The organism is Alloalcanivorax gelatiniphagus, from assembly GCF_005938655.1.
GTDB lineage: Bacteria > Pseudomonadota > Gammaproteobacteria > Pseudomonadales > Alcanivoracaceae > Alloalcanivorax > Alloalcanivorax gelatiniphagus.
In genome coordinates this window covers 224792-280068 of the sequence record NZ_VCQT01000044.1, presented here as the reverse complement: position 1 = coordinate 280068, position 55277 = coordinate 224792, and the positions used below count along the sequence as shown (strand labels likewise).

Sequence of the window (55277 nt, the reverse complement as noted above, 5' to 3'; positions counted from 1 at the left end):
CGCGGCCGTATCGAGCAGTTGCTGGAGATGCCCGCCGGCGGTATGTGGGTCGGCACCTTCCACAATATCGCCCATCGGCTGCTGCGTGCACACTGGCCAGAGGCCGGGTTGCCCCAGAATTTCGAAATTATCGACGCCGAGGACCAGCAGCGGCTGGTGCGGCGGGTGATCCGGGAGCTGGGGCTGGATGAGCAGCGCTGGCCGGCCCGGCAGGCCACCTGGTTCATCAACGGCCAGAAGGATGAGGGCCTGCGCGCCGCCCATATGGATATCGGCGAGGGCGATCTGTTCCTGAAGACCATGCAGAAGATCTACCAGACCTATGAGGCCGCCTGCGAGCGCGGCGGGCTGGTGGATTTCAACGAGATGCTGCTGCGGGTTCTCGAGCTTTTCCGCGACAATGACGACCTGCGCGGCCATTATCAGCGACGTTTCCGTCATGTTCTGGTGGATGAGTTCCAGGACACCAACGCCATTCAGTACGCCTGGCTGCGGCTGCTGGCCAGCGACGACAACGCGGTCACCATCGTGGGCGACGACGACCAGTCCATCTATGGCTGGCGCGGCGCCAAGATCGAGAACATTCACAAATTCAGCCGCGACTTCCCGGACACCCGCACCGTGCGTCTGGAGCAGAACTACCGCTCCACCGGCACCATCCTGCGGGCCGCCAACGCGGTGATCGGCAACAACAGCGACCGCCTCGGCAAGGAACTGTGGACCGAAGGCGGCGATGGCGACCCGATCCGGCTGTACGCCGGCTTCAACGAGGTGGACGAAGCGCGCTTTATCGCCGGCAAGGTGGAGAACCTGGTGCAGCAGGGTGGCCTGCGCCGCGAGGTGGCGGTGCTTTACCGTTCCAACGCCCAGTCCCGGGTGCTGGAGGAGGCCTTCCTGCAGGCCGGCATTCCCTACCGGATCTACGGCGGCCAGCGCTTCTTCGAGCGCGCCGAGATCAAGAACGCCCTGTCCTACCTGCGCCTGCTCAGCAACCGGCGGGCGGATTCCGCCTTCGAGCGGGTGGTGAATACCCCCACCCGGGGGATCGGTGCCAAGACCCTGGAAGCCCTGCGCCAGATCGCCCGGGAGCGCGACCTGCCGCTGTGGGACGCGGCGGCGGCGATGATCAACGAGCGCCTGCTGAGCGCCCGCGCCGGTAACGCGCTGCTGGCGTTCCTGCAACTGGTGGACCGGCTGGCGGAGGAAACCGCCGACCTGGATCTGGCGGAAACCACCGAACATGTGATCGCCGCCACCGGCCTGCTGGAGTTCCACGGCCAGGAAAAAGGCGAGAAGGGCCAGCAGCGTCAGGAAAACCTGCGTGAGCTGATCTCCGCCACCCGCCAGTTCGGTGACGAGGACGGCGAGGACGACCCGCTGGCCGCCTTCCTGGACCACGCCGCCCTGGAATCCGGCGAAGGCCAGGCCGACGCCCACGAGGACGCGGTGCAGATGATGACGCTGCACTCCGCCAAGGGCCTGGAGTTCCCGGTGGTGTTCATCACCGGCCTGGAAGAGGGCCTGTTCCCCCATCAGATGTCCTCCGAGGAGCCCGGCCGGCTGGCCGAGGAGCGGCGCCTCTGTTACGTGGGCGTGACCCGGGCCATGCGCGAGCTGTACCTGACCCATGCGGAGAGCCGGCGGCTCTACGGCAACGAGACCTTCAACCCGCCGAGCCGCTTCCTGCGTGAGATCCCCGGCGAGCTGCTGGAGGAAGTGCGGGTGCGCGCCAGCGTCACCCGCCCGGTGGGCGGGCGCTCGACGCTGCGCCAGGAAGACGCCAATGGTATCGTGCTGGGGGCGCGGGTAATGCATCCCAAGTTCGGCGAGGGGACGGTGCTGCATTTCGAGGGCCAGGGGCCCAACGCCCGCCTGCAGATCAACTTCGACGGTGCCGGCACCAAATGGCTGGTGAGTCAGTACGCTCGCCTGGAAGTGATCTGACCAAACACCGCGATAAAACGACCACCAGTCAATCGCACAACAACAATACGATCGGGAGATACCAATGGATCGTCGTAAATTCGTTTCCGCCCTGGGTCTGGGGCTGGGCGCCGCCGCGCTGGCCGGCTGTGGCCAGGATGACAAGAACAGCGCCAAATCCGCCGAGGCCGCCGCTGGCGCCCAGCCGGACAGCGCCGCCAAAAAACCGGCGAAAACCCTGGAATGGAAGCTGGTCACCGCCTGGCCGAAGAACTACCCGGGCCTGGGCACCGGCGCCAACCGCTTCGCCGAGCGGGTCACCGCCATGTCCGGCGGCCGCCTGACCGTGAAGGTCTACGGTGCCGGTGAACTGGTGCCGGCCATGGGCGTGTTCGACGCGGTGCGCGAGGGCAGCGCCGACATGGGCCACTCCGCTTCCTATTACTGGAAGGGCAAGCACCCGGCCACCCCGTTCTTCACCGCGGTGCCGTTCGGCCTCACCGCCCAGGAGATCAACAGCTGGATGAACTTCGGCGGCGGCCAGGAACTGTGGGACGAGCTGTACGGCGGCTTCGGCATCAAACCGCTGCCCTGCGGCAACAGCGGCACCCAGATGGGTGGCTGGTTCCGTAAGGAAATCAACAGCCTGGACGACATCAAGGGCCTCAAGATCCGCGCCCCGGGCCTGGCCGGCGAGATCATGCAGCGGATCGGCGCCACCCCGGTGCAGATGCCCGGCGGCGAGGTGTTCACCTCCATGCAGACCGGCGCCCTGGACGCCGCCGACTGGGTGGGTCCCTACAACGACCTGGCCTTCGGCCTGCACAAGGTGGCTGACTACTATTACTACCCGGGCTGGGCGGAGCCGGGCGCCATGCTTGAGCTGATGATCAACAAGGACAAGTGGGACGCCCTGCCGGACGACCTCCAGGCGATCGTGAAGAGCGCCGCCGAGGCGGAAAACCAGCACATCTATGACGAGTTCACCGCGCGCAACGCGGAAGCCCTCAAGCAACTGGTGGACGAGCACGGTACCAAGCTGCGCCGGTTCCCGGACGAGGTGCTGATCAAGCTGCACGAAACCAGCGAGCTGGTGATTCAGGATTTGGTGTCCGGCAACGACCAGGCCCGGCGGATCTATGAATCCTACCGGGACTTCCGCGATTCCGTGGTGCCCTACGTGGCGGTGGCCGAGCAGTCCGCGCTCAACGTCCGCTCCATGGTGTTGGGCCAGAAAACGTCCTGATGGTCAGGCGCCCTACGGGCGCCTTTTCAGTCCCTCGGCACCGACCGGGTGCGGCCGTTCTGGTCGATGGCCACGAAGGTGAAGTGCCCCTCGGTGACCTTGGCAAGCGCGCCGCTGTCCTCCACGATCCAAACCTCCACCAGAATCTGCATGGAACTGCGGCCGATATCCTGCATGCGGGTGTAGCAGCTGACCACGGCGCCCACCGGCACCGGGCGCAGGAACGCCATGGAATCGATGGCCACGGTGGCCACCCGGCCGTGGGCCCGGGCCCGGGCGGTGACGGCGCCGGCCAGGTCCATCTGCGAAACCAGCCAGCCACCAAAGATGTCGCCGTTCCAGTTGGCGTTTTCCGGCATGGCGATGGTTTGCAGTGCCAGGGTGCCCTGCGGTCGAGGAGTGTCGTCGTTGGTCATGTTATTAGAATCCGAGAATCCTTATCCATTAAGTAGCCCGGGCAACCAGGTGGCCAGGTCGGGAAACAGGGCCAGGATGCCGAGCATGATCAGTTGAATCACGATAAAGGGTATCACGCCTGTGTAGATGTGCGCCGTACGCACTTCCGGGGGTGCGACGCCGCGTAAATAAAACAGCGCGAACCCGAATGGCGGGGTCAGGAACGAGGTTTGCAGGTTGAGGGCGATCATCACCCCCAGCCAGATCGGGTCCACGCCCATGGCCAGCAACACCGGGCCGACGATGGGGACCACCACGAAGGTGATCTCCATGAAATCGAGAATAAAGCCCAGCAGAAACACGATCAGCATCACCGCCAGCATGGCGCCGACCACGCCGCCGGGCAGGGCGTCGAACAGGTGCGCCACGGTCTCGTCGCCGCCATAGGCGCGGAACACCAGCGAGAACAGGCTGGCGCCGATCAGGATCATGAACACCATGGCGGTGACGCGGGTGGTGCTGCGCACCGTTTCCCGCAGGATGTGCCGATCCAGCTGGCGGTTGATGGCGGCCAGCAGCAGCGAGCCGAAGGCGCCCACTCCGGCGGCCTCGGTGGGGGTAGCGAAGCCGGCCAGAATCGAGCCCATCACCGCCGCGATCAGCAGCAGCGGGGCCAGCAGGCCGCGCAGCAGGGAGGTGTCCTCCACGCCGTCGACGCGGGCGTCCTCCTGGCGCATGGCCGGCGCCATCTCCGGGCGCAGCTTGGCCAGCACCAGCACGTAGATCAGGTACATGGCCACCAGCACCAGGCCCGGCACCAGGGCGCCGATAAACAGATCGCCCACCGACACCGTGTCCAGGGACCAGCGCCCCTGGGCCAGCTGGGCCTCCTGATAGGCGGTGGAAAGCACATCGCCGAGCAACACCAGGGCGATGGAGGGCGGGATGATCTGGCCCAGGGTGCCGGTGGCGCAGATCAGGCCGGTGGCCAGCCTCGGGTCATAGCCGTGGCGCAGCATGGTGGGCAGGGACAGCAGCCCCATGGTCACCACGGTGGCGCCGACGATGCCGGTGCTGGCGGCCAGCAGCGCCCCCACCAGCACGATGGCCAGGCCCAGCCCGCCGGGGAACACCGCCAGCAGCCGGCCCATGCTGGCCAGCAGGCGCTCCGCCACCCGCGATTTCTCCAGCATCACCCCCATGAACACGAACATGGGCACCGCCATCAGGCTGGTGTTCTCGATGATGCCGAACAGGCGGCCGGGCAGGAAGGTCAGCTCGGACATCTCCACGGCGCCGGTGAGCAGGCCACCCAGGCCGAACATCAGCGCCACGCCGCCCAGGCAGAAAGCCACCGGGTAGCCGCTCAGCAGCACCGCGCCCACCGCCAGGAACATCAGCAGGGGGATCAGTTCCATGCGTCCCCCTCATCGTGCTGCGCCGGCTCCGGCACCCGGGTGCCGGCCAGGGTCAGGCCGGCCTGGATCAGTTCCGCCACCGCCTGCAGGGTGAGCAGGGCCGGCAGCGCCAGCAGCAGGCTCTTGAGCACGAACACCAGCGGCAGCCCGCCGTTGTCGGAGACTTCCAGGCCGGCCCAGCTGTTCAGCACATAGCGGAAGCAGAGCGTGAAGATGGCGATGCTCAGCGGCAGCAGCAGCAACAGGGTGCCGAGCAGGTTGACCAGCGCCTTCCGGCGGGGGCTGAAATGCTGGTAGAAGACATCCACCCGCACGTGTTCATCCAGGGCCAGGGTGTAGGCGGCGCCCAGCATGAACAGGGCCCCATGCAGATAGGTAATGCTCTCCTGCAGGGCGATATTGCCGATGCCGAAGCCGTAGCGCAGCACCACCACCAGCACCATCAGCAGCACCATGGCGATGGCGAACCAGGCGCAGCAGTGCCCCACTCCGCAGGTAAAAGCGGTGAGCCGCCGCTGCCAGCGCATCAGCGCCTGTTGTTGTCGTGAAATCAAATTTGCCTCGCCGGAACCCGGGTCCGGCGCGAATTATACGGATGATGGGGCTTCAGGTCAGCAAACACGGGGCCTGCGCGGCATTTTTGTATCACTTTCGCCGGCCGCTGGCCGCCGCCGCAGCGGATTTGTCATCTTAGTGTCATTTGACGGTTCCATACTGCTCCGCGACTGGAAAACCGGGCGGCGCCCCAGTGCGAACCGTGTCACAGTTTGGCCGTGTCACATTGTTGCAATGGAGCTTGCCCACAATCGACCTCCCCTGGCCCGGGCATCGTCGGGGGAACCGGATCAGCGAGCCCGGGCAAGGGCGGCATCGAAGGCGATGTCGCTCCATTCGCAGATGCAGACGAGGATTCAACAATGCGTTTCAAGAAAGCTCTTGGTTTGGCCTTCGCCGCCGTTTCCATGACCGCCGCAGCGGCGCCGGCCATGGCCCGCGACACCATTCAGATCGCCGGTTCTTCCACCGTGCTGCCCTACGCCAGCATCGTGGCCGAGCAGTTCGGCAATGCCTTCCCGTTCAATACCCCGGTGGTGGGTTCCGGCGGTTCCAGCGGTGGCCTGCGTCAGTTCTGCCAGGGCGTCGGTGAAAACACCATCGACATCGCCAACGCTTCCCGCCCGATCAAGTCCAGCGAGATCGAGAGCTGCGCCAACGCCGGCGTCAAGCAAATCCTGGAAGTGCGCTTCGGCTACGACGGCATCGTGTTCGCCTCCAACGCCAACAAGGGCAGCTTCAAACTGAAGCCGGAATACGTGTACAAAGCGATCGCCGCCGAAGTACCGAAAGACGGCAAAATGGTGGCCAACCCCTACACCAACTGGTCACAGATCGATAAGTCCCTGCCGAACCAGGAAATCATGCTGGTGATCCCGGCTTCCAACCACGGTACCCGCGAAGTGTTCGAGGAGAAGGTGGTTGAAGAAGGCTGCACCGCCAAGAACGAGGAAGATTGCCTGAAGTTCCGCCAGGACGGCCGCGTGGTCGAAATCTCCGGCGACTACACCGAAACCCTGGCCCGTCTGCAGGCACAGGCCGACGCGGTGGGCGTATTTGGTCTGGGCTTCTACGAGCAGAACCGTGACCGCCTGAAAGTGGCCACCATCAACGGCGTTACCCCGACCCTGGAAACCATCGGTTCCGGTGAGTACCCGGTATCCCGCCCGCTGTTCTTCTACGTGAAAGGCGAGCACATCGGCGCCATCCCGGGCATCGAAGAGTACGTGCAGTACTTCCTGAGCGAAGACGTATCCGGCTTCGGCAGCCAGCTCGAGGAAACCGGTCTGATCCCGCTGAACGACCAGGAGCGTGAGCAGGCCATCGCTGATTTCAAAGACCGCAAGGTCGTCAGCAAGTAAGATAGGCAGCCATGCCAAACGGCCCCCGTCGGTACAGTCTCCGCGGGGGTCGTCGCATTAAAAAGACGGTGGAACCGGGGCAATCACCGGGACAACTACCGGGACAAGGGCAACTGGAGTCACGATGGACAACATGACGCTGATCGTTCTGCTCCTGATCCTGATGGGCGTGGCCTATCAACTGGGTCTGACACGGAGCCGCGCGGTTGCCAGTACCACCTCCGGACGCATGAACTCGCGGCCCGGGTATTACGGCTGGCTGGTGGCGCTGTGGTGTGGTTTGCCGGCGTTGCTGGTGTTCGTGCTGTGGACGCTGCTGGAACCGTCGGTAATCCGCTCGGTGGTGTTCTCGCAACTGCCGCCGGAAATGGCCAATCTGCCGTCCCAACAGGCCGGCAATCTGATGCGGCGTCTCGGCGATATCGCCAGTGGCTACGGTGTGTCCGGTGACCCGGCGCCCTACGAAGTGGCGGCGGCGGAAACCCTGGCCCGGCTGCGCGGCATTGGCGAGCTGGCCAAGATCGCGGTGATGGCGTCCCTGGCGCTGGCCGGGTTGTTCATCGCCCGTGGTCGCATCCGTCCGCAACTGCGGGCGCGCACCCACGTGGAGAAAGTCATCAACGCCGGTCTGCTGCTGTGTTCCGGCGTGGCCATCCTCACCACCGTGGGTATCGTGTTCTCCATGTTCGGCGAGGCGATGCGATTCTTCTCGTTCGTACACCCGCTGGACTTCTTCTTCGGCACCACCTGGAACCCGCGCTTCAGCAGCACCGGGCACGGCAACTATGGCGACTTTGGTCTGCTGCCACTGCTCTGGGGCACGTTGATGATCAGCATCATCGCGCTGCTGGTGGCGGTGCCGGTGGGGTTGATGACCGCCATCTACATGTCGGAGTACGCGCCTTCCTGGCTGCGTTCCTTCGCCAAGCCGGTGATCGAAGTGCTCGCCGGCATCCCCACCATCGTCTACGGCGTGTTCGCGTTGATGGTGGTGGGCCCGTTTTTTTCGAGTCTGGGCGACATGGTCGGTATCCAGATTCGTTCCACCAGCGCCCTCACCGCCGGTTTCGTGATGGGCGTGATGATCATCCCGTTCGTGTCGTCGCTGTCCGATGACATTATTTCCCAGGTGCCGCAGTCCCTGCGCGACGGCTCCCTGGGCATGGGCGCCACCAAGTCGGAGACCATCCGCCAGGTGGTGTTGCCGGCGGCGCTGCCGGGCATCGTCGGTGCCTTCCTGCTGGCCGCCAGCCGCGCCATCGGCGAAACCATGATCGTGGTGCTGGCCGCCGGCAACAGCCCGATCCTGCACGCCAATCCGTTCGAGGCGGTCTCCACGGTGACGGTGACCATCGTTAACCAGCTCACCGGCGACACCGACTTCGCCAGCCCGCAGTCCCTGGTGGCGTTCGCGCTGGGTCTGACCCTGTTCGTGATCACCCTGGGCCTGAACGTGGTGGCCTTGTACATCGTCCGTAAATACCGGGAGCAATACGACTGATGGCCAACAGTACGATGGACTCCACTGTCGACCCGCGTGCCCGCATTCAACGCCAGGTGGAAAACAGCCTGCGCCGCCGCCACGCCCGGGAAAAGCGCTTCCGCCGCTTCGGCCTGACCGCGGTGATGCTGGGGCTGGCGTTCGTGGCGGTGCTGTTCGTGAGCATTTTCTCCCGCGGCCTGCCGGCGTTCTGGCAGTCCACGCTGACCCTGGACGTGCGCTTCGACCCGGCGGTGCTGGACATGGGCCCGCCGCCGCAAGCGCAGCCGGAAGAGTCGCCCAGGGACTTTGAGCAGCGCCTCAATGCCTGGAATTTCAAGCTCACCATGGCCAACTGGAACACCATTCTTGAGGATGCACTGATCTCCGCCAAGCCGGACCTGGAAGAGCACCGCCGGCAGCTGCGCAAGCTGTTCACCAGCGGCGCCAAATACCGGCTGCGGGATATGGTGGCGGAGGACCCGTCCTTGATTGGCCAGACCCGCCGGGTGAAGCTGCTCGCCGACGCCGAGGTGGATGTGTGGGTGCGCGGCAATATTGATCGCAGCCTGCCGGACGCGCGCCTGCAGTTGAGTCCGGAGGTGCGCCGTATCGCCGACCAGCTGCACGACGACGGCATCCTTAATGTCAGCTTCAGCACCACCCTGTTCACCAATTCCGACTCGCGCAGTTCGCCGGCGTCCGCCGGTCTTGCCGGCGCCTTCATGGGCTCACTGTTCATGATGCTGGTGGTGATTCTGCTGGCGGTGCCGGTGGGCGTGGCCAGCGCCGTTTATCTGGAGGAGTTCGCGCCCAAGAATCGGCTGGTGGATTTGATCGAGGTAAACATCAATAACCTGGCGGCGGTGCCGTCCATCGTGTTCGGTTTGCTGGGCGCGTCGATCTTTATCAACTGGTTCCGGCTGCCGCTGTCCGCGCCGCTGGTGGGCGGGCTGGTGCTCAGCCTGATGACCCTGCCCACGGTGATCATCACGACCCGCTCCGCGCTCAAGGCGGTGCCGCCCTCGATCCGTCAGGCGGCGCTGGCGCTGGGTGCCTCGCGGGTGCAGACGGTGTTCCAGCAGGTGCTGCCGCTGGCGATTCCCGGCATTCTCACCGGCGCCATTATCGGCGTCGCCCAGGCACTGGGTGAAACGGCGCCGCTGCTGTTGATCGGCATGAACGCTTTCGTGGCCAACATCCCGAGCACGCCGTTTGAACAATCCACGGCTCTGCCGGTCCAGATCTATCTCTGGCAGGGCAACGAGATGCGCAACTTCTTCGAAGCGCGCACCTCGGCGGCGATCATCGTGCTGCTGTTGATGATGATCAGCCTTAACGCTTTCGCCATTTGGCTGCGCAAGAAATTCGAGAGAAGGTGGTGACAATGAAGATGGTCGATCCGGAAGTGATGGTGCAACGCAAGGACGACCGGCAACAGTCGCCGGCGCCGGAAACGGTCAAGATCAGTGCCAGGGACGTCAAGATTTATTACGGCGAAACCCAGGCGATCAAGGGCATTGATCTGGACATCATGGAGAACGAGGTGATCTCGTTCATCGGGCCGTCCGGGTGTGGCAAGTCCACCTTTCTGCGCGCGCTCAACCGTATGAACGACACCATCGAAGGGTGCCGCCTGGAAGGTAGCGTGACCCTGGACGGCGAGGACATTTACGATCCGTCCCTGGATGTGGTGTTGCTGCGCGCCAAGGTGGGCATGGTGTTCCAGAAACCCAACCCGTTCCCCAAGTCGATCTACGACAACATCGCCTATGGCCCGCGCCTGCACGGTCTGGCGAAGCGCAAATACGATCTCGACGAAGTGGTCGAGACCAGCCTGCGCAAGGCCGGCCTTTGGGACGAGGTGAAGGACCGTCTCGACAAGCCGGGCACCGGTTTGTCCGGTGGCCAGCAACAGCGCCTGTGTATCGCCCGGGCCATTGCCGTGAGCCCGGAGGTGATTCTCATGGATGAGCCCTGCTCGGCGCTGGACCCCATCGCCACCGCCAAGATCGAGGAATTGATCGACGAGCTCACCGAGTCCTATACCATCGTCATCGTCACTCACTCCATGCAGCAGGCGGCGAGGGTGTCCCACCGCACCGCCTATTTCCATCTGGGCGAGCTGATCGAGGTGAACGACACCGAGACCGTTTTCACCAAACCGGAAAACGAACTCACCGAAGCCTACATTACCGGCCGCTTCGGCTAAGGCCAGGGTCCAAGGAGAACACAACATGGATCGCATGCATTTTGGTCAGCACAGCTCCACGCAGTTCAACGAAGCGCTGGAGTCGATTCGCAATCACCTCATGGAAATGGGCGGCCTGGTGGAAAAACAGGTGGTCGATGCCCTGGAGGCCCTGCTGCACGCCGACTCCGGTCTCGCCGAGAAGGTGCTGCAAACCGAGGAGCGCGTCGACAAGCAGGAAATTCAGATCGACGAGGAGTGCGCCCGGGTGCTGGCGCTGCGCCACCCGGCGGCCTCCGACCTGCGCCTGATCATCGCCGTTTCCAAGGCGGTGTCCGACCTGGAACGGATCGGTGACGAGTCCGCCAAGATCGCCGCCATGGCCCTGCAACTGGCCGAGGAAGGGGAGTCGCCGCGGGGCTATGTGGAGGTGCGCCATATCGGCAACCATGTGCGCAATATGCTGCGCGACACCCTGGACGCCTTCGCCCGCTTCGACGCCGACAAGGCGGTGGAAGTGGCCGCCGAGGACACCGAGGTGGACATGGAATACCGCTCCGCCATGCGTGCCCTGGTGACCTTTATGATGGAAGACCCGCGGGCCATTTCCCGGGTGCTCAACATCATCTGGTCCCTGCGCGCCCTGGAGCGCATCGGCGACCACGCCCGCAACATCGGCGAGCAGGTGATCTTCCTGGTCAAGGGCCGGGACGTGCGGCACATCTCCATCGATGAGATGGAGAAAGAGGTGAAGAAACCCTGACCGGCCGCCGCTGCCTGCCATAAAAGATTCATCGGCCCGGCCTTGTGCCGGGTCTCTTTTGATTTAATATATCCGTTAATCCGGATATACGAATATTTCACAGGACACGGGACACCCATGCACGCCATCCACACCGCCCCCGCCCGGCTCACCGCCGCGGAACTCTGCAAATGCCTGGGCGAGGAGCTGCGCCTGAGCCTGCTCTGCCTGATGGCCGTGGACCGGGAGGTGTGTGTCTGTGATCTGGTGGCGGCCCTGGAGGCCCCCCAGTCGACCATCTCCCGGCACCTGGCCCTGCTGCGCCAGTGCGGGCTGGTGGTGGCCCGCCGCCAGGGCACCTGGATGCACTACCGGATCGATGATTCGTTGCCTGAGTGGGCACTCACTATCGTTGAGGAGCTGGTCAGGCAAGGGCGTCAGGACCTGGACCTGAAACCCTTGTCCGGCCGCTGCTGCTGAACCGCCGCGCCCCGCCACGGAGGACACCATCATGAAAACGCCACTGAAACTGCTGTTTCTCTGCACCGCCAATTCCTGCCGCTCGATTCTCGGCGAGGCCCTGGCCAACCACCTGGGCGCGGGCCGGCTGCAGGCCCGCAGCGCCGGCAGCCACCCCTCCGGCCAGGTCAATGCCAACGCGCTGGCGGTGCTGGAACGCCACGGCGTGCCGGTGGGGCAACCCACCTCCAAATCCATGGACGACCTGGAAGACCAAGGGTTCGACGTGGTGATCACGGTGTGCGACGCCGCCGCCGGCGAAGCCTGCCCGGTGTGGCTGTCGGAATCCGCCAAGGTGCACTGGGGCATCCCGGACCCGGCCGCCGCGCGGGGCGATGAGGCGCACATCCAGGCGGTGTTCGAGGACACCTACGCGCGGCTGCGGTCGCGCCTGGAGCAGGTGGTGGCGCTGGATCTGGAATCCCTCAACGCGCTCGGCCTGACCGCGGCGCTGCAGAAGATCCACCGCGACCAGGGCGACCGCTGATGCCATTCTTCGAGCGCTTTCTGAGTGTCTGGGTGGGGCTGGCCATCATTGCCGGCGTTGCCCTGGGCCTGGCCCTGCCGGGGCTGTTCCAGGCGGTGGCCGGCTTCCAGGTGGCGCGGGTGAACCTGGCGGTGGCGGTGTTCATCTGGGTGATGATCTACCCGATGATGATCCAGATCGACTTCGCCGCCATGAAGCGGGTGGGCGACAAGCCCAAGGGCCTGCTGCTGACCCTGGTGGTGAACTGGCTGATCAAGCCGTTCACCATGGCGGCGCTGGGCTGGTTGTTCTTCAAGGTGCTGTTCGCCGGCCTGGTGGACCCGCAAACCGCCGGTGAGTACATCGCCGGCATGATCCTGCTGGGCGTGGCGCCCTGCACCGCCATGGTGTTCGTGTGGAGCCATCTCACCAAGGGCGACGCCAACTACACCCTGGTGCAGGTGTCGGTGAACGACGTGATCATGGTGTTCGCCTTCGCCCCCCTGGCCGCGTTGCTGCTGGGGGTCAGCGACATCACCGTGCCCTGGGACACCCTGGTGCTGTCCACGGTGCTGTACGTGTTGCTGCCGCTGGTGGCCGGGGTGCTCACCCGCCGCTGGCTGAGCGGCCGTGGCGGCGAACCGGCGGTGGACGCTTTCGTGCACAGGCTCAAACCGATAAGCATCCTGGGCCTGCTGGCCACCGTGGTGCTGCTGTTCGGCTTCCAGGCGGAGACCATCCTGGCCAAGCCCCTGGCCATCGTGCTGATCGCCATTCCGCTGCTGATCCAGACCTACGGCATCTTCCTGATCGCCTTCGTCGCCGCCCGCTGGCTGCGCCTGCCCCACAACGTGGCCGGCCCGGCCTGCCTGATCGGCACCTCCAACTTCTTCGAGCTGGCGGTGGCGGTGGCGATCAGCCTGTTCGGCCTGTCTTCCGGCGCGGCTCTGGCCACGGTGGTGGGGGTGTTGGTGGAGGTGCCGGTGATGCTGTCGTTGGTGGCCATCGTCAACCGCACCCGGGACTGGTTCGAACCGTAGGAGCCCCGTAGGAGCGGCTTTAGCCGCGATAATCCCGTCTCGTTACTGCATTATCGCGGCTGAAGCCGCTCCTACAAAAAGGGGGCGGGCTTTCAGGAAAAGGCGTCCAGGACCACCGCCACATTGTCGCTGTCGTCACCGAACCACAGCTGGCCGTCCTGAATCAGGGCGTTGAGCCGCATCTGCCGCTGGGCCAGGGCGGCCAGGGCCCGCTCGGTGTCCTGGGGCACCCGCCATACGGTCAAATTGCTGAAGCGCTGCAGCTTGTCGCCGAGACCGGCCCGCCAGGCTTCCGGTCCCTGGCGCCCATAGCAATACACGGTCACCGAGCGGGCCAGGCCGCAGGCCTTGCGCAGCCGCTTCTCGTCCGGCTGCCCCAGCTCGATCCACTCCTCCACGGTGCCGTCGGGATGATGGCGCCACAGATCCGGCTCGTCGGTGCTGGACAGCCCCCGGGTAAAGGTCAGCGCCTCATCCGCATGGCGGGCGAACGCCATCAGCCGCAGCATCATGCGCGCCTCGGTTTCGGAGGGATGCAACGCCACCGTCAGGTTGTGGGTGGCGTAGTAGTCCCGATCCATGTCCGAGACGGTCAGTTCCGCTTTGTGGATGGTGGCGGTCAGCGCCATAGGGACTCCTTGCGAAGGTTCAGATCAATGCCCACACGCCGAAGGCGATGAACAAGGCGGCGCTGATGCGGTGGGCCCACACCTCGAAACGCTCGCTGGCGAGACGATGGGCCACCCAGATCACCGGCAGGTTGGCGGCGATCATACCCGTGGTGGTGCCCAGAAGCACCGGCCAGAACTCCTGGAAACGCACCGCCAGGGCCACCGTGGCGACCTGGGTCTTGTCGCCGATCTCGGCGATGAAGAACAGCACCAGGCTGGTCAGGAAGGGGCCGAAGCGGTACTTGTCGCCGACCTCTTCGTCCTTGTCCGGAATCAGCATCCACAGGCCCAGGGCGATAAAGCTCAGGCCCAGAATCCAGTGCAGCCAGTTGGCCGGGATGGCGTCGGCCAGCCAGTCCCCGAACCAGACGCTGATGCCATGGTTGACCAGGGTGGCGACGATCACGCCGGCCAGAATCGGCCAGGGCTTGCGATAGCGCATCACCAGGGCCAGGGACAACAACTGGGTCTTATCGCCGATTTCGCCCAGGGCAACCAGCAGGGTGGAAGAGAGAAAAGCGTCCAATGGAGTTCCTTAGGGGGGCGGGATCGACCAATAACCAGAGACATCGCCCGTCGATCCCGCCCCCGCGGAATACGGACAATGCCTCAGGTCTCGTCGATACCGCGGCGCGAAAGGCTTCGCGTGCGGGACACGGCCGCCATGCGCATTGAGGCGCAAATATGTTGACGACCGTCAGGGCGGGGTGGCCCGGCGACTACTCCCCCAAGACGGCGCTAACCTTAGCGGCGGCAGGGTTTTAAATCAAGCATGCCCGGGCTGGGCCCGCGCCGGCGGGATGTGTAGGCTGTGAACATACAACGAAAGGAAGAGACACCGTGCCCGCATCACGCAAAAGCCCACCCCGCCCCTACCACCACGGAGACCTGCGCCCGGCGCTGGTGGAAGAGGGCCTGGCGTTGCTGGCGGAAAAAGGCGGCGATGGCTTCAGCCTGCGCGAGCTGGCGCGCCGGGTGGGCGTCACCGCCAATGCCAGTTACCGGCATTTCGCCAACAAGGAAGCGCTGATGCTGGCCCTGGCCGCGGAGGGCTTTCGGCGCCTGCGTGCCACCCAGGAGGCGGCGGAGGCGGCGGCGGACAGCCCTGGCCGGAAGCTGGTTGCCGGCGGGCTCGGTTATCTGCGTTTCGCCCATGCCAACCCGGCTCTGTTCCGGTTGATGTTCGGCGCCCGGGCCGCCGCCCGGCGCGGCGGTGACAACGATGACCCGGAGCTCGCCGACGCCTCCTTCGCCGCCTTTGAGACCCTGCGGCAGGCGGTGGCCCGGGTGGTCGACGCCGACCAGGCCACGGTGAGCCGGACCGCCCTGCGCGCCTGGGCCATGGTGCACGGTTTCAGCCAGTTGCTGCTGGACGGCCAGCTCGACCATCTTGGCGCCGATCCCTTGGCCGAAGCGGAGGTGGCACTTACCGACGCCATTCGGGCCGCGGGCCCGGTATAATCCCGGCGCGGAGGAACCCCCATGAGCGAAGACCGTTTTCTAGAGATCGAAACCAAACTGGCCTACCAGGAGGACCTGGTGGCCAGCCTCAACCGTATCGTCAGCGATCAGCAGCGCAAGCTGGACGAGCTGGAGACCGCCTGCCGCAAGCTGGTGGACCGGGTGGTGGAGCAGGGCGAGGAGCTGGCCGCCCTGCGCATTCAGGACGCCCCGCCGCCGCACTACTGATCCTGGTGGTGGCACCTTATCGCGGCTGAAGCCGCTCCTACAACGCACTCAACCGTTGGTGAGAGCGGCGGGTTTGACGACCAACCGCGCCGGCGGGAAGTGGCAGGTGAAGGTGCTGCCCTTGCCCAGGGCGCTCTGGATTTCCAGCTTGCCGTCATGGCGCAACATCACGTGCTTGACGATGGCCAGGCCCAGGCCGGTGCCGCCGGTCTGGGTGACGCGGCTGTTGTCCGGGCGATAGAACCGCTCGGTGAGGCGGGGAATATGCTGGGGATCGATGCCGATGCCGTCGTCGGTCACCGACAGATGGCCACCCTTGTCGTCACTCCACCACTCGATATGAATGTGGCCTTCCGCCGGCGTGTACTTCACCGCGTTGGTGATCAGATTGCCGAACGCGCTCTCCAGCTCCGCCGGGTTGGCCAGCAGCCGGGCGTCCTCCGGCACGGTCAGGGTGATCCGGTGGTGTTTCTCCGGCATCAGCGCCAGCGCGCTCTCGCGCATGCGGTGCAACATGCCGTGCACCGCCACCGCCTGGCTGGTGTTGTCCGCCTTGGTGTTCTCCAGCCGTGCCAGCAGCAGCAGGTCGTTGACCAGCGCCTCCATGCGATGGCTTTGCAGGCTCATCTGCTGCAGCGCCCGCCGCAACCGGGTCTGCTCGTCGGGCACCGTGTCCTGCAGGGTTTCCAGATAGCCCTTGAGCACGGTCAGCGGCGTCTTCAGCTCGTGGCTCACGTTGGCCACGAAATCCTTCCGCATTTGCTCCAGATGATGCAGCCGGGTCATGTCCCGGGCCAGGATCAACTGATCGCCCTCACCGAACTCGGTAATCCGAAACTGCAGCACGCGGCTGTCGTTCACCGGCGACGGAATCTCCAGCGGCTCGTTGAAACGCCCCTGGTTCAGATAGTCGGTAAAGCGCGGATGGCGGATAAGGTTGGTGAGCGGCTGGCCCAGGTCCTTGTCCGGACGCAGACCCAGATGCTGCGCGGCGGAGTGATTCCAGTACTCCAGATGACCATGGCGGTCGATCATCACCACCACGTCTTCCAGTGCATTCACCGACTCCTGGGCCCGCTGAATGATGGCCTGAAGATTGTCCTGGGCCCGGCGCTCCTGGCGAAACAAATGCTCCAACCGGGTATAGAACTCGCCCCACAGCCCCACGCTGTCCGGCGGATCGGTGTGCTCCTCGCGCACCAACCAGGCGTACAACGCGAACAACTGCCGCGTGCTCCAGATGATGTACAACGCCAGCACCGCCACCAAAGGCAAAATGCTGTGCCACAGCAGACACAAGGCCAACCCGCCCGCCACCAGAATCAGAATCCGGTTCACTTCCTTGGCCAGACTGGCCTGCATGCCGGAGGGATGCTTCATGGAAAACGTCTCAAAATACTTAACCGCACACTAACCCCAAACCAGCAAGGCGTCATCACGCGAGATGCGAAGCGGGAAGAGCAGGCCCGGTCCCGGACCGTAGCTGGCCAGGGATGGCCAGCTCGAGCCTACAAGGATGTACTCGCGGCGTGTCCGGGACCGGGCCTGCTCTTTCCGCGCCCCCCAATCTGGAATCAGGACGCCTGGCTGGTCTTCACCGAGAACCGATATCCAGTCCCCCGCACCGTCTGAATAAACCCATCGAACCCATGCGGCGCCAACGCCTTGCGCAACCGCCGGATATGCACATCAATGGTGCGATCCTCCACGTACACGTTGGCCCCCCACACCTGATCCAGCAACTGGGTGCGGGAATAGGCCCGCTCCTGGTGGCTCATGAAAAACTCCAGCAGCCGGTACTCGGTGGGCCCCATGTCCACCGGCTCGCCATGGGCGCTGATCCGGTGGCTCACCGGGTCCAGACACAGCCCTTCCACATCGATGGCCTTCTCCGCCGCCACCACCGAGGAACGGCGCAGCACCGCCTTGATCCGTGAAATCAGCTCGCGGGTGGAAAACGGCTTGGTGATGTAATCGTCGGCGCCCACGTCCAGGCCCTGGATCTTGTTGTCTTCCTCGCTCTTGGCGGTGAGCATGATGATCGGCACCTCGGCGGTGGCGTCCTCGCGCTTGAGGCGCCGCGCCAGCTCGATACCGCTCACCGACGGCAGCATCCAGTCCAGCAGTACCAGGTCGGGGCGTTCATCGACGATGCGTTCGTGGGCGCGCTGGGCGTTCTCGGCCTCGAGCACATCGAAATCGGCCAATTCCAGGGCCACTGCCACCATCTCGCGGATGGCCGGTTCATCGTCGACGATCAGAATGCGGTTGCGGGACATAATGTGATTCTCTGGTTTTGCCCGTTGAAGTGCCCCTATTAGATTGCCTTTTTATGACATCATGATGACAAATTTACACCCTGTCAGGTGTTGATCAGGTAATGGAAATAGAGGCCGGCGAACACACAGCCACCGGCCCAGTGGTTGCTGAGAAACGCCTGAAAGCAGGGCCACGGCTGGCGGTAGCGGATGCGCCACTGCTGGTGCAGGAAGCCCGCCGCCATGCCCGCCAGGCCCAGGTACCAGGGCCAGCTCAGCCCCAGCCGCTGGCCCACCAGCCACAGCGCCACCAGGGTCAGCCCCTGCAGCACGCCCACCATCAGCCGGTCCAGGTCGCCGAACAGGATGGCGGTGCTCTTCACGCCGATCTTGAGGTCGTCCTCCCGGTCGCACATGGCGTACTCGGTGTCGTAGCCCACCGTCCACAGCAGGTTGGTGATGAACAGCAACCAGGCGATCTCGGGCACGGCGCCGGTCTCCGCCGCGAACGCCATGGGAATGGCCCAGCTGAAGGCGGCACCGAGAAACATTTGTGGCAGATAGGTGAAGCGCTTGGTGAAGGGGTAGAGCATGGCCAGGCCGAGCCCGCCGAACGACAGCAGCAGGGTAAAGCGATTCAGGAACAGCACCAGCACGAAGGCCAGCAGGCCCAGGCCGCAGAACAGCAGCAGCGCCTGCTTGGCGCTCAGGGCGCCGGTGGCCAGCGGCCGCTCCCGGGTGCGGGATACATGGCCGTCGAAGTCGCGGTCGGCGAAATCGTTGATCACGCAGCCGGCGGCGCGCATCACATAGACGCCGAGCACGAAAATCACGATGTGCTTGAGGCTGGGGGTGCCGTCCCCGGCGATCCACAGGGCCCACAGGGTGGGCCACATCAGCAGCATGCTGCCGATCGGGCGGTCCAGCCGCATCAGCTGCACCCACGGCCACAGCGAGGGCCAGCGGTGCTCCACGAAGGCGAGCATAGGTCAGTCCCTTATCAGTTCCCACAGCGCGGGCAGGAAATGCTCGGCCACCAGCAGCGGCCGGCCGCGCTTCACGAACCGGGATTGTCGCCCCCAGCAGGGCCCCTGGCCAGAGGGGCTGAGCCCGAAGCGCACCCACACCTGTTCGCGGCGCGCCAGCGGCCGGCGGTACAGCCCGCTGCCCAGTGAGCGGCTGCCCATATGGCCGAGGCTGCGGTTGCCGTTGGCCAGGGTGGCCAGCGGCAGCACGCTGCGGGCTTCCACCACCGGCTGGTCCCGGACATACAGGGTGACTTCCCGGATCAGTGCGTGGCGACGGCCGATGCGGCCCAGCTGGGCCTGTTCGTCCAGGGTCGGGCGCTCGAAGGCGCGCAGGCCCGGCTCCACTCGGAACCGGCCGTGGCGGCGCAGCCGCGCGGTCAGGGAGCCGGGATCGGCCAGCCAATCGCGGATCAGAGGGGGCAGAACAAGGCGTTCCTGGGCGCGCCAGCGGGTATCGGCGCGCAGGGCGGTATCGGGCATGGTGTTCGCTCAATCGCGGCGGGCGCGGGGACTATGGCCCAGGATGACCGTTCGATCAAGGGTCGGCACGAACCGTGCTTACCCCGGAAGGCCGGCGCGGCATGGCCGCCCGGCAAAGTTGCCATTATCCACTGTCATTGATTTTTACGGCGGCCGTGGCTACGTTAGCGGGCCCCTGGAACGGCCCCCAACGGCGGGCCCGGCTTCCGACGAAACGAGGTTTAAGCATGAAAAAATGGGAATGCGTGGTTTGCGGCTTCATCTACGATGAAGAAGAAGGCCTGCCCGAGGAAGGCATCGAGCCCGGTACCAAATGGGAAGACGTCCCGGAAGACTGGGTATGCCCGGACTGCGGCGTGGGCAAGGAAGACTTCGAGATGATCGAGATCTGAACCGCCCGCGACCCGTTCCGCCGCGTTCGCCATTCACCGCAACCCAGGACCCGCCATGAACCCCATCGTCGTTATCGGATCCGGCCTGGCCGGTTTCAACACGGTCAAGGAATTCCGCAAGCTGGATAAGGAGACGCCGGTGGTGGTGCTCACCGCCGACGACGGGCGCAATTACTCCAAGCCCATGCTCTCCACCGGCTTCACCAAGGAAAAAAGCGCCGACGACCTGGCCATGGCCAGCCCGGAGCAGGTGGCCGAGCAGTTCAACGTCACCGTGCGCACCGGCGTCCATGTGGCTGGCATCGACACCGACCGGCGGCGCGTGCTGCTGCCGGACGATCACCTGGACTACAGCGCCCTGGTGCTGGCCCTGGGCGCCGACACCTGGACCCCGCCCCTGGACGGCGACGCCGTGGGTGAAGTGTTCTCGGTCAACGACCTGATGGACTACGGCCGTTTCCGCCAGGCCCTGGAGGGCAACAAGAGCGTCACCATTCTTGGTGGCGGCCTGATCGGCTGTGAGTTCGCCAACGACCTGTCCAACGGCGGCTTCCAGGTGAGCCTGGTGGAACCGCTGGGCCGCTGCCTGCCCATGCTGCTGCCCGAGGCGGCCTCCGCCGCCGTGGGCCGGGGCCTGGAAAGCCTGGGCGTGACGTTCCACTTCGGCCCCCTGGCCAAGGCCGTGCACCACAACCGGAACGGCCAGGGCCTGGTCACCGAGCTGTCCGACGGCACCCATCTGGAGTCCGACGTGGTGCTGTCCGCCATCGGCCTGCGCCCGCGTATCGACCTGGCCAAGGACGCCGGGCTGCGCACCAACCGGGGCATCCTCACCGACCGTACCCTGCGCACCAGTGCCCCGGACGTATACGCCCTGGGCGATTGCGCCGAGGTGGAAGGCCATGTGCTGCCCTATGTGCTGCCGTTGATGGCCGGTGCCCGGGCGCTGGCCAAGACCCTGGCCGGGGAAGCCACCCCGGTGAGCTACGGCGTCATGCCGGTGACCATCAAGACCCCGGCCTGCCCGGTGGTGGTGTGCCCGCCGCCGGAAGAACTGGAAGGCGAATGGGACGTCCAGGCCGACGGCAACGACGTGCAGGCCCTGTTCCGTGATCAAGAAGGCGCCCTGCGCGGCTACGCCCTCACCGGTGAAGCGGTTAAGGAAAAGCTCAAACTCAACAAGGAACTGCCCGCGCTGATGCCTTGATGGCGGCCGGTTGGGAGACCCGATGAAATTCCGTTTGATCCTGCTGGTACTGGGCTGGCGGCTGGCCTGGCTGGCGCGCCGCCACCCGGGCTTTCGCCAACAGCTTGAGCACCGGGACGTGGTGATGCAGTGGCGCACCTTCGACGGTCGCGCGGCGCGCTGGTATCACTTCCGGCCCGGGCACGTGAACAGCAAACACGGCCTGCACCCGAACCCGTCGGTGACCCTTAACTTCAAGGACGCGGACTACGCGTTCCGCACCCTCAAGGCCTCCGGCAAGAACCAGATGGCGTTCATGGAAGGCATGCAGGCCGGCCATATCAAGGTGGAAGGTGACCCGGGCCATTTGATGTGGTTCATGACGCTGATGAAATTCATCGCCGGCAAGGCCTGAAACGTCGGTCTGTTGATCCGTGCCGGTTGCGTCGCCGGCCGGGCCGGTTAGGATGGGGCTGAATTATTCCCTCGCCAACCGAAAGGATGCCCCATGACCGTGCCACGCCGCACCGTTTCGATGCTTTTTCCCCTGTTGATGGTCCTGGCTCTGGCCGGCTGCGCCACGCCCAGCGAAGTGGTATCCGGCTGGAACGCGCCGAGCGCCGAGCGGCCGCGCTTCCAGAACCTGTTCGTGATCGCCCTGATCAATGACGAAGAAGACCGGGTGGCGGTGGAGGATGCTCTGGGCAAGGCCCTGGAAGGCCGCGTCGGCCAGGTCCATCTGGCCCACCGGGAACTGGCCGCCGCCGCCAATGGCGACGACCTGCGCCAACGGGTGGAAAAGGCGGTGGACCGCACCGGCGCGGACGGCGTGCTGGTGGTGTCCTTCCTGAAAGCCGAGGTCCGCGCCGACTACGTGCCGCCGCGCCTGCAAGGCTTCGGCCCGTCCCTGGGCGCCGACTACGACACCGTTTACTCCCCCGGCTATTACCAGGAAAGCCTGGACTACTACATGCAAAGCACGCTCTACCAGGTGGGCCGGGACAGCCCGGTATGGCAGGCCCAATCCCGGGTCATCAACCCCACCAGCCTGGACAGCGGCGTGCGCGGCTTCGCCGGCGACCTGGCCAAACGTCTGCAGGAAGACGGCGCCTTGCGCCGCTAACCCTGACCCCATCGCGGCTGAAGCCGCTCCTACCGCCCCCGTAGGAGCGGCTTCAGCCGCGATCATTCCGCTTGCCCACGAGCCCCCGCCAACAGCGCTCTAGCAGTTAAGCCCGGCCCGGTTCCAGGCCCAGGTGTTCAACGAAAGGCTTGAAGTCCTTGTCGGCAAACAACAAGGGGATTGAGCGTTCGATGCAGAAGGTGGCGATGATGACGTCGGCGGTCTTGCGGATGGTAATGCCCTTCTTGCGCAAGTAGCGAAAGTTCTCCGCACTCTTGATCGCCATGTTCTGGCCGAGAAGATCGAAAACGGTAAGGCTGGCCATCAATCCCTTGGCGGTTTGGTAATCCTCGTCGCTACGGAAACCCTGTAGAACCTCCGTGAGAATCAGGTCGCCGATGGCTACCGGCTGCACGCCGAGGGTGCGGTCCAATGTCGCCGCCTCGGGGGTATCAGTGCCGTTAAAGAAGTCGATCCAAACACTGGAGTCGACCAGAATCACGAGGCGCCCCGCATCTCATCAAGATCGCCGGACCATTCCAGTTGCCCCCGGAAGCGCCGAATCTCCGCTTGTTGATGCAGTTGAACCAGTGTCCGCAGTGCCAGCTCCACGGTATCCTTCTTGGTCTGAAGGCCGCTCGCCTTGAGAGCATCAGCCATCAACTGGTCATCGATATCGATGTTGGTACGCATAATGAGGCCCGCCATGTGTATAAATATTGATTCTATACACACGAAAACGGCGGATTCAATATCTGGTCGGTTTTCCGCAAAGGCCCCGGGGATCGCCACGGGCGGGCCGGTCTCCGCGTGTCAGCGGCGAACCCGCCGCCAGACCAGCGCCATCAGCACCCCGCGGCTGGCCATCCACACGTTCATGGCCAGCCACAGGCCGTGGTTGTCCCAGCCCCGGGTCAGCCACCACACCGGGAAGAACAGCACCGTGGCCAGGATCATGGTGTTGCGCATCTGCGGCGCCAGGGTGGCGCCCACGAACACGCCGTCCAGCCAGAAGCCGGCGCTGGCGGTGAGCGGCAGCAACAGCATCCAGGGCAAGTAGTGGATGGCGGTGTCACGCACCGCCGGCAGGTCGGTGAGCAGGCGGATCAGCGGCGCGCCGCCCAGGGCGAAGCCGGCCAGCGCCAGCAGCGCCACCACCAGGGTCCAGCGGCCGGTGGCGCGCACCGCCGCGTCCAGGGCGCGGCGGTCGTGGCGGCCGGTGGCGTCACCCACCAGCGCCTCGGCGGCGTTGGCGAAGCCGTCCAGGGTATTGCTGAGCAGCAACAGGAAGGTGATCAGCACCGCGTTGGCGGCCAGCACCGTGTCGCCCAGCCGGGCGCCCTGGGCGGTGAAGAAGAAAAACACGCTGAGCAGGGCCAGGCTGCGCAGAAAGATGTCCCGGTTCACCGCCAGCAGCCGCAGCATCGGCGCCAGCTGGCGCAGGGCGCCCGCCGGCAGGGCCCGCCAGGCATCGCCGAAAATCTCCCGGCGCAGCCAGAACAGGCCGCCGGCCAGCCCCAGGTACTCGGCCAGGGCGCTGGCGGTGGCCACGCCGCGCACGTCGAAATGCCACACCTGCACCAGCAGAAAATCCAGCAGCGCGTTGCTGGTGTGCATCAGCACCGTCATCTTCAGCGGCACGCTGGTGCGGTGCAGACCGATGGCGAAGCCGATCAGCGCGAAATTGCCCAGCGCCGCCGGCGCCCCCAGCACCCGAATGGCGATGTAGTCCCGGGCCAGATCCTGGACCTCCGCGCTGCCGCCCAGCAGCCATAGCCCGGCCTCACGCAGCGCCGGCTGCAGCAGAATCAACAGCCCGCCCAGCACCGTGGAGAGCAGCAGCGCCCGCAGCACCACCACCAGGGTGGCGTCGCCGGCCCCCCGTGCCTGGGCGGTGAACCCGGTGGTGCCCATGCGCAGGAAGTTGAACGAGAAATACAGGAACATGAAGAAGTTGGCGCCCAGCGCCACCGCCGCCAGATAGACCGGCGAATCCAGGTGCCCGACCACGGCGGTGTCCACCAGCCCCAGCAACGGCGCGGTGATATTGGACAGCAGCAGCGGCCAGGCCAGGGCCCAGATGCGGCGGTTCAGGGCTTGTTTTTCCGGGCTCTTATTCATAGGGCTCGAAAATGGTATCGACAAGTCAAAATAACCTGTCGATGTTGTTCGGTTTTGTCGGCATGAGCTAGGACGTGGGCCGGCGCAACAGGGTCAGCCCGAACAGCACGGCGGCGGCCACCACGATGGAGGGGCCCACCGGCGTGTTGCCGTACCAGCTCAGCGCCAGCCCCAGGGTCACCGACACCAGGCCGATCAGGCTGGCGAACAGGGCCATCTGCTCCGGGGTGTGCGCCAGCCGGCGGGCGCCGGCGGCGGGCATCACCAGCAGCGAGGTGATCAGCAGCACCCCCACGGTGCGGATGGCGCCGGTAATCAGCAACGCCAGCAGCAGCATCAGCAGCAGGCGGGTGCGGGTCACCGCCACCCCTTCCACCCGGGCCAGGTCCTCGTTGACGGTGATGCTCAGCAGCGGCCGCCACTGCCAGATCAGCAACACCAGAATCAGCGTGGCGCCGGTCCACAGGGCCAGCACGTCGGACCAGCCCACTGCCAACAGGTCACCGAACAGATAGGCGAACAGATCCACCTGCACGCTGTCCTGCAGGCTCAGGGCGATCACGCCCAGGGCCAGGGTGATATGGGCGACGATGCCCAGCAGGGTGTCGTCGGCGATCTGCCGCTGCCGTTGCAGGCCCACCAGCACCACCGCCACGGTCAGGCAGGCGGCGATCACCGCCAGGTACAGATTGACCTGCAGGGCCAGCGCCAGGGCGGCGCCGAGCAGGGCGCTGTTGGCCATGGTGTCGCCAAAAAACGCCATCCGCCGCCACACCACGAAGGCGCCCATGGGGCCGGCCACCACCGCCACCGCCAGGCCGGCCAGCAACGCCGGCGCGAGCAACTCAATCATGGTGGTGACCTCCAGGCTGTGCCGCGCCATGGTCGTGGCCTTCGTGCACATCGCCGCTGATGTCATGGTCGTGATCGTGCTGGTGGGTGTACAGCGCCAGATTGGCCATGCCGTGGGTGCCGAACAGGCGCTGATAGGCCGGGTCCCGGCTGACCGCTTCCGGGGTGCCGGAGCAGCACACATGATGGTGCAGGCACACCACCTCGTCGGTGCGCGCCATCACCAGATGCAGGTCGTGGGAGATCAGCAGGATGCCGCAGCCGGTTTCGTCGCGGACCTGGCCGAGCAGGCCGTACAGGGCGTCCTGGCCGGCCACGTCCACGCCCTGGGCCGGCTCGTCCAGCACCAGCAGATCCGGCTGACGCAGCAAAGCCCGGGCCAGCAACACCCGCTGCATTTCGCCGCCGGACAGCTGGCGCACCGCGCGCCGGCGCAGATGGGCCACGCCGGTGCGTTGCAGGGCATCCCGGCGGGCGCCGGTGCGCCCCGGCGCCGCCAGCCACAGAAACCGGTCCACGGTCAGCGGCAGGCTGCCGTCCACGCGCAGATGCTGGGGCATATAGCCCAGGGTCAGGCCCGGGCGGCGCACCACCCGGCCCCGGTCCGGCCGGGTCAGCCCCAGCACCAGCCTGGCCAGGGTGCTTTTGCCGGCGCCGTTGGGGCCGATCAGAGTGGTGATGCGGCCCGGCGCCAGGGTCAGCGACACATCTTCCAGGACCGCCTGGCCGCCCAGGGTGAGGGCGGCATGGTCCACCGTCACCAACGCTTCAGTCATAGCAGCAGAAATCCGGTTCGTAGCAAAAGCGTAATGATATACTATATCGTTCGCCCGGTGCCCGGGGTAACACCGTCACGGGCGCCATTTTTTTGCCCGACGATTTACTGTGGAGCCCCCATGCGTCCGATCCTGTTTGCCCTGTTGCTGGTGTCCAGCGTGCTGTTGTCCTCCCCGGCCACCGCCCGGGTGGTGGTGGCCAGCGTGGAGCCGGTGGCCATGGCATTGCGCGCCCTCTACGGCGACCGCGCCGAGGTGGTCACCCTGCTGGCGCCCAACCAAAGCCCCCACAACCCCATGCTGTCGCCGCGCCAGATGCTGACTCTGCGCCAGGCGGACCTGGTGGTATGGCTGGGCGCGGAAGCGGAGCCGGCGGTGGCGGACCTGATGGCGCGCCGCGACGGGCCCTCGGTGGCGATGCTGTCGTTGCCCGACGTGACCCGCCGGCAAGGCGGCCACCACCATGATCATGACCACGACCAGGGTGCCCATGATCATGACGGTCACAGCCATGACGGTAACAACCACGACGGTCACGACCACACCGGCGCCCTGGACCCCCACCTGTGGCTGGACCCGGACAATATCGCCACCCTGGCCCGGGGCCTGGCCGAGCGCGATGGCGCCGGGCTGCCCGCCGGTCAGCCGGCGGATTTTCTCGCGGCACTGGAAGAGGCCCGGGAAGCCGCCCGCCAGCGGCTGGCGCCGGTGGCCGGGCGGGCCTGGATCAGCTACCACAACCCCTGGGCTTATTTTCAGCACCCCATGGGGCTGAGCGAGCCGGTGACGGTCAGTGCCCAGCTCGGCGCCGGCCCCGGCAGCCGCCGCTTCGTGGCGCTGGCCGGGCAGATCCGCGACCGGCAGGTAGGCTGCGCGATCCTGGAGCCGGAGGCGCAGCGGCCCATGATCAAGCGGCTGTGCCCGGACTGCCGCATGGTGGCGCTGGACCCGCTGGGCCGTGACCACCCGGACCTGGATTACCCGGCCTGGCTGGACCAGGTGGTGGCCGCCGGCTTCGAGCGCTGCCTGGGCCGCTGATTGGCCGTGGGTCCCGCATTATTGTCCCCGGGTCCCATTGAGACATGGGCCGAAACCGTTATCCTGAGTCGTTTATCGGGTTGAGGTGCATTCATGGGGCAGCGTCAGGGAGAGACCCAGCGACTCGCCATCACCTGTTGGGACTATGCCTGGCCGCTGGGCCGGGACTACGGCACCGTGCCCGGTGCCGTGGAGGCCCGCTTGGACGAGGCGGTGGCGCGGGGCTTCAATGCCGTGCGGCTGGACCCCTATCCGCATCTGGTGGCCACCCCGGCCAACAGCGTGCACCTGGACCGTTGTGAAATTCTCACCGAGCCGGACCCGCGCCGGGGCCTGCCCGGCGGCGCCCACACGGTGCCGATCCGCAAGGCCCTGCGCCGTGTGCTGGACGCCGCCGCCGAGCGCGACCTGGCGCTCTGGTTCTCCGGCTTCTTCGTTCCCGACAGCCGCGCCCGCCGCTCCTTTGTGCGCCGCCCCGGCGATTTCGTCGATGTGTGGGCGGAAACCCTGGACCTGGTGGACCGCTGGGGCCACCTGGACCGGGTGGTGGCGGTGGATTTCTGCCACCATTTCCCGTTTCCTCCCTGGAGCCACGGCGCCCTCAGACGGGTGTTCGGCCAGGCGCCCCACCGGCCGCTGCCGGACCGCTGGCGCCCGGAGCAGGAGGCGGAGGTGGAGCGCTACCTGCTGGAGGTGCCGCGCGCGCTGCGCGCCCATTTCCCCAATCTGCGGGTGGGGCTGAGCGCCGCCGCCGGCCACAGTGAATACCTGCGTCAGCTGGACACCAGTGAACTGGATTTTCTGGATTTCGGGTTGTGGCTGGACGATGACCCGCGCTTTCGCCTGGCCACCGGCGCCGACCTGCCGGTGCCCGGCCTGCTGGGGCGGCGTCTGGGGCCGCTGCGCGGTGCTCTGATGAGCGCCACCGGCGAGCACTGGCGTGGCCGTGTGTACGACCTGCTCAACCGCCGGCTGGCGTTTGCCCGCATACGCCGGTTGCAGCCGGTGCTCGGCGAAGGCTGGCTGCTTCCCGCCGCATCGCCGGAGCAGTGGCCGGCGGCCTGGGCCCGCTTCAGCGAAGCCCTGGTGGCCCGGGCGGTGGCCGATGGGGTCCAGGCACTGACCCCCACCAGCCTGGCCACGCCCAACCATCCCTGGCTATGGGACGAAAGCGACTGGCTCGCCCATCTCAACCATCTGATTCTCACCGGCCCGGGGCGCTAGCCGCTCACAGCTCATAGCGTTGGCTGAGCGCCTCGAAGCGATAACCGAAGATGCGCGAATACTCCGCCGGGTCCTTGCTGCCCTGGCCCTCGGCGTCGCCGGACACCGGCCCGACCAGCCGGGACAACCAGAAGCGCAGGGCCGCCACCACCAGGGCCAGCTCCAGCACCCCCGCCTCATAGACCCCGCCGGCGTCCCGGTAGCCGGCCAGCAACGCTGCCTCCCGGCGCGGCACCGGCCGGCCCTCGGCGGACACCGCCCAATCATTGAGCGCCACCGCCAGATCGTACTCCGGGCGCTCCAGGCAGGCGTTGTAGAAGTCCAGCACCCCGGTGAGCCGGCCGCTATCGTTGAACAGCACATTGTCGCGGAACAGGTCGCCATGGATCACCGCGTCCCCCGGCGGCACCTTGCGCCAGTAGCGCAGCAGGCGCCGGGCATGGTGCCGGTCGTCGTCGCCGAGCCGGCACAGATGCTCGGCGAAGTCCGCCAGCCGTGCCCGCTCGTTCGGCAGAGCCCGGGCCGAATCCGCCGGTTGCCGGTGCAGGGCGGCCAGCATGGCGCCCACCTGGCGGCAATGTTCCGCCTCCGGACGAAAGCAATGCCGGCCGGACAGCCACGGCACCAGCACCGCCGGCTTGCCGGCCACCTGGCGCATGCAATGGCCGGCGCGGTCGGTGAGCGGCGCCGGCACCGGCAGGCCGCCCCGCGCCAGGGTGGTCAGCAAGGTCAGATAGGGGGAAAGGGTGGCTTCGGAAAAACGCTCGAACACCGTCAGTACCACCGGACGCGGGGCACCGCCCTGGTCCCGGGCACTGATCAGCCAGGTGCTGTTTTCGATGCCGTGCGGGGCCGCTTTCGAGGCTTCCAGGCGCAGATCGTACTCGGCCAGCAGTGAGCTAAGCTCATCGTCGTCGAGACGGGTATAAACGGACATGCATCCACCTTGAGTGGAAAAACGGCCGGGGATGACCGGGCTTGAAACTTCCGGCGATGGTATAACCCCTGAGATTCGCTGAACAGGCCGTTTCACGAGGAATCCCATGTCTCTGCAAGAAAACATCGAACGCACCTCGGCGCGCGCCCTGATGGCGCTGCCCGCCGGCCTGGCCGGACGTCTGGCCGGTCTGCTGGAAAAGGTGGACCGCTCCACCCTGGACCCCCGACTGCGGTTACTGCTGGCCCTGGGTGATGGCCGCAAGGGTTTTCACCAGCTGCCGCTGCCCCAGGGCCGCGCCCTCTACGGCCAGATGATCCGCATGCTCGACGTGGCCGAGGAAGCCGTTTCCGAAGTGCGCGATATCCGTGTGCCGGTGGACGGCGGCGATATCCTGGTGCGGCTGTACCGGCCCGGCAAACGGGTCGGCCCGGCGCCGGCGGATGGCGCGCCGGCGATCCTGTTCGCCCATGGCGGCGGCTTCACCATCGGCAGTGCCGGCGAATACGACCGCCTGTGCCGCCATATCGCCAACCAGACCGGCGCCGTGGTGCTCAACGTGGACTACCGGCTGGCGCCGGAGCACCCCGCGCCCACCGCCGCCGATGATGTGGTGGCCGCCTGGCGCTGGCTCACCGAGCAGGCCGGCGACCTGGGCATCGACCGGGAGCGGCTGGCGGTGATGGGCGACAGTGCCGGCGGCAACCTGAGCCTGGTGACCGCCCAGCAAGCCCTGCTGCAAGGCCTGCCGGCGCCGAAACTGGTGGTGGCGGTGTATCCGAAAACCGACGGCGCCAACGAAATGCCCTCCGCCACCGCCCTCGGCGGCGGCCAGGGCGGCCTCGACCGGGATATGATCGACTGGTTCCATAATCACTACGTCCAGGACGAAAGCCTGGTGGCGGACTTCCGCGTCTCACCGCTGCGCAACCCGGACCTCACCGGCCACCCGGAAACCCTGCTGATCACCGCCACCGACCCGCTCCGCGACGAGGGCCTGGCCTACGGCGAACGACTGCGCGAAGCGGGCGTACCGGTGGTCAACCTGGACTACTCGAAGCTGGTGCACGGTTTCATCACCATGGGCGGCGCGCTCCCCACCGCCCGCCGGGCGGTGGACGAAATCCTCGCCCACGCCCGCGAGAGGCTTTAGCAGCTTCAAGCTGCAAGCTACAAGCCGCCACAAGCGGCGGCACGACCGGGGCGCTGGAGGGCGTGTCTTGTGGCTTGTAGCTTGTGGCTTGAAGCTGGCCGCTCGGTTCGCCCCCCTGACCCCGCCCCCTCCTGGCGCTACACTATGCCCTCCCGCACACGCTCCGACCAAGGACCCTCATGGCCGACCGCAAACCGATCATTCTCGTCGACGGTTCCTCCTATCTGTACCGCGCCTTCCACGCCCTGCCGCCGCTGACCACCTCCGATGGCCGGCCCACCGGCGCGGTGCGTGGCGTGGCGGCCATGCTGCGCAAACTGATCAAGGACTACGACCCGGACTACATGGCGGTGGTGTTCGACGCCAAGGGCAAGACCTTCCGGGATGAGCTGTTCGAGCAGTACAAGGCCAACCGGCCGCCCATGCCCGACGACCTGCGCGCCCAGGTGCAGCCCCTGCACGACCTGATCCGCGCCATGGGCCTGCCGCTGATCATCGAGGAAGGCGTGGAAGCGGACGACGTGATCGGCACCTTCGCCCGCCAGTTCAGCGCCGAACAGAAAGCGGTGCTGATCTCCACCGGCGACAAGGACATGGCCCAGCTGGTCAACCCGCACGTCACCCTGATCAACACCATGAACGATGCCCTCTATGACATCGAGGGCGTGAAGAAGAAGTTCGGCGTCGGCCCGGAGCTGATCATCGACTTCCTGGCCCTGATGGGCGACAAGGTGGACAACATTCCCGGCGTGCCCGGCGTCGGCGAAAAGACCGCCCTGGCCCTGCTCACCGGTCTGGGCTCGCTGCGCAACATCTACGACAACCTGGATAAGGTGGCGGAGCTGGAGTTCCGTGGCGCCAAGACCATGGGCAAGAAACTGGAAGAGCACCGGGACCAGGCGTTTCTTTCCTATGAGCTGGCTACCATCAAACTGGACTGCGAACTCCACGAAGGGCTGGACGAACTCAAGCTGCGCCCACCGGAGGTGGACGCGCTGGCCGGCTATTACCGGGACCTGGAATTCAAAGGCTGGCTGGCGGAACTGCTGGACGGCCAGGACCCGGCCGCCGACGGCGCCGACGTCCCGGGCCAGGAACCGGCGATCAGCCGGGACGGCTACGAAACCGTGATCGATGAAGCGCAACTGGACGCCTGGGTGAAAAAACTGGGCGCCGTGGAACTGTTCGCCTTCGACACCGAAACCACCAGCCTCAACTACATGGACGCCGCCCTGGTGGGGGTCAGCATGGCCACCGCCGCCGGCGAGGCCGCCTACATTCCCTTCGGCCACGACTACGCCGGCGCCCCGGACCAGCTGCCCGAGGCCCTGGTGCTGGAAAAACTCAAACCGCTGCTGGAAGACGAGGCGGTGAAAAAGGTGGGCCAGAACCTGAAGTACGACATGAGCGTGCTGGCCAACGCCGGCATCACCCTGCGCGGCGTGCGGTTCGACACCATGCTGGAATCCTATGTGCTGGATTCCGTGGCCACCCGCCACGACATGGACTCCCTGGCGCTCAAGTATCTTGGCCACAAGACCGTCAGCTTCGAGGAGATCGCTGGCAAAGGCGCCAAGCAGCTCACCTTTAACCAGGTGGGCCTGGAGGAGGCCGCTGAATACGCCGCCGAGGACGCCGACATCACCCTGCGACTGCACCAGACCCTGTGGCCGCAACTGGAAAGCATCGCCGGCCTGAAAAGCGTGTTCGATGACATCGAACTGCCGCTGCTGCCGGTGCTCAGCCGCATCGAGCGCAACGGCACCTACGTGGACGCGGATATGCTGCGCAAGCAAAGCCAGTTTCTCGCCAAACGGATGATGGAGCTGCAGCAGCAGGCATACGATATCGCCGGCCAGGAATTCAATCTGGGGTCGCCCAAGCAGCTGGGCGAAATCCTCTACGAAAAGCTGGAAATTCCGGTGATCAAGAAAACCCCCAAGGGGGCTCCGTCCACCGCCGAAGGGGTGCTCCAGGAACTGGCCCTGGACGGCCACGCCCTGCCGGAAGTGATCATGCAGTACCGGGGTGTCTCCAAACTCAAGAACACCTACACCGACAAACTGCCGGAACTGATCAACCGCCGCACCGGCCGCGTGCACACCTCCTACCACCAGGCGGTCACCGCCACCGGCCGGCTGTCCTCCAGTGATCCGAACCTGCAGAACATTCCGGTGCGCAGCGAAGAAGGCCGCAAGATCCGGCTCGCCTTCTCGGCGCCCCCGCCGGCGCAAGGCAATGAGCCGCGCAAGATCGTGGCCTTCGACTACTCGCAGATCGAACTGCGCATCATGGCGCACCTCTCCGGTGACGACGGCCTGCTGCACGCCTTCGCCAACAACCTGGACATTCACCGCGCCACCGCCGCGGAAGTCTGGGACAAACAGCTGGACCAGGTCTCCGACAACGAACGCCGCAACGCCAAGGCCATCAACTTCGGCCTGATCTACGGCATGAGCGCCTTCGGCCTGGCCCGCCAGCTCGGCATCCCCCGTGGCGAAGCCCAGGAATACATCGACCGCTACTTCGACCGCTACCCCGGCGTGAAACGCTACATGGACGGCACCCGCGCCGACGCCGCCGAAAAAGGCTACGTGGAAACCCTGTTCGGCCGCCGCCTCTACCTGCCGGAAATCAAAAGCAGCAACGGCCAACGCCGCCAGGCCGCCGAACGCACCGCCATCAATGCGCCCATGCAGGGCACCGCCGCCGACATCATCAAGAAAGCCATGGTCAAGGTTGACGGCTGGCTCACCGACAGTGACTTCGACGCCCTGATGATCATGCAGGTCCACGACGAACTGGTGTTCGAAGTGGCCGAAAGCCAGGTGGATGCCCTGGTCAAGGAAGTGAAACGACACATGGAAGCCGCCGCCGAACTCAAGGTACCGCTGACCGTGGATGTGGGCGTTGGCGATAACTGGGAAGAGGCGCACTGATCCGACCATTAACAACAACAAGAGGCTGTTGCCATGGTGAAGAAAACCGGCGCCCCCGCGCCCACCCCCAGAGCGCTGAACCTGCTCTGGTTCGTGACCCTGTCCGCGCCCATGTTTATCGGCGTGGCCCTGTGGCTGGCGGTGCGGTTCGGAGCCTTCCAGCCCGTCGCCGAACTGCTGCCCCAGCAAACCCTCTGGCAGCTGTCGCTGGGCGCCATGGCCCTGACCCTTTTGGTGGCCCGCCCGCTGCGCAACCTGATCATGAAACCGGAGGCGGTGGCCCGCCGCTCGCTGGCCGGTCGCGTGGCGCCGGAGGGCCCGGCGGCCCTGGCCGCGGTCAAAACCCAGACCACCATGTTCGCCTTTCTGGGGATGCTGGACGCGGTGGCGTTCATTATCGTGGCGCTCAGTTTTATGCACGCCGACGCCGCCCTCGGCCTGATCAACGGCGTCTACACCCTGACCCTGGCGGTGGTGGCCAAGCCGGATTTCCCCCTTTTATTGAAAGAGACCGAGCAGATTCTGCGGCGCGGCCAGTGAGCCCGGGAGGCAAACATGGAAAAGCAATTCTGGCGGGAAAGATGGCAAAACCGGGAACTGGGCTGGCACCTGCCGTTCGTTAACCCGGTGCTGAAACGTAACCTGCCGGGCCTCAATCCGGCCGCCGGCGCCCGGGTGTTCGTGCCGCTGTGCGGCAAGACCCTGGACATCCGCTGGCTGCTGGAACAGGGCTTCACGGTGGTGGGCGCGGAACTGAGCGAACGGGCGGTGCGGGAGCTGTTCGAGGAACTCGGGTTTGAGCCCGTGGTAACTTCCTGGGATGGCGGCCATTGCTGGCACCATGGCGACCTGACCGTGTTCCAGGGCGACCTCTTCGCGCTCACCGCCGCCGAGCCCGGCCCGGTGGACCTGGTCTACGACCGCGCCGCCCTGGTGGCCCTGCCGGAGCCGCTGCGCGCCCGCTACGCCCCCCATCTGGCGACCCTGACCGGCAACGCCCCGCAGCTGCTGATCAGCTTCGAATACGACCCGGCGGAAATGGACGGCCCGCCGTTCCCGGTCCAGCCCGACGAAATCCACCGACTGTACGGCGACCGCTACACCCTGGAAGAACTGTCCCGCCAGGAAGTGATCGACAGCCAGGACCGCTTCAAGGAAGCCGGCGTCACCTCTTTCGTGCAGGTGGCCTGGAGGCTGAATCCGCTAAAGTAAAGCAACTGTCCGAACTGGTAAAAGTGGTAGCGGAACACTTCGAGGAGATCGAGAGGGCTTGGAATGAGCACTTCAGCCAGCGCTAAGGTAGTGACCTTCGACAACGAGACCATGTGGGTGGAGCTGACTGACGGTCGCGCTCTCGGGGTCCCGTTGGCCTGGTTCCCAAGATTGCTGCATGCCACGCCGGAACAGCGGGCGGGCTGCCGGATCAGCTATACCGGCCAGGGGCTCCATTGGGAGGAACTGGACGAGGATATTTCCGTCGCTGGCCTATTGGCGGGGCGCGGCGATGTCACCGAGCCCCACCACGACGTGGCTTGACGCTCCCACACTGAGACCCTCTTTTACGTCCTTCACCTTGTGATCCGGCCCGGGCATGCCACCCTTTTCCCATGCAGTGGACGCCGGCCCCGGGCCGGCGGTAACCGACCAGGAGAAGGAGAATCCCATGCTCAATGTCAGCAGTGAGACCGTGTGCCGGCTGGTGGAGCTGGCCCAGGCGTTCCAGTCCCAGGAAGCCATCATCCTGCCGGACGACGGCAGCAACCCCATCGATCAGCCCGGCGACGCGCCGGCGCCGGCCAGCGGCGGCGGTGAGCCATCCCAGGCGGAGTTCCGCACCATCATCGCCGACCTGGAGCCGGACCAGCAGACCGAGGTGGTGGCGCTGATGTGGCTGGGGCGCGGCGATTTCCAGGAGGACGATTGGGAGGGCGCGCTGCGGCTGGCCCGGGACGAGTGGACCCCGGAGACCGCGGATTACCTGCTGGGCCACCCGCTGCTGGCGGAATATCTGGTGGAGGGGCTGGCGGCCTTCGGGTTGGGCTGCGACCTCTGATGCGGGGGGCGGGCCGGCGCTATTGAACGGCTCCCGACACGTCTTGTTAATGAACGGTGTTTAGCAGACGGCGGTTTCTGCTGTATCTATTGAACGGCGTTTAAGGGACGTTCAAATAAGAGACAGGAGAACCGCATGGCTTTGTTGAATCCATTGAGCCGCTGGCTGGCCGGGGCATTGATGCTGATGCTGGCCGCCACCGGTGCCCGGGCGGCCGGGCTGATGACCCCCAGCGACGGCGATACGCCGCCGCTTTCCCTGCGCGAGCAGCACGTCACCGTGGACGTGGAGGACGGCTACACCGTCACCGAGGTGGAGCAGGTGTTCCACAACCCCCACGACCGGGATCTGGAGGCCCACTACCGCTTCCCGGTGCCGGAGAAGGGCACGGTGGCGGAGTTCACCGTGTGGATCGACGGCAAGCCGGTGGTGGGCGAGGTGCTGAAGAAAGAGAAAGCCCGTCAGGTCTACGAGCAGGAAAAAGCGGCCGGCCGGGAGGCCGGGCTCACTGAGAAGGACGGCTACAAGGCCTTCGACGTGCTGGTCAGCCCGGTGCGGGCCGGCCAGGACACCCGGGTGCGACTGGTGTACATGCAGCCGGTGGACGAGGACACCGGCGTCGGCCGCTACCTGTACCCGCTGGAGGAGGGCGGGGTGGACCAGCGCCAGCTGGACTTCTGGACCGCCAACGAACGGGTGGAGGAGCATTTCACCTTTACCCTGAACCTGCGCACCGGCTACCCGGTGGCGGCGGTGCGGGTACCGGACCAGCCCGGCGCCGCCATTACCCAGCAGGGGCCGCGCCAGTGGCGGGTGACCCTGGACAACCGGGCCGCCGCGTCGCGGGCCGGCGAGCCGGCTGGCGAGCCGGAGGCGGAGGCGGAAACCACCCCCTCCGATGACCAGCCGGCGTTCCGCCTGGACCGGGACCTGGTGGTCTACTGGCGCTACCAGCCGGACCTGCCCGGCAGCGTGGACCTGGTGGCCTACAAGGCGCCGGGCAGCGACCGGGGGACCTTTATGATGAGCCTGACCCCCGGGGACGACCTGCCGCCGGTCACCGGCGGCCGCGACTGGGTGTTCGTGCTGGATGTGTCCGGCTCCATGGCCGGCAAGCTGGCCACCCTGGCCGACGGCGTCGGCAAGGCGCTGGGCCGGCTGCAACCGGAGGACCGCTTCCGCATCGTGCTGTTCAACGACCGCACCCGGGAACTGACCCCCGGCTTCGTGGCGGTGACGCCGGAGGCGGTGAGCGATTACGTGAACAAGGTGGCCACGCTGCAATCCGGCGGTGGCACCAACCTCTACGACGGCATGAAAGCCGGCCTGAAATCCCTGGACGCGGACCGGCCCACCGGCATCGCCCTGGTCACCGACGGGGTGGCCAATGTGGGCGTCACCGAGCAGAAGCGTTTTCTGGAGTTGCTGGACCGTTACGACGTGCGGCTGTTCACCTTCATCATGGGCAACAGCGCCAACCGGCCGCTGCTCACCGCCCTCACCGACGCCAGTAATGGCTTTGCCCTGAGCGTCTCCAACAGCGACGACATCGTTGGCCGGCTGATGCAGGCCACCGGCAAGCTTACCCACCGGGCCATGAACGACGTGACCCTGGACATCGAGGGCGTGAAAACCGCCGACCTGACCCCCGAGCGGATCGGCTCCATCTATCGGGGCGGACGCATCGTGGTGCTCGGCCATTACTGGGGCGACGGCCCGGCGCAAGTGACCCTGAGCGCCAAGGTCGGCGGCGAGACCCGCCGCTACCAAACCCGCTTCCCGTTCCCCGCCGAGGGCGGCGCCAACCCGGAACTGGAACGGCTGTGGGCCTACGCCACCATCCAGGACCTGCAACGCCGGCGTGACAACTTCGGCGCCGACGCGGACCTGGAAGATGCCATCACCGACCTGGCCCTGGAATACGGCCTGGTCACCGACTACACCTCCATGGTGGTGCTGCGCGACGAGATGTTCGAGAAATACGGTATCGAGCGCCGCAACGCGGACCGCCGCGACCTGGAAAAACTGGCCAAGGCCCAGCGGCAGGCGCAGGCACCGGCCGCCAACCGGGCCGACCATGGCCAGCCCATGTTCCAGCAACCGCGCCCGTCCATGGGCGGTGGCGGCAGCGGCGGTGCCGCCGGCCCCTGGTCCTTGCTGCCGTTCCTGGTCATGGGCGTGGCCGGCCTGCTGCGCCGCCGGCGCTAGGCCAGCCGGTCCAGAAAATTACCGATCGGGAAAAGTTTTGCCTGCGGGACATGCAATCAGCGAAATATTCCCGATCGGTATGATTTTTACCAGGGCAGTACCGAGCCATCGGAGTGCCAGAAGGTACCGGTGTTGTCCAGGTTCAGCTCGTCCATGCGCTGCACCAGGCGGTGGGCGGCCTGCTCGGCGGTGATGTCGCCGTTGTTGCCGGTCATATCGGTCTTCACGAAGCCCGGGTGCAGGATCGCCACCGGGATGCCCCGGTCCTTCAGGTCCACGGCCAGGGACTTGCCGGCGGCGTTCAGGCCGGCCTTGCTGACCCGGTAGCCGTAGCGGCCGCCGGAATCGTTATCCTCCACGGACCCCATGCGCGAGGTCATCAGGCCCACCCGGCTGCCCTCGCGCATATTGTCGAGCAGCGCGTGGGTGACACGCAGCGGGCCCAGGGTGTTCACCTCGAACTGCTGGCGCATGGTGTCGAAGTTCATCTCCTCCAGGGTCTCGTTCTCCATCATGCCGGCGTTGTTGTAGAGCACGTCCACCTGCGTGTCGCCCAGCTCTTCCTTGAGCGCCGCCACGTCCTCCGCTTTGCTCACGTCATAGCCTTCCAGTACGCGGATGCCGAGATCGTGCAGGTCTTCCTTGCCTTTCTTTTCCGCCGGGCTGCGGCACACCGCGATGACGTGGTTGCCCCGCGCCTTCCACAGGCGCGCCATGTCGTAGCCGATGCCCCGGTTGGCGCCGGTGATGACGATGGTCTGACTCATGGCACTGTCTCCTTTGCCGTTGCAATGAATGCGTGGGCAACAGCCTGGGGTCCGGAGGTCGCCGGTTCAAACCGCGGAGGGCAAAGGCAACACTCTTTTACGTTGCCCACGGTGGGCGGCTTGTTGTCGTATTGGTCGAAAAGATAATTTTATTCATAGCGTAAATTTGCATTATTGCGTGCGTGAAAAACCACTTTCCAGGGTCTTTATTCGATAGTTCTAAAGTTGCTCAACGTGAATGTCGATACGTTGAGAAATGCCGCGTATCGATATGGAAAAGACCTTGATGCAAACGGAAAAATCCAAACTCAGCCGCTGGAATCTGAACACCAAGACCATGACTCTGGTGCTGGTTCCCATGCTCTTGGTCACGCTCATCCTGGTGGGGATGGAGACCTATCAGAGCATTGAGGCCAGCCAGCAAAACCTGGCGCACCAGAAAGAAGAACTGCTGAAAAGCCGGGAACAAGCGGTGAAGGACGTGGTGCTGGCGGCCAAGACCGCCATCGCCCCCATTTATGACCAGGCGGGCCCCGACGACGCGGACGCCAAGGCCCGTGCGGCTGAGATGCTGCGGTCGATTCGTTTTGACGGCAATAACTACCTCTTCGTCTTTGATTACGAGGGCACCGGCGTTGTGCACATCAACCCCGATCTCGAAGGCAAGAACATGATCGACACGCAGGGCCCCGACGGTGATTACTTCATTCGTGGGCTGATCGAGAAAGCCAAGGCCGGCGGCGGTTTCTATCAGTACGTCTGGCCGCACCCGGGAACACAAAAAGACGAAGCCAAGTATTCCTATTCGGTAGGGCTGGATAAATGGGGCTGGATGCTGGGCGCCGGCGTCTTTGCGGTGGATGTTGATGAAGACATGGCCGAGGTTCGGGCGGCGGCCAACGACAATCTGCGAAGCTCAATCATCAGCTCGTTGCTCACGGCGTTGACGCTGTTTATCGCCGTCGCGCTGTTGGCGGGCTATCTGGTCAAGCGCACCGTGCAACCGATTCGCCTGGCCGCCCGGACCATGGAGAGCATCGCCAGCGGTAAGGGTGATCTGACGCAGCGCATCGACGTCTCCACCCACGACGAGGTTGGCCAGTTGGCCAGGGGCTTCAACCTCTTTGCGTCGCGGATGCAGGACACCCTTCGTGAGGTGCGCGCGAGTACCCGCCATGTGCGTGAAGCCGCGACGCAAATGGCGCAGGGCAGCGAGGAACTGGCCTCGCGCACCGAGCAGGCGTCCGCCAACCTGCAGCAGACTTCCGCTTCCATGGAGGAGATCACCTCCACCGTGGATCACAGCGCCCAGTCGGCTCAACAGGCTAATCAGCTGGTGCTGGGCACCGGTGAAGTGGCACGCCGTGGCGAGTCGGCCATGCAGGATGTGGAGCGAACCATGGCGGATATCCACGATTCCTCCAGCAAGGTCAGTGACATCATCAGCATGATCGACTCGATCGCCTTTCAGACCAATATTCTGGCACTGAACGCCTCGGTGGAGGCCGCCCGTGCCGGTGAGCACGGCAGTGGCTTCGCGGTGGTGGCGCAAGAAGTGCGCACCCTGGCGCAGCGCTCAAGCACCGCCTCCAAGGAGATTCGTGCCCTGATCGATGCCTCGGCCGCCCATACCGAATCGGGGGCCAAGCTGGTGCGTGATGCGGGGGCCACCATGCAGGAGATCGCCGAGAGCGTGGCCAAGGTGACCGATGTGATCGGTGAAATTTCCGCCGGCGCCAAGGAACAGAGCACCGGTATCGGCCAGGTTAATACGGCGGTGGCGGAAATGGACGCCATGACCCAGCAGAATGCGGCCATGGTCCACCAGTCGAGCGTTACCGCCAGCCGGATGCGCGATCAGGCGGATCAACTGCAGCAAATGCTTGATGCCTTCGTGTTGGGGGACGATGACGCGGCACCTGTCCAGGACGCCGGGCCAAAGGTGCTTTCTCCGCCGCCGGCCAAGGCCGCGTCCGCACCTGCACCGGCACCCGCAAAGGCCCAAAGGGAGGCCGATAACGAGGACGAGTGGGAAACGTTCTGATCGCAGGCGCTCCTTCGGTTCCCGGCAACACTCTTTTACGTTACCCCCGGCGCCGATGCGCCGGTCCGGGCTCGGCGCGGCACGGCCGGGTCTGTTACATTCGTGGTCCTTTCCGCAATTCACAGGACACGACCATGACCATTGCCGTAGGCGACAAACTCCCCGACGTGACCATCAAGACCAACGGCGCCAAAGGCCCCGAGGACCTGTCCACCGGCGACTTCTTCAAGGGCCGCAAGGTGGTGTTGTTCGCGGTGCCGGGCGCCTTCACTCCCGGTTGCTCCAATACCCACATGCCGGGCTTCGTGGTGAACGCGGACGAGATTCTTGAGAAAGTCGACGCCATTGGCTGCATGGCGGTGAACGACGCCTTCGTGATGGGCGCCTGGCAGGACAACCAGAACGCCGAGAAGATCACCATGCTGGCCGACGGCAACGCCCAGTTCACCAAGGCGCTGGGGCTGGAACTGGACGCCAGTGGTGCCGGCCTGGGCATCCGCAGCAAGCGCTTCGCGCTGATCGCCAATGACGGCGTGGTGGAGTACCTGGGCGTGGACGCCAAGGGTGTGGAGGAAAGCAGCGCCGAGACCGTGCTCAAGCAGCTCTGACCCGGTTCTCCCCCGTGCCAGGCACGGGAAAGTGAGGGGCGTGCCGGTGCCAATCGGCGCGCCCCTTTTCGTTTGGGGCGTTGTCTTTTTGCGACAGACGGGCGGCAAGGCGCCTCGATCCGCGCATAGCACGCTTTTGGTTATAAATAACAAGATATCCAGCACATTCCGCTATTTTGGCCCGTCCGGAACGTAAAACATTACCAAGACGTTACATGCCGCACACATTTTGAAGCGCCCGGGTTGCGTTTGAGTGGCGCCGTAACAGCTCTTAAAGCAAGGCCGACATTTTTTCATTGCCACCCTTTGTACATTCCAATTGTGCACTGTCGCCCTTCTAGTCCGGTTGTAGGGGGGAGGGGACAGCGACTGATACGGATAAAACTCAAGGAGGGTGGATCATGTTCCGGTCCCTGGCGAAAACACTGGTTTTGATGATGATGTTGGCGGCTCTGGCCGCCTGTGGTGGCGGCGGCGGCAGCAGCGGCGGCGGCTCAACGGGTAATGGCGGCGCGGAAACGCCCAACAACCCCGATAATCCGGATAACCCGGGTGATCCCGGCGACCCGGGCGATCCTGGTGATCCGGGCAACCCCGGCGACCCGGACGATCCGGACCAACCGGGCAACCCCGGTGACGATATGGACGACGAGGAGCGCGCAGCCACCGTCGGTCTGATCGACTCCAGCAACCATTTCACCGCTTCCGTTTGCCCCAGCACGGTGCTGAACGTGCCGCTGGGCCAGGCCATCGACGTGGTGACCTGTGAAAACGAAGCGCTCACCGATATCTCCCTGGGCAACGACAACCTGCTCGGCCTGGTGTGCGCCGACACGGTGGCCGGCACCGACACCGCCCTGGTGGAAAGCCTGTCCGACGTGGAATTCCTGCCCAACTGCGTGATGGAAAGCACCGTTTACCTGCGCGACACCATCACCGGCCTGCTGGACGGTACCAGCCCGGTGACCCAGGCGCTGTGCCCGGACGCGGACAACCCGGTGCTGTGCGTGGTGGACGTGCTGGAAACCACCCCGGAGACCCTGCAGAGCGTGTTCACCGTGCTCGGCTGCGAGGACGCCCTGAACCCGCAAACCTGCCTCACCGGAGTGGCCAACAACCTGGCCAGCGGCGAGCTGCTGATCAGCACCGCCAACACCCTGACCACCGCGGTGTGCCCGCTGGCCAGCAATGCCGGCGAGTTTGATCCCCAGGCCTGTATCACCCAGGTGCTGCAGGGCGTGGGCTCGGTGCTCAACCTGAGCGGCCTGCCCGGCGTGGACCAGATCTGCGGCGCCACCGCCGATCCGCTGACCTGTCTGCTGGAATCCGGCGAACTGCTGGCCCCGGTGACCGATGCTCTGGGCGAGGTGCCGGTGGCCGGCGAACTGGTGAACAGCCTGCTGGGCGCCATCGATAGCGATCCGGGCAACCTGGACCTGCTGGAAACCCTGCCGCAACTGCTGGCCGGCATCCCGGTAGTGGGTGACCTGATCGGCGAAGCCCTGGAAAACGGCGGCGGTGAAGACGCCAACCCGCTATTCGCGCTGCTGGAACAACTGCAAGGCCTGCCGGAGATGGTGGCGGAAGTGCCGGTGCTGGGCGACCTGCTCAACGGCCTGGCCGGTGGCGATGCCGGTGGCCTGCCCCTGGACAGCCTGGACCTGGAAGCCCTGTCCCAGGCACTGACCAGCGGCGATCTGTCACAACTGAGCGAGCCGGTGCAGGAAGTGCTGGACCAGGTGCCGGTACTGGGCCCGCTGGTCGGCCAGCTGCTCGGCGCGGTGAACTGCGAATCCGGTGACCCGCTGCAATGCCTGACCTCCGCCAGCGACCAGCTTGGCCAGTTCCCCGAACTGCTGGGCGAAGTACCGGTACTCGGCGACCTGCTCAACCCGCTGCTCGGCACCCTGATGGGCGCGGTCGATGGCGGCGGTGAAGGCGGCGACCCGCTGGCCAACCTGACCGGCGCGCTGGACCAACTGCCGGTGGCCGGTGAGCTGCTCAACGAAGTGCTGGGCACCCTGCTGGGCGGCGAAGGCGGTGTCGACCCGAGCAACCCGGGCGACCTGCTCAACCCGGCCCTGGGCCTGCTCGAAGAAGTGCCGGTGCTGGGCGACCTGACCAACGAACTGCTCGGCGGCCTGCTCAGCGGCGGCCCCCTGGACGGCGAAGCCGGCCTGGAAAACCTGCTGGGCGGTCTGCTCGATCAGGACTTCGCGCTGATTCCGGCGGTGGGCGCTCTGCTGGAGCAGATTCCCGCCCTGGGTGAGCCGCTGGTGATGGTGCTGGACACCGTGGCCGGCGACGAGGGCCTGCTGGAAACCGTTCTTGCCCCGATCTCCGATGTGCTGGAAGGCATTCCCGGCCTGGGCGACCTGCTCGGTGGCCTGCTCGACGGGCTGTTCGGCTGGGGCTGAATTCTCCCTCTCTCTCCGTAAGTGCCTATGCCCCGGCTTCGCCGGGGCTTTTTTTGTCCCGCCAGTTCACCGTAGGAGCGGCTTCAGCCGCGATGCGGATGGCACGCCACCACGGATCGCGGCTGAAGCCGCTCCTACATTGCTTTCCAGCCTTCGCGGCGCCTAATCAACAAAAAAAGTCACCCGGGTCTGGACAGCCCGCCGCCGGCGGGTATGTTTATGCTTTTTTCACGCCTGAATGGAGCGCGTATCGATGGATCAATACACCGGGCAGCTGCAAGCCTTCCTGAATGAGAACCTGGTGCCCTACGTCTGGAACATCCTGGCGGCCCTGCTGGTCTTCCTGATCGGCCTGTGGATCGTGGGCCGCCTCAGCAACTGGATACAGACGCTCCTCGGGCGGCGCCTGGACAGCACCGTGGCCCGTTTTCTCGGCCGCCTGGTGCATGTGGTGCTGTTCCTGTTCGTGGTGATCGCGGCCCTGGACCGGCTGGGGGTGCAGACCACCTCCCTGGTGGCCATCGTCGGCGCCGCCGGCCTGGCGGTGGGCCTGGCCCTGAAGGATTCCCTGAGCAACTTCGCTTCCGGCGTCATGTTGATTCTGTTCCGACTGTTCCGGGAAGGGCACTACGTGGAAGTGGCCGGCACCGCCGGCACGGTCAGCGAGATCCGCATCTTCGCCACCGTGCTGACCACCGCCGACAACAAGGTGATCACGGTGCCCAACGGCAAGATCATGGCCGGCAACATCGTCAACTATTCCGAGAAGCCCACCCGGCGCCTGGACCTGGTGTTCGGCGTGGCCTATGACGCGGACCTGAGCCAGGTGAAGCGGATTCTGGAAGAGGTGGTGGCCGCCGAGGAGCGCTGCCTGCCGGAGCCGGCCCCCACCATCGCGGTCAGCGAACTGGCGGACAGCTCGGTCAACCTGGTGTGCCGGCCGTGGGTGAAAACCGCCGACTACTGGGCGGTGAAATGGGCGCTGACCGAGCGCGTCAAAGGGCGCTTCGACGAGGCCGGCATTGCCATTCCGTTCCCGCAAATGGACGTGCACCTGGAGCAGCCGGAACCGGCCGCCGAGGCCCAGCGGGTCTGAGCCCCCGGGCTCAGTGCAGCTGGTCCGGCTCGCGGGTGAAGCGGTGTGGTGGCAGCACCACCCGCCGCACCCGCTCCCCCAGCACTTCCGTTTCGCCCTTATAGCGCTCGCCACCGGTGACCGTGAACTCAAACTCGTAAAGCCGCCACAGGCGCAGGCGGCCGTGTTCATCGCGGCGCGGCCGCAACCGCTTGAGGCCCACGGTCTGGTCGAGCAACAACACCTGCTCCTGTTCGCAATGCCGGCGGGTGGCGCGCAGCGCCGTCTCGCGGATGCGCTGGGCGCGCCAGAACAGCGCCGCCATGATCACCAGGGCGGCCAGCAGCAAAATGTCGGTAAGGGCGAGGTTCACGGGCGTCGTCGCTGTCTGCAATTCCAGTCATGGTAAGCGGCGGCGGCCGGGCTGGCCATGGTCGCCGAGCCGGTGGCGCGGGCCATCCCACCGTTCATTAATTCTTGTAAAGTTCGATTGGCGGCCTCTATCCGTGGTCGCCATGCCCTGCGACTGTATCCCAAAGCGTGACGGCAATTGAAGCGGCCTGGAATTCCCGGGGCCGCTGCTCGCCGTTTTTTGGTGCCGCGCCGCCGGATGGTTCATGCGGGTGCGCGGACAGCAGGAGGGAGAACCCGTAATGAGTGACAATCGCAAGCCAACCACCACCGACGCCGGTATCCCGGTCGCCAGCGATGAACATTCCCTGTCCGTGGGGCCGGATGGTCCGATCGTACTGCACGATCACTACCTCATGGAACAAATGGCCGCCTTCAACCGGGAGATGATTCCCGACCGCCAGCCCCACGCCAAGGGCGGCGGCGCCTTCGGCCACTTCCAGGTGACCCGGGACATGAGCCGCTACACCAAGGCGGATTTCCTGCAACCGGGCAAGAAAACCGACGTGCTGATCCGCTTCTCCACGGTGGCCGGTGAAGCCGGCAGCCCGGATACCTGGCGCGATCCGCGCGGTTTCGCGGTGAAGTTCTACACCGAGCAGGGCAACTTCGACATGGTCGGCAATAACACGCCGGTGTTTTTCGTGCGCGACCCGATGAAGTTCCAGCACTTTATTCATTCCCAGAAACGCCGCGCCGACAACGGCCTGCGCGACAACGACATGCAATGGGATTTCTGGACCAACGCGCCGGAATCCGCCCACCAGGTCACCTGGCTGATGGGCGACCGGGGCGTGCCCGCCACCTGGCGTCACATGAACGGCTACTCCAGCCATACCTACATGTGGGTGAACGCCGACGGCGAGCGGTTCTGGGTGAAGTACCACTTCAAGACCGACCAGGGCATCAAGTGCATGACCCAGCAGCAGGCGGACGAAATGGCCGGCAGCGACGCCGACTACCACCGCCGCGACCTGTTCCAGTCGATCAAGCGGGGCGACCACCCGAGCTGGACCCTGCATGTGCAGATCATGCCGTTCGAGGATGCGAAAACCTACCGCATCAACCCGTTCGACCTGACCAAGGTATGGCCCCACGACGACTACCCGTTGCACGAGGTGGGCAAGCTGACCCTGGACCGCAACCCCAGCGACTTCCACAGCGAAATCGAGCAGGCCGCCTTCGAGCCCAACAACTTCGTGCCCGGCACCGGCCTTTCCCCGGACAAGATGCTGCTGGCGCGGGCCATCTCCTACGCCGACGCCCACCGCGCCCGGCTGGGCGTGAACTATCGCCAGATTCCGGTCAACGAACCGAAATGCCCGGTGCACAGTTACAGCAAGGGCGGCGCCATGCGCATGCGTAACGCCAGCGACCCGGTCTATGCCCTGAACTCCAAGGGCGGCCCGGCGGCGGACCCGGAACGTTATCCGGAACAGGCGGTATGGGCGGCGGACGGCGAGTTCGTGCGCGCCGCCTACACGCTGCGCCCGGACGACGGCGACTTCAACCAGGCCAACGACTTGGTGAACAAGGTGATGGATGACGCCGCCCGGGACCGGCTGGTGAACAATGTGGCCGGCCATGTGCTGGACGGCGTGGAAGAGCCGGTGCTGTCCCGGGTGTTTGAATACTGGCGCAACGTGGACGAAACCATCGGCAAGCGCATCGAGGAAAAGGTACGCGCCGAGAAGAAATAGCCCTTCGCCGCCTGCCCGGTAGGAGCGGTTTCAACCGCGATCGCGGCTAAAGCCGCTCCTACGGGGAGTGGGCAGGCTCAGGTTCGCAACCGGTAGCCGGTTTTAAAGATCCAGGTAATCAGCCCCACGCACAACAGCATGAACAGCAGCGTCATGCCCAGGCTCACGGCCAGATGCACGTCGGCCACGCCATAGAAACTCCAGCGAAAACCACTGACCAGATACACCACCGGATTGAACAGCGTCACCGTCTGCCAGAGTGGTGGCAGCATGTTCACCGAGTAGAAGGTGCCGCCCAGAAAGGTCAGCGGCGTGACGATCATCATGGGAATGATCTGCAGCTTCTCAAAGCCGTCCGCCCACACCCCGATAATGAAACCGAACAGGCTGAAGGTCACCGCCGTGAGCATCAGAAAGCCGACCATGGCGAACGGATGGGCAATACTGAAATCCACGAACAGCCGCGACGTGGCCAGAATCAGCAAGCCCAGAATGATCGACTTGCTGGCCGCCGCGCCCACATAGCCGAGCACGATTTCCAACGGTGAGATTGGCGCCGACAGCACCTCATAGATGGTGCCGGTGAACTTGGGCATGTAGATGCCGAAGGACGCGTTGGAAATACTCTCGTTGAGCAGCATCAGCATGATCAGACCGGGAATGATAAAGGCGCCATAGCTGATGCCGTCGATCTCCACCATCCGCGAACCGATCGCCGAGCCGAACACCACGAAATACAACGAGGTGGAAATCACCGGTGAGGCGATGCTTTGCAGCAGGGTGCGCCAGGTGCGCGCCATCTCGAACAGGTAGATTGCCTTTACGCCATGCAGGTTCATCACTGGTCTCCCGTGCCACGGTGGTGGACCAGGTCCACGAAGATATCCTCCAGCGAACTTTCGCGGGTGCGCAGATCGCGGAACTCGATGCCCTGTTCGCCGAGCCGGCGCAGCAGCCCGGCGATGTCGCCCTGGTCGTGGCGGGCGTCGAAGCTGTACACCAGTTCGTAACCGTCCGCTTCCACGGCCAGGTTCAGATCCGCCAACGCCGCCGGGACCGTTTCCAGGGGCGCGGCCAATTGCAGGCGCAGTTCCTTGCGGCCCAGCTTTTCCATCAGGGTGCGGGTGTGCTCCACCACGATGATCTGGCCACCGCTGATCACGCCCACCCGGTCGGCCATTTCCTCCGCCTCCTCGATATAGTGGGTGGTGAGAATAATGGTCACGCCCCGCTCGCGCAGGCCGCGTACCAGATTCCACATATCCCGGCGCAGCTCCACGTCCACACCGGCGGTGGGCTCGTCGAGAAACAGAATGTCCGGTTCATGGGCCAGCGCCTTGGCGATCATCACCCGCCGTTTCATGCCGCCGGACAGCGCCATGATCTTGTCCTTGCGCTTATCCCACAGCGACAGATCGCGCAGCACTTTTTCCACATAGGCCGGATTGGCGGGCTTGCCGAACAGGCCCCGGCTGAAGCTCACCGTGGCCCACACCGTCTCGAAGGCATCGGTGGACAGCTCCTGGGGCACCAGCCCGATGCGGCCCCGGGCCGCCCGGTAGTCCCGGCGGATGTCATGGCCATCCACGGTCACGGTGCCCGACCCCGGGTTGACGATGCCGCAGACAATACTGATCAAGGTGGTCTTACCCGCGCCGTTGGGGCCCAACAACGCGAATATTTCGCCCTTGCGGATGTGCAGGTTCACATCGCGCAGGGCGGTGAACCCGGACTCGTAGGTCTTGCTGAGCCCGTCGATGGCGATGATGTCGGACACGTACGCTCCTCGCGGCTGAACGGATGAAAACGCCATTCTACGTCTTGTGGCGTGACGAAAGGGAAGGCAGCATAAAAGCTTAACCAATATTGAGGTCAACAATGACGAAAAACACCCGGCAAGGCGGAGTCACCGGCCAGGCTCCCATGGACCCGCCGGCCATCGATATGGGCAAGGCCCTGACCGTGGGCGAGGTGGCCAAACGCAGCGGCGTGGCGGTGTCCGCGCTGCACTTTTATGAGCGCAAGGGCCTGATCGAAAGCCACCGCAGCGCCGGCAACCAGCGCCGCTACCACCGCGACGTGCTGCGCCGGGTGGCGGTGATCAAGGTGGCGCAACGGATCGGTATTCCGCTGGCGGAGGTGGCCGGTGCCCTGGCCGCGCTGCCGCCCGGACGCAGTCCCACGGCCCGGGACTGGTCGCGCCTGTCGGCGCGCTGGCGTCAGGATCTGGACGAGCGTATCGAGCATCTCACCCAGCTGCGCGACCAGCTCGACGATTGCATTGGCTGCGGCTGCCTGTCGCTCACCGCCTGCCGCCTGCGCAATCCGGGGGACACCCTGGCCGAGACCGGCGCCGGCGCCCGCCGCTGGGAAAGCAGCGGCGATGAATAAGGGTAAATTCCGGTAAAGCGGGGACGGCGTGGCGGCGCTTTGGCGGTACAGTAATAACCCTGCAAACGCCAAGGAGATGGAGACCATGAATCTGTTCGAAGCGCTGCGCGCCGATCACGACACCCAGCGAACGCTGCTGGATCTGCTGGTCAAAACCCACGGTGATAGCGAAGGCCGCGAGGAACTGTTCGAGAAGGTGAAGAAGGAACTCTCCGCCCATGCCGCCGCCGAGGAGCGGGCCCTGTACGTGCCGATGATGGAGCAGGACCTGACCCAGGAAAAAGCCCGCCACAGCGTGGCCGAACACCACGAGATCGATGAGCTGGTGGAAGAATTGGAGAACACCGACTTCAGTTCACCGGGCTGGGTGGCCACCGCCAAAAAACTCCAGCATCTGGTCACCCACCACCTGGACGAAGAGGAACAGGAAGTGTTCCAGCTGGCCGGCCGCGCCCTGGATGAGCAAGCCAAAACCCGTCTGGCCGGCACCTACCGGGAGGAAATGGCCGCCGCCAAATAGGCCCGCCGCGTCCGCCCGCGCAGGCCGGGCGGCATGAGCGGCGCCGCCGGCCGGTTTGCGTTAAGGTCATTCGAGTAAGGGACAGCGAGGAGACGCGCTACCGTGAGTATTCTGCAACTGCCCCACGCACCGCCGACGGCGGTGCTGATCGACTGGCACGCCACCCTGGTGGACACCCACGACGCCATGTACCACGCCGTGGACGATGTGCTGCCGCGTCTGGAGGAATTGGGTCTGTGGGACCGGCTGCTGGAGCCCCAGGAGTCCAAGACCATCGAGGACGCCAAGCTGGTGAAATACGTCCGCGAGCATCACAAGCTGCACCCGAAGATCACCGCCCAGCGCAAGATTTCACGGACCGACATCTTCGAGGTGCTGTTCGGCGCCGACGGCGACGCCAAACGGCGTATCCATGAGGCCTTCGATGCCTGCTACAAAAACTACGTGGACGACGTGCACCCGCTGGAGCCGGATATCCGCCCGCAGCTGGAACGGCTGCGGGCCGCCGGGGTGCCGGTGGGGGTGATCTCCAACCGCAAGCGGGATTTCTTTGAACACGAGCTGCGCATCGTGGACGGCAACGGTTGGGAGGACCTGTTCGATGTGACCGTGTGCGGGGACGACGTGGAGAACCGCAAGCCGGCGCCGGACATGCTGCTCAAGGCCCTGGACCAGCTCGGCCTGACGCCCGGCGAGCATTGCTGGTATGCCGGCGACAGCACCACCGATGTGATCGCCGCCAAGGACGCCGGCGTCACCGCCATTTTCTACAACGGCGCCCATTGGTCGCAAAGCTGGCTGGACAAAATCTTCCCCGGCACCGTCACCCACCCGCACCGGCCTGACGCGGTGGTGGACAGCATCGGCGGGCTCACCCGTCTGGCCCGGCGGATGCTGGCCAACGGCAAACGGGTGGAACGGGCGCGGGCCTGAGCGCGCGCCGCCGGGCCTTCGGCCCGGGGCGGGGCTCAGGACAGAACCTGGCCGCCGTCCACCACCAGGGTCTGGCCGGTGATCCAGCTGGCCAGATCGGAGGCCAGGAACAGGGCCACGTTGGCCACCTCCTCCGGGGTACCAAGGCGCCCGAACGGAATGCCGCCGCGTATCCGTTGATAGAGATCCGGATTGTGCTGGCGGGCCTGGTCCCAGACGCCGCCGGGGAACTCGATGGAGCCCGGCGCCAGGCCGTTGACGCGTACCCCGTGGGGCGCCATGGCCACCGCCAAGCTGCCGGTGTAGTGCGCCACCGCCGCCTTGATGGCGGCGTAGGGGGCGGTGCGGGTGGACGCGTGCAGGGCGGCGATGGAGGCGATATTGATGACGGTGGCCCCCGGGCTTTGTTTCAGGTGGGGCAGGCACAGATGGGCGGCGCGCACGGTGCCCATCAGGTCCACCTCCACGCTGCGCATCCAGCCGTCCTCGTTGTCGTCGCGGCCGAACGCGGAGGCGCAATTGACAAGCACGTCCAGGCCCCCCAGTTCGGCCAGGGCGGTTTCCAGATAGCCTTCCAGGGACGCCTTGTCGCCGATATCGCAGGGCGCGGTGTGCAGGGCCAGGCCGTCGCCGGCGGCGTCCTCGCGCAGGGTCTCCAGGGCGGCCTCGCCCCGGGCGCACACCGACACGCGGGCGCCGGCCCGGGCGAAGCCCAGAGCGATGGCGCGGCCGATGCCCTTGCTACCGCCGGCCACGATCACCCGCCGGCCATTGAAGTCGAATTGCATGGTCTCTCTCCCGTAAAACGAAAGCCCAACTGTACGCCCAACCGGGCCCCCGGGCAGCCGCAATTGGCCCGCTCTGAATTTGGCACCATGGTACATTCAGGTGCTGATACTTCCGCGAAACGGCGGCCACATAACAACAAGCGGCCACAACAAGCGGCCAACAACAGGAGGGCCACCATGGGCACCCCGATGAGCGATCCGCGCCAACGCCTGCACGCCTTTACCGACGACGCCCTGGGCGATCACGATGCCACCGGGCTGGCCTCGCTGATCAAGCAGGGCGCGGTCAGCGCCGTTGAAGTGACCGAAGCCGCCATCGAGCGCATCGGCCGGGTGGACCCGCAACTGCACGCGGTGGCCCTGGAGACCTTCGAGCGCGGCCGTGGCGAGGCGGCCCGTTGCGGCGGCGGCGCCTTTGCCGGCGTGCCCACCCTGATCAAGGACAACATCGACGTGGCCGGCCTGGCCACCGGCCACGGCTCGGCGGCGGTGCACACCCGGCCGGCGGACAAGGACAGCGATTTCACCCGCCAGTTTCTTGCCCAGGGTTTCGTTCTGCTGGGCAAGAGCCGGCTGCCGGACTTCGGTTTCAGCGCCAGCACCGAGTTCATGGACCAGCCGGCCACCCGCAATCCCTGGCACACCGGCTATTCCTCTGGCGCCTCTTCCGGCGGCGCCGGCGCCCTGGTGGCCGCTGGTGCTCTGCCCATCGCCCACGGCAATGACGGCGGCGGTTCGATCCGCATTCCCGCCGCCTGCTGCGGCCTGGTGGGGCTCAAACCCACCCGGGGCCGGCTGGTGAAGTCGGAGGCCTCCCAGTCCCTGCCGGTGGATCTGATCAGCGAAGGGGTGCTGACCCGCAGCGTCCGCGACACCGCCGCTTTCTTCGCCGCCGCCGAGCGCTATTACCGCAACCCCAAACTGCCGGCCATCGGCGAGGTCACCGGCCCGGGCCGGCGCCGGCTGAAGGTGGGGCTGGTGCTGGATTCCATTACCGGCAGCGCCACCGACGCGGACACCCGCGCGGCGGTGGAGGACAGCGCCCGGCTGCTGGCGGACCTGGGACACCATGTGGAAGAAGCACCGATCCCGCTGAAGCCCTCGTTCATCGACGACTTCGTCACCTACTACGGGATGATGGCGTTCATGGTCAGCCGTTTCGGCGCGCGGCTGTTCGGCGCCGGGTTCCAGGCCGACCGGCTGGACGATCTGACCCTGGGCCTGGCGGCCTACTATCGCCGCCGGCTGTGGAAGACGCCGGCGGTGCTCTACCGCCTGCGCCGCACCTGGCAGGAGTACGCGGACAGCTTCCGCCACTATGACGTGGTGCTGTCGCCGGTGCTGGCCCGTACCGTGCCGGAGCTGGGTTACCTGAGCCCGACCCTGCCGTTCGAGACGCTGATCGACCGGCTGATCAAATACGCCAGCTTCACGCCGGCCAACAACGCTTCCGGCAGCCCGGCGATTTCGTTGCCGCTGGGTGCCAGCGCCGAGGGGCTGCCCATCGGCGTGCAGCTGGCGGCGGTGCAGGGCGGCGAGCGTACCCTGCTGGAACTGGCCTATGAACTGGAGGCCGCCCGTCCCTGGCGGCGCATTCAGGACGCCTGATCAGCTTTCTTCCTTGCGCTTGAACTGCGCCAGGATGCTGGAAAAGTCCTTATTGCCGTAACCCTGGTTGGCGTGGCTGGCATAGAGGCTGCGCGCCAGGGCCCCCATGGGCGTGGCGGAGCGCGAGGCCAGCGCCGCTTCCAGGGCCAGGCCCAGGTCCTTGTTCATCAGATTGACGCCGAAGCCGCCGTCGTAATTGTTGGACGCCGGCACGTTGGGCATCACGCCGGGCCAGGGGTTGTAGACCTCCAGGGACCAGTTGCCGCCGGAACTGACGCGCATGATCTCCGACAGCACCCTGGGGTCCAGGCCGTGGTCGGCACCCATCTGCAGCGCTTCGGCGGTGCCGATCATGTGCACGGCGAGCAGCATGTTGTTGCAGATTTTCGCCACCTGTCCGGCCCCCGGCGGGCCGGCGCGGAACACGTTCTTGCCCATCACGTCGAGAATCGGCCGGGCCCGTTCCACCGCCGCTTCGCTGCCGCCGCAGATAAAGGTCAGGGTGCCGGCGCGGGCGCCGCCCACGCCGCCGGACACCGGCGCGTCGATCATCTGCCGCCCGGACGCCTCGGCGGCTTCCGCCACCCGCCGGCTGGTGGCCGCGTCGATGGTGGAGCAGTCAATGATCAGCGCGTCCGCGCCGATCGCCGGCAGGATGCCGTCGTCGCCCAGGTACAGGCCGGTGACCGCCGCCGCCGAGGGCAGCATGCTGATCACCACCTCGGCGCCATCCAGGGCGTCCGCCGGGGTGTCGGTGGTGTGCACGCCACTTTCCTCGGCGGCCACCAGCAGGGCGGGCACCAGATCGAAGGCGGTCACGTCGTGGCCGGCGGCGGCCAGGTTGGCGGCCATCGGGCCGCCCATGTTGCCCACGCCGAAGAAACCGATTTTCATGATGATCTCCTTATTGTTCTCGGGCCGCAGGAGCGGCTTCAGCCGCGATCCGGCGTTTATAAAAACGACAAATCCTTGAGCACCCGGCGGGCGATGATTACCCGCATGATTTCGTTGGTGCCTTCCAGAATCTGATGCACCCGGCTGTCGCGCACATAGCGCTCCAGCGGGTACTCCTTGATGTAGCCGTAGCCGCCATGCAGCTGCAGCGCCTGGTTGCAGACGTCAAAACACAAATCCGTGGCCAGCCGTTTGGCCATGGCGCAGTAGGTGCTTTTGTCCGCGTCGCCCTGGTCCAGCTTCCAGGCCGCCAGCCGCACCAGCTGTTGCGCCGCCACCAGGTGGGTGGCCATGTCCGCCAGGCTGAACTGGGTGTTCTGGAACTCGGCGATGGCTTGCCCGAACTGCTTGCGCTCGCCCACGTAGCTCTGCGCCTGGGTGAGGGCGGCGGTGGCGGCGCCCAGGGAGCAGCTGGCGATATTGATGCGGCCGCCGTCCAGGCCGGCCATGGCGATACGAAAGCCCTGGCCCTCGTCACCGATGCGCTGGTCCGCCGGCACCCGCACGTTCTCCAGGGTGATGGCCCGGGTGGGCTGGCTCTTCCAGCCCATCTTTTCTTCGTTGCGGCCATAGCTGACGCCGGCCGCGTCCGCCGGAATGGCGAAGCAGGAAATGCCACCGGCGCCGGGCCCGCCGGTGCGCGCCATCAGCACCAGCACGTCGGTGTCACCGGCGCCGGAGATAAACACCTTGGCGCCGTTGATCACATAGTCATCGCCGTCGCGCTTCGCGGTGGTGCTCAGCGAGGCGGCGTCGGAGCCGGCGTTGGGCTCGGTGAGGCAGTAGGAGGCCAGCGCCTCGCCGCTGATCAGCGGTGCCGCCCAGCGCGCCCGCACCGCCTCACCGCCGAAGTGGGTCAGCATCCAGGTGGCCATGTTGTGGATGGTGATAAAGGCGGTGGTGGAGGTGCAGCCGGCGGCCAGCTGCTCGAACACCAGCGCCGCGTCCAGCCGGCTCAGCCCCAGGCCGCCGTGTTCCTCGTCGCAGTACAGCGCGCAGAAACCCAGCTCGCCGGCGCGGCGGATGGTGTCCTTGGGAAACACGCTGCCCGCGTCCCACTCGGCGGCGAACGGCGCCAGCTCCTTGTCGGCGAACTGGCGTGCCGTGTCCCGGAACGCCAGTTGTTCTTCGTTGAGGGCGAAATCCACGTTTGATCCTCGCGGTTCGCGGCTGAAGCCGCTCCCACCGATACCTGTAGGAGCGGCTTCAGCCGCGATCATCATTTCAGGTTAATGGTCATGTTCGGCCCGCCATGGGTGGCGTCCGGAATATCGTCGTCGAACCAGCGGCTGGTGACCGTCTTGGTCTCGGTGTAGAAGCGCACCGCCTGCTTGCCGTAGGCGTGCTGGTCACCGTAGAAGGAACCCTTCCAGCCGGTAAAGCTGAAGAACGGTAGCGGCACCGGAATCGGCACGTTGATGCCCACCTGGCCCACTTCGATCTCATGGCGGAACTTGCGCGCCGCCGCGCCGTTGGCGGTGAAGATCGAGGTGCCGTTGCCATAGGGGCTGTTGTTGACCAGCTCGATGGCTTCGTCGAGGGTGTCCACGCACATGCAGCACAGCACCGGCCCGAAGATTTCCTCCCGATACAGCG

57 protein-coding genes (2 of these 57 running past the window's edge) are annotated in these 55277 nt (G+C 65.7%); 34 read left to right on the top strand and 23 right to left on the bottom strand.

Features of this window, described 5'->3' with window-relative positions; all coding sequences use genetic code 11:
• Both uvrD and FGS76_RS15510 read left to right on the top strand, forming a co-directional pair.
• Positions 1 to 1944: the 3' portion of a DNA helicase II gene (gene uvrD, locus FGS76_RS15515; protein WP_138773541.1), read on the top strand. Its footprint begins 213 nt before the window's first position; the window shows 1944 of its 2157 coding nt (coding positions 214-2157); its start codon lies beyond the left edge, outside the window; its stop codon occupies positions 1942 to 1944.
• A 64-nt stretch (positions 1945 to 2008) separates the two neighbouring features.
• Positions 2009 to 3169: a TRAP transporter substrate-binding protein gene (locus FGS76_RS15510; protein WP_138773540.1), complete on the top strand. Its 1161-nt coding sequence runs from the start codon at positions 2009 to 2011 to the stop codon at positions 3167 to 3169.
• A gap of 26 nt (positions 3170 to 3195) precedes the next feature.
• Here the strand turns inward: FGS76_RS15510 and FGS76_RS15505 are convergent, their stop codons facing one another.
• From FGS76_RS15505 to FGS76_RS15495, 3 genes are read right to left on the bottom strand one after another with little or no spacing between them, the layout of a single operon-like run.
• Positions 3196 to 3585, bottom strand: a complete 390-nt coding sequence (locus tag FGS76_RS15505; protein ID WP_138773539.1) for an acyl-CoA thioesterase — start codon at positions 3583 to 3585, stop codon at positions 3196 to 3198.
• A gap of 21 nt (positions 3586 to 3606) precedes the next feature.
• Positions 3607 to 4983 (bottom strand): TRAP transporter large permease, encoded by a 1377-nt coding sequence (locus FGS76_RS15500; RefSeq protein ID WP_138773538.1) that lies wholly within the window; start codon positions 4981 to 4983, stop codon positions 3607 to 3609.
• Positions 4974 to 5537: a TRAP transporter small permease subunit gene (locus tag FGS76_RS15495; RefSeq protein WP_240692564.1), complete on the bottom strand. Its 564-nt coding sequence runs from the start codon at positions 5535 to 5537 to the stop codon at positions 4974 to 4976. The genes FGS76_RS15500 and FGS76_RS15495 overlap by 10 nt, the downstream gene beginning before the upstream one ends.
• 363 nt (positions 5538 to 5900) lie before the next feature.
• Here FGS76_RS15495 and FGS76_RS15490 point away from each other — a divergent pair, with 363 nt between their 5' ends.
• From FGS76_RS15490 to arsB, 8 genes are all read left to right on the top strand, one after another.
• Positions 5901 to 6899, top strand: coding sequence for a substrate-binding domain-containing protein (locus FGS76_RS15490; RefSeq protein WP_138773537.1), 999 nt, complete (start codon positions 5901 to 5903; stop codon positions 6897 to 6899).
• Positions 6900 to 7023: 124 nt separating this feature from the next.
• Positions 7024 to 8400: a phosphate ABC transporter permease subunit PstC gene (pstC, locus tag FGS76_RS15485; RefSeq protein WP_138773536.1), complete on the top strand. Its 1377-nt coding sequence runs from the start codon at positions 7024 to 7026 to the stop codon at positions 8398 to 8400.
• Positions 8400 to 9764, top strand: coding sequence for a phosphate ABC transporter permease PstA (gene pstA / locus FGS76_RS15480; RefSeq protein WP_138773535.1), 1365 nt, complete (start codon positions 8400 to 8402; stop codon positions 9762 to 9764). Before pstC ends, pstA begins: the two co-directional genes overlap by 1 nt.
• 26 nt (positions 9765 to 9790) lie before the next feature.
• Positions 9791 to 10591, top strand: coding sequence for a phosphate ABC transporter ATP-binding protein PstB (pstB, locus tag FGS76_RS15475; RefSeq protein ID WP_377899602.1), 801 nt, complete (start codon positions 9791 to 9793; stop codon positions 10589 to 10591).
• A 25-nt stretch (positions 10592 to 10616) separates the two neighbouring features.
• A complete protein-coding gene (gene phoU / locus FGS76_RS15470; RefSeq protein ID WP_138773533.1) occupies positions 10617 to 11333 on the top strand; it encodes a phosphate signaling complex protein PhoU in 717 nt (238 codons plus the stop codon).
• A 117-nt stretch (positions 11334 to 11450) separates the two neighbouring features.
• Entirely contained in the window at positions 11451 to 11792 is a 342-nt protein-coding gene (locus FGS76_RS15465) for an ArsR/SmtB family transcription factor (protein WP_138773532.1), read from the top strand.
• A gap of 31 nt (positions 11793 to 11823) precedes the next feature.
• Positions 11824 to 12318 carry an arsenate reductase ArsC gene (locus FGS76_RS15460; RefSeq protein WP_138773531.1) on the top strand — a complete coding sequence of 165 codons (495 nt, stop codon included), beginning with the start codon at positions 11824 to 11826 and terminating at the stop codon, positions 12316 to 12318.
• Positions 12318 to 13337 (top strand): ACR3 family arsenite efflux transporter, encoded by a 1020-nt coding sequence (gene arsB, locus FGS76_RS15455; RefSeq protein WP_138773530.1) that lies wholly within the window; start codon positions 12318 to 12320, stop codon positions 13335 to 13337. The genes FGS76_RS15460 and arsB overlap by 1 nt, the downstream gene beginning before the upstream one ends.
• Before the next feature lie 92 nt (positions 13338 to 13429).
• Here the strand turns inward: arsB and FGS76_RS15450 are convergent, their stop codons facing one another.
• Together FGS76_RS15450 and FGS76_RS15445 are read right to left on the bottom strand one after the other, a co-directional pair.
• A complete protein-coding gene (locus FGS76_RS15450; RefSeq protein ID WP_138773529.1) occupies positions 13430 to 13966 on the bottom strand; it encodes a YaeQ family protein in 537 nt (178 codons plus the stop codon).
• A gap of 19 nt (positions 13967 to 13985) precedes the next feature.
• Positions 13986 to 14534 (bottom strand): TMEM165/GDT1 family protein, encoded by a 549-nt coding sequence (locus tag FGS76_RS15445; protein WP_138773528.1) that lies wholly within the window; start codon positions 14532 to 14534, stop codon positions 13986 to 13988.
• Positions 14535 to 14848: 314 nt separating this feature from the next.
• Here FGS76_RS15445 and FGS76_RS15440 point away from each other — a divergent pair, with 314 nt between their 5' ends.
• Complete coding sequence (locus FGS76_RS15440) at positions 14849 to 15469, top strand: TetR/AcrR family transcriptional regulator (protein WP_240692563.1); 621 nt, start codon at positions 14849 to 14851, stop codon at positions 15467 to 15469.
• A 21-nt stretch (positions 15470 to 15490) separates the two neighbouring features.
• Positions 15491 to 15697, top strand: a complete 207-nt coding sequence (locus FGS76_RS15435) for a SlyX family protein (protein WP_138773527.1) — start codon at positions 15491 to 15493, stop codon at positions 15695 to 15697.
• A 48-nt stretch (positions 15698 to 15745) separates the two neighbouring features.
• Here the strand turns inward: FGS76_RS15435 and phoR are convergent, their stop codons facing one another.
• From phoR to FGS76_RS15415, 4 genes are all read right to left on the bottom strand, one after another.
• Entirely contained in the window at positions 15746 to 17077 is a 1332-nt protein-coding gene (gene phoR, locus FGS76_RS15430; RefSeq protein WP_240692562.1) for a phosphate regulon sensor histidine kinase PhoR, read from the bottom strand.
• Positions 17078 to 17271: 194 nt separating this feature from the next.
• Positions 17272 to 17976, bottom strand: a complete 705-nt coding sequence (gene phoB, locus FGS76_RS15425) for a phosphate regulon transcriptional regulator PhoB (protein ID WP_138773526.1) — start codon at positions 17974 to 17976, stop codon at positions 17272 to 17274.
• Positions 17977 to 18059: 83 nt separating this feature from the next.
• Positions 18060 to 18941, bottom strand: a complete 882-nt coding sequence (gene ubiA / locus FGS76_RS15420) for a 4-hydroxybenzoate octaprenyltransferase (protein ID WP_138773525.1) — start codon at positions 18939 to 18941, stop codon at positions 18060 to 18062.
• Positions 18942 to 18944: 3 nt separating this feature from the next.
• A complete protein-coding gene (locus FGS76_RS15415; protein ID WP_138773524.1) occupies positions 18945 to 19463 on the bottom strand; it encodes a chorismate--pyruvate lyase family protein in 519 nt (172 codons plus the stop codon).
• Positions 19464 to 19690: 227 nt separating this feature from the next.
• Between FGS76_RS15415 and rd the strand changes: the two genes are divergently transcribed.
• The 4 genes from rd (at position 19691) to FGS76_RS15395 (ending at position 22164) form a co-directional block, all read left to right on the top strand.
• Complete coding sequence (gene rd / locus FGS76_RS15410; RefSeq protein WP_138773523.1) at positions 19691 to 19855, top strand: rubredoxin; 165 nt, start codon at positions 19691 to 19693, stop codon at positions 19853 to 19855.
• Between the two features lie 55 nt (positions 19856 to 19910).
• Positions 19911 to 21062, top strand: a complete 1152-nt coding sequence (locus FGS76_RS15405; RefSeq protein WP_138773522.1) for an FAD-dependent oxidoreductase — start codon at positions 19911 to 19913, stop codon at positions 21060 to 21062.
• A gap of 22 nt (positions 21063 to 21084) precedes the next feature.
• Positions 21085 to 21456, top strand: a complete 372-nt coding sequence (locus FGS76_RS15400; RefSeq protein ID WP_138773521.1) for a hypothetical protein — start codon at positions 21085 to 21087, stop codon at positions 21454 to 21456.
• A 93-nt stretch (positions 21457 to 21549) separates the two neighbouring features.
• Positions 21550 to 22164, top strand: a complete 615-nt coding sequence (locus FGS76_RS15395) for a hypothetical protein (RefSeq protein ID WP_138773520.1) — start codon at positions 21550 to 21552, stop codon at positions 22162 to 22164.
• Positions 22165 to 22270: 106 nt separating this feature from the next.
• Here FGS76_RS15395 and vapC read toward each other — a convergent pair whose 3' ends face one another.
• From vapC to znuC, 5 genes are all read right to left on the bottom strand, one after another.
• Positions 22271 to 22666, bottom strand: coding sequence for a type II toxin-antitoxin system VapC family toxin (gene vapC / locus FGS76_RS15390; RefSeq protein ID WP_138773519.1), 396 nt, complete (start codon positions 22664 to 22666; stop codon positions 22271 to 22273).
• Positions 22663 to 22857, bottom strand: coding sequence for a type II toxin-antitoxin system VapB family antitoxin (locus FGS76_RS15385; protein WP_138773518.1), 195 nt, complete (start codon positions 22855 to 22857; stop codon positions 22663 to 22665). The genes vapC and FGS76_RS15385 overlap by 4 nt, the downstream gene beginning before the upstream one ends.
• Positions 22858 to 22977: 120 nt before the next feature.
• Positions 22978 to 24285, bottom strand: coding sequence for an MATE family efflux transporter (locus FGS76_RS15380; protein ID WP_138773517.1), 1308 nt, complete (start codon positions 24283 to 24285; stop codon positions 22978 to 22980).
• Positions 24286 to 24352: 67 nt separating this feature from the next.
• Entirely contained in the window at positions 24353 to 25138 is a 786-nt protein-coding gene (gene znuB / locus FGS76_RS15375; protein WP_138773516.1) for a zinc ABC transporter permease subunit ZnuB, read from the bottom strand.
• Positions 25131 to 25913, bottom strand: a complete 783-nt coding sequence (gene znuC / locus FGS76_RS15370) for a zinc ABC transporter ATP-binding protein ZnuC (RefSeq protein WP_138773515.1) — start codon at positions 25911 to 25913, stop codon at positions 25131 to 25133. Before znuC ends, znuB begins: the two co-directional genes overlap by 8 nt.
• A 120-nt stretch (positions 25914 to 26033) precedes the next feature.
• Here znuC and FGS76_RS15365 point away from each other — a divergent pair, with 120 nt between their 5' ends.
• The gene (locus FGS76_RS15365; RefSeq protein WP_138773514.1) at positions 26034 to 26951 is read left to right on the top strand and encodes a metal ABC transporter solute-binding protein, Zn/Mn family; all 918 of its coding nucleotides are present in this window, start codon (positions 26034 to 26036) and stop codon (positions 26949 to 26951) included.
• Positions 26952 to 27044: 93 nt separating this feature from the next.
• Positions 27045 to 28175, top strand: a complete 1131-nt coding sequence (locus tag FGS76_RS15360; protein ID WP_138773513.1) for a cellulase-like family protein — start codon at positions 27045 to 27047, stop codon at positions 28173 to 28175.
• A 4-nt stretch (positions 28176 to 28179) separates the two neighbouring features.
• Here the strand turns inward: FGS76_RS15360 and FGS76_RS15355 are convergent, their stop codons facing one another.
• The gene (locus FGS76_RS15355; protein WP_138773512.1) at positions 28180 to 29112 is read right to left on the bottom strand and encodes a homoserine kinase; all 933 of its coding nucleotides are present in this window, start codon (positions 29110 to 29112) and stop codon (positions 28180 to 28182) included.
• 106 nt (positions 29113 to 29218) lie between these two features.
• Between FGS76_RS15355 and FGS76_RS15350 the strand changes: the two genes are divergently transcribed.
• From FGS76_RS15350 to FGS76_RS15320, 7 genes are all read left to right on the top strand, one after another.
• Positions 29219 to 30265 carry an alpha/beta hydrolase gene (locus FGS76_RS15350; RefSeq protein ID WP_138773511.1) on the top strand — a complete coding sequence of 349 codons (1047 nt, stop codon included), beginning with the start codon at positions 29219 to 29221 and terminating at the stop codon, positions 30263 to 30265.
• 179 nt (positions 30266 to 30444) lie between these two features.
• A complete protein-coding gene (polA, locus tag FGS76_RS15345) occupies positions 30445 to 33204 on the top strand; it encodes a DNA polymerase I (RefSeq protein ID WP_138773510.1) in 2760 nt (919 codons plus the stop codon).
• Positions 33205 to 33237: 33 nt separating this feature from the next.
• Entirely contained in the window at positions 33238 to 33744 is a 507-nt protein-coding gene (locus FGS76_RS15340; protein ID WP_240692561.1) for a hypothetical protein, read from the top strand.
• A 15-nt stretch (positions 33745 to 33759) separates the two neighbouring features.
• Positions 33760 to 34416: a thiopurine S-methyltransferase gene (tmpT, locus tag FGS76_RS15335; RefSeq protein ID WP_138773509.1), complete on the top strand. Its 657-nt coding sequence runs from the start codon at positions 33760 to 33762 to the stop codon at positions 34414 to 34416.
• A 63-nt stretch (positions 34417 to 34479) separates the two neighbouring features.
• Positions 34480 to 34740, top strand: coding sequence for a DUF2442 domain-containing protein (locus tag FGS76_RS15330; RefSeq protein WP_138773508.1), 261 nt, complete (start codon positions 34480 to 34482; stop codon positions 34738 to 34740).
• Positions 34741 to 34867: 127 nt separating this feature from the next.
• On the top strand, positions 34868 to 35257 hold the full coding sequence (locus FGS76_RS15325; RefSeq protein WP_138773507.1) for a DUF3775 domain-containing protein: 390 nt from the start codon (positions 34868 to 34870) through the stop codon (positions 35255 to 35257).
• A gap of 135 nt (positions 35258 to 35392) precedes the next feature.
• Positions 35393 to 37465 carry a VIT and vWA domain-containing protein gene (locus tag FGS76_RS15320; RefSeq protein WP_138773506.1) on the top strand — a complete coding sequence of 691 codons (2073 nt, stop codon included), beginning with the start codon at positions 35393 to 35395 and terminating at the stop codon, positions 37463 to 37465.
• 86 nt (positions 37466 to 37551) lie between these two features.
• On the opposite strand, the gene FGS76_RS15315 is transcribed toward FGS76_RS15320, so the two are convergent.
• Positions 37552 to 38232 carry an SDR family oxidoreductase gene (locus tag FGS76_RS15315; protein ID WP_138773505.1) on the bottom strand — a complete coding sequence of 227 codons (681 nt, stop codon included), beginning with the start codon at positions 38230 to 38232 and terminating at the stop codon, positions 37552 to 37554.
• Positions 38233 to 38488: 256 nt separating this feature from the next.
• Between FGS76_RS15315 and FGS76_RS15310 the strand changes: the two genes are divergently transcribed.
• The 4 genes from FGS76_RS15310 to FGS76_RS15290 all read left to right on the top strand — a co-directional run bounded on the left by FGS76_RS15310 (position 38489) and on the right by FGS76_RS15290 (position 44397).
• Positions 38489 to 40276, top strand: a complete 1788-nt coding sequence (locus tag FGS76_RS15310) for a methyl-accepting chemotaxis protein (protein WP_240692560.1) — start codon at positions 38489 to 38491, stop codon at positions 40274 to 40276.
• A 134-nt stretch (positions 40277 to 40410) separates the two neighbouring features.
• Entirely contained in the window at positions 40411 to 40884 is a 474-nt protein-coding gene (locus FGS76_RS15305) for a peroxiredoxin (RefSeq protein WP_138773504.1), read from the top strand.
• A 401-nt stretch (positions 40885 to 41285) separates the two neighbouring features.
• The gene (locus tag FGS76_RS15295; RefSeq protein ID WP_240692559.1) at positions 41286 to 43301 is read left to right on the top strand and encodes a hypothetical protein; all 2016 of its coding nucleotides are present in this window, start codon (positions 41286 to 41288) and stop codon (positions 43299 to 43301) included.
• Positions 43302 to 43554: 253 nt separating this feature from the next.
• Positions 43555 to 44397 (top strand): mechanosensitive ion channel family protein, encoded by an 843-nt coding sequence (locus FGS76_RS15290; RefSeq protein WP_138773502.1) that lies wholly within the window; start codon positions 43555 to 43557, stop codon positions 44395 to 44397.
• Between the two features lie 10 nt (positions 44398 to 44407).
• On the opposite strand, the gene FGS76_RS15285 is transcribed toward FGS76_RS15290, so the two are convergent.
• Complete coding sequence (locus FGS76_RS15285; protein ID WP_138773501.1) at positions 44408 to 44749, bottom strand: DUF3301 domain-containing protein; 342 nt, start codon at positions 44747 to 44749, stop codon at positions 44408 to 44410.
• Positions 44750 to 45029: 280 nt separating this feature from the next.
• Between FGS76_RS15285 and FGS76_RS15280 the strand changes: the two genes are divergently transcribed.
• Positions 45030 to 46487: a catalase gene (locus FGS76_RS15280; RefSeq protein ID WP_138773500.1), complete on the top strand. Its 1458-nt coding sequence runs from the start codon at positions 45030 to 45032 to the stop codon at positions 46485 to 46487.
• Positions 46488 to 46564: 77 nt separating this feature from the next.
• Here the strand turns inward: FGS76_RS15280 and FGS76_RS15275 are convergent, their stop codons facing one another.
• Both FGS76_RS15275 and FGS76_RS15270 read right to left on the bottom strand, forming a co-directional pair.
• On the bottom strand, positions 46565 to 47326 hold the full coding sequence (locus tag FGS76_RS15275) for an ABC transporter permease (protein ID WP_138773499.1): 762 nt from the start codon (positions 47324 to 47326) through the stop codon (positions 46565 to 46567).
• The gene (locus FGS76_RS15270) at positions 47326 to 48264 is read right to left on the bottom strand and encodes an ABC transporter ATP-binding protein (protein WP_205717276.1); all 939 of its coding nucleotides are present in this window, start codon (positions 48262 to 48264) and stop codon (positions 47326 to 47328) included. Before FGS76_RS15270 ends, FGS76_RS15275 begins: the two co-directional genes overlap by 1 nt.
• A 146-nt stretch (positions 48265 to 48410) precedes the next feature.
• Here FGS76_RS15270 and soxR point away from each other — a divergent pair, with 146 nt between their 5' ends.
• From soxR to FGS76_RS15255, 3 genes are all read left to right on the top strand, one after another.
• Entirely contained in the window at positions 48411 to 48878 is a 468-nt protein-coding gene (gene soxR, locus FGS76_RS15265) for a redox-sensitive transcriptional activator SoxR (protein ID WP_138773588.1), read from the top strand.
• Positions 48879 to 48963: 85 nt separating this feature from the next.
• Positions 48964 to 49398: a hemerythrin domain-containing protein gene (locus FGS76_RS15260; protein WP_138773497.1), complete on the top strand. Its 435-nt coding sequence runs from the start codon at positions 48964 to 48966 to the stop codon at positions 49396 to 49398.
• Positions 49399 to 49500: 102 nt separating this feature from the next.
• Complete coding sequence (locus tag FGS76_RS15255; RefSeq protein ID WP_138773496.1) at positions 49501 to 50331, top strand: HAD family hydrolase; 831 nt, start codon at positions 49501 to 49503, stop codon at positions 50329 to 50331.
• A gap of 35 nt (positions 50332 to 50366) precedes the next feature.
• Here FGS76_RS15255 and FGS76_RS15250 read toward each other — a convergent pair whose 3' ends face one another.
• Complete coding sequence (locus FGS76_RS15250) at positions 50367 to 51119, bottom strand: SDR family NAD(P)-dependent oxidoreductase (protein ID WP_138773495.1); 753 nt, start codon at positions 51117 to 51119, stop codon at positions 50367 to 50369.
• A gap of 177 nt (positions 51120 to 51296) precedes the next feature.
• Here FGS76_RS15250 and FGS76_RS15245 point away from each other — a divergent pair, with 177 nt between their 5' ends.
• On the top strand, positions 51297 to 52727 hold the full coding sequence (locus tag FGS76_RS15245) for an amidase (protein WP_240692558.1): 1431 nt from the start codon (positions 51297 to 51299) through the stop codon (positions 52725 to 52727).
• On the opposite strand, the gene mmsB is transcribed toward FGS76_RS15245, so the two are convergent.
• From mmsB to FGS76_RS15230, 3 genes are all read right to left on the bottom strand, one after another.
• A complete protein-coding gene (mmsB, locus tag FGS76_RS15240) occupies positions 52728 to 53621 on the bottom strand; it encodes a 3-hydroxyisobutyrate dehydrogenase (RefSeq protein WP_138773494.1) in 894 nt (297 codons plus the stop codon). It abuts the gene before it with no gap.
• 56 nt (positions 53622 to 53677) lie between these two features.
• Positions 53678 to 54829: an acyl-CoA dehydrogenase family protein gene (locus FGS76_RS15235; protein WP_138773493.1), complete on the bottom strand. Its 1152-nt coding sequence runs from the start codon at positions 54827 to 54829 to the stop codon at positions 53678 to 53680.
• A 71-nt stretch (positions 54830 to 54900) separates the two neighbouring features.
• A protein-coding gene (locus FGS76_RS15230) for a CoA-acylating methylmalonate-semialdehyde dehydrogenase (RefSeq protein WP_138773492.1) crosses the window boundary here: on the bottom strand, positions 54901 to 55277 show its end. The gene runs 1129 nt beyond the window's last position; 377 of the gene's 1506 nt are visible here — the last part of the coding sequence; its start codon lies beyond the right edge, outside the window; it ends in the stop codon at positions 54901 to 54903.

What these genes read in the sequence shown, in the direction of transcription:
- FGS76_RS15510 (WP_138773540.1), top strand. Translation starts at nt 2,009, where the DNA reads ATGGATCGTCGTAAATTCGTTTCCGCCCTGGGTCTGGGGCTGGGCGCC.
- FGS76_RS15505 (WP_138773539.1), bottom strand. Translation starts at nt 3,585, where the DNA reads ATGACCAACGACGACACTCCTCGACCGCAGGGCACCCTGGCACTGCAA.
- FGS76_RS15500 (WP_138773538.1), bottom strand. Translation starts at nt 4,983, where the DNA reads ATGGAACTGATCCCCCTGCTGATGTTCCTGGCGGTGGGCGCGGTGCTG.
- FGS76_RS15490 (WP_138773537.1), top strand. Translation starts at nt 5,901, where the DNA reads ATGCGTTTCAAGAAAGCTCTTGGTTTGGCCTTCGCCGCCGTTTCCATG.
- pstC (WP_138773536.1), top strand. Translation starts at nt 7,024, where the DNA reads ATGGACAACATGACGCTGATCGTTCTGCTCCTGATCCTGATGGGCGTG.
- pstA (WP_138773535.1), top strand. Translation starts at nt 8,400, where the DNA reads ATGGCCAACAGTACGATGGACTCCACTGTCGACCCGCGTGCCCGCATT.
- pstB (WP_377899602.1), top strand. Translation starts at nt 9,791, where the DNA reads ATGGTGCAACGCAAGGACGACCGGCAACAGTCGCCGGCGCCGGAAACG.
- phoU (WP_138773533.1), top strand. Translation starts at nt 10,617, where the DNA reads ATGGATCGCATGCATTTTGGTCAGCACAGCTCCACGCAGTTCAACGAA.
- FGS76_RS15465 (WP_138773532.1), top strand. Translation starts at nt 11,451, where the DNA reads ATGCACGCCATCCACACCGCCCCCGCCCGGCTCACCGCCGCGGAACTC.
- FGS76_RS15460 (WP_138773531.1), top strand. Translation starts at nt 11,824, where the DNA reads ATGAAAACGCCACTGAAACTGCTGTTTCTCTGCACCGCCAATTCCTGC.
- arsB (WP_138773530.1), top strand. Translation starts at nt 12,318, where the DNA reads ATGCCATTCTTCGAGCGCTTTCTGAGTGTCTGGGTGGGGCTGGCCATC.
- FGS76_RS15450 (WP_138773529.1), bottom strand. Translation starts at nt 13,966, where the DNA reads ATGGCGCTGACCGCCACCATCCACAAAGCGGAACTGACCGTCTCGGAC.
- FGS76_RS15435 (WP_138773527.1), top strand. Translation starts at nt 15,491, where the DNA reads ATGAGCGAAGACCGTTTTCTAGAGATCGAAACCAAACTGGCCTACCAG.
- phoR (WP_240692562.1), bottom strand. Translation starts at nt 17,077, where the DNA reads ATGAAGCATCCCTCCGGCATGCAGGCCAGTCTGGCCAAGGAAGTGAAC.
- phoB (WP_138773526.1), bottom strand. Translation starts at nt 17,976, where the DNA reads ATGTCCCGCAACCGCATTCTGATCGTCGACGATGAACCGGCCATCCGC.
- ubiA (WP_138773525.1), bottom strand. Translation starts at nt 18,941, where the DNA reads ATGCTCGCCTTCGTGGAGCACCGCTGGCCCTCGCTGTGGCCGTGGGTG.
- FGS76_RS15415 (WP_138773524.1), bottom strand. Translation starts at nt 19,463, where the DNA reads ATGCCCGATACCGCCCTGCGCGCCGATACCCGCTGGCGCGCCCAGGAA.
- rd (WP_138773523.1), top strand. Translation starts at nt 19,691, where the DNA reads ATGAAAAAATGGGAATGCGTGGTTTGCGGCTTCATCTACGATGAAGAA.
- FGS76_RS15405 (WP_138773522.1), top strand. Translation starts at nt 19,911, where the DNA reads ATGAACCCCATCGTCGTTATCGGATCCGGCCTGGCCGGTTTCAACACG.
- FGS76_RS15400 (WP_138773521.1), top strand. Translation starts at nt 21,085, where the DNA reads ATGAAATTCCGTTTGATCCTGCTGGTACTGGGCTGGCGGCTGGCCTGG.
- FGS76_RS15395 (WP_138773520.1), top strand. Translation starts at nt 21,550, where the DNA reads ATGACCGTGCCACGCCGCACCGTTTCGATGCTTTTTCCCCTGTTGATG.
- FGS76_RS15385 (WP_138773518.1), bottom strand. Translation starts at nt 22,857, where the DNA reads ATGCGTACCAACATCGATATCGATGACCAGTTGATGGCTGATGCTCTC.
- FGS76_RS15380 (WP_138773517.1), bottom strand. Translation starts at nt 24,285, where the DNA reads ATGAATAAGAGCCCGGAAAAACAAGCCCTGAACCGCCGCATCTGGGCC.
- znuB (WP_138773516.1), bottom strand. Translation starts at nt 25,138, where the DNA reads ATGATTGAGTTGCTCGCGCCGGCGTTGCTGGCCGGCCTGGCGGTGGCG.
- znuC (WP_138773515.1), bottom strand. Translation starts at nt 25,913, where the DNA reads ATGACTGAAGCGTTGGTGACGGTGGACCATGCCGCCCTCACCCTGGGC.
- FGS76_RS15365 (WP_138773514.1), top strand. Translation starts at nt 26,034, where the DNA reads ATGCGTCCGATCCTGTTTGCCCTGTTGCTGGTGTCCAGCGTGCTGTTG.
- FGS76_RS15360 (WP_138773513.1), top strand. Translation starts at nt 27,045, where the DNA reads ATGGGGCAGCGTCAGGGAGAGACCCAGCGACTCGCCATCACCTGTTGG.
- FGS76_RS15355 (WP_138773512.1), bottom strand. Translation starts at nt 29,112, where the DNA reads ATGTCCGTTTATACCCGTCTCGACGACGATGAGCTTAGCTCACTGCTG.
- FGS76_RS15350 (WP_138773511.1), top strand. Translation starts at nt 29,219, where the DNA reads ATGTCTCTGCAAGAAAACATCGAACGCACCTCGGCGCGCGCCCTGATG.
- polA (WP_138773510.1), top strand. Translation starts at nt 30,445, where the DNA reads ATGGCCGACCGCAAACCGATCATTCTCGTCGACGGTTCCTCCTATCTG.
- FGS76_RS15340 (WP_240692561.1), top strand. Translation starts at nt 33,238, where the DNA reads ATGGTGAAGAAAACCGGCGCCCCCGCGCCCACCCCCAGAGCGCTGAAC.
- tmpT (WP_138773509.1), top strand. Translation starts at nt 33,760, where the DNA reads ATGGAAAAGCAATTCTGGCGGGAAAGATGGCAAAACCGGGAACTGGGC.
- FGS76_RS15330 (WP_138773508.1), top strand. Translation starts at nt 34,480, where the DNA reads ATGAGCACTTCAGCCAGCGCTAAGGTAGTGACCTTCGACAACGAGACC.
- FGS76_RS15325 (WP_138773507.1), top strand. Translation starts at nt 34,868, where the DNA reads ATGCTCAATGTCAGCAGTGAGACCGTGTGCCGGCTGGTGGAGCTGGCC.
- FGS76_RS15320 (WP_138773506.1), top strand. Translation starts at nt 35,393, where the DNA reads ATGGCTTTGTTGAATCCATTGAGCCGCTGGCTGGCCGGGGCATTGATG.
- FGS76_RS15315 (WP_138773505.1), bottom strand. Translation starts at nt 38,232, where the DNA reads ATGAGTCAGACCATCGTCATCACCGGCGCCAACCGGGGCATCGGCTAC.
- FGS76_RS15310 (WP_240692560.1), top strand. Translation starts at nt 38,489, where the DNA reads ATGCCGCGTATCGATATGGAAAAGACCTTGATGCAAACGGAAAAATCC.
- FGS76_RS15305 (WP_138773504.1), top strand. Translation starts at nt 40,411, where the DNA reads ATGACCATTGCCGTAGGCGACAAACTCCCCGACGTGACCATCAAGACC.
- FGS76_RS15295 (WP_240692559.1), top strand. Translation starts at nt 41,286, where the DNA reads ATGTTCCGGTCCCTGGCGAAAACACTGGTTTTGATGATGATGTTGGCG.
- FGS76_RS15290 (WP_138773502.1), top strand. Translation starts at nt 43,555, where the DNA reads ATGGATCAATACACCGGGCAGCTGCAAGCCTTCCTGAATGAGAACCTG.
- FGS76_RS15280 (WP_138773500.1), top strand. Translation starts at nt 45,030, where the DNA reads ATGAGTGACAATCGCAAGCCAACCACCACCGACGCCGGTATCCCGGTC.
- FGS76_RS15275 (WP_138773499.1), bottom strand. Translation starts at nt 47,326, where the DNA reads ATGAACCTGCATGGCGTAAAGGCAATCTACCTGTTCGAGATGGCGCGC.
- soxR (WP_138773588.1), top strand. Translation starts at nt 48,411, where the DNA reads ATGGACCCGCCGGCCATCGATATGGGCAAGGCCCTGACCGTGGGCGAG.
- FGS76_RS15260 (WP_138773497.1), top strand. Translation starts at nt 48,964, where the DNA reads ATGAATCTGTTCGAAGCGCTGCGCGCCGATCACGACACCCAGCGAACG.
- FGS76_RS15250 (WP_138773495.1), bottom strand. Translation starts at nt 51,119, where the DNA reads ATGCAATTCGACTTCAATGGCCGGCGGGTGATCGTGGCCGGCGGTAGC.
- FGS76_RS15245 (WP_240692558.1), top strand. Translation starts at nt 51,297, where the DNA reads ATGGGCACCCCGATGAGCGATCCGCGCCAACGCCTGCACGCCTTTACC.
- mmsB (WP_138773494.1), bottom strand. Translation starts at nt 53,621, where the DNA reads ATGAAAATCGGTTTCTTCGGCGTGGGCAACATGGGCGGCCCGATGGCC.